49 protein-coding genes are annotated in these 53,807 nt (G+C 46.0%); 12 read left to right on the top strand and 37 right to left on the bottom strand.

Going from position 1 to position 53,807, the window contains the following annotated elements; genetic code table 11:
* Positions 1 to 539: 539 nt before the first annotated feature.
* The 7 genes from KIO97_RS01675 to dusA form a co-directional block, all read right to left on the bottom strand.
* Positions 540 to 1,319, bottom strand: a complete 780-nt coding sequence (locus tag KIO97_RS01675) for a phosphoadenylyl-sulfate reductase (RefSeq protein WP_212581823.1) — start codon at positions 1,317 to 1,319, stop codon at positions 540 to 542.
* Positions 1,312 to 3,048, bottom strand: a complete 1,737-nt coding sequence (gene cysI, locus KIO97_RS01670) for an assimilatory sulfite reductase (NADPH) hemoprotein subunit (RefSeq protein ID WP_285380649.1) — start codon at positions 3,046 to 3,048, stop codon at positions 1,312 to 1,314. The genes KIO97_RS01675 and cysI overlap by 8 nt, the downstream gene beginning before the upstream one ends.
* Positions 3,048 to 4,922 carry an assimilatory sulfite reductase (NADPH) flavoprotein subunit gene (locus KIO97_RS01665; RefSeq protein WP_285380647.1) on the bottom strand — a complete coding sequence of 625 codons (1,875 nt, stop codon included), beginning with the start codon at positions 4,920 to 4,922 and terminating at the stop codon, positions 3,048 to 3,050. The genes cysI and KIO97_RS01665 overlap by 1 nt, the downstream gene beginning before the upstream one ends.
* Before the next feature lie 117 nt (positions 4,923 to 5,039).
* Positions 5,040 to 5,270 carry a hypothetical protein gene (locus tag KIO97_RS01660; protein ID WP_005451530.1) on the bottom strand — a complete coding sequence of 77 codons (231 nt, stop codon included), beginning with the start codon at positions 5,268 to 5,270 and terminating at the stop codon, positions 5,040 to 5,042.
* 149 nt (positions 5,271 to 5,419) lie between these two features.
* A complete protein-coding gene (locus tag KIO97_RS01655) occupies positions 5,420 to 6,085 on the bottom strand; it encodes a TIGR04219 family outer membrane beta-barrel protein (protein ID WP_005536440.1) in 666 nt (221 codons plus the stop codon).
* Positions 6,086 to 6,185: 100 nt separating this feature from the next.
* A complete protein-coding gene (gene pspG / locus KIO97_RS01650; protein ID WP_005451528.1) occupies positions 6,186 to 6,401 on the bottom strand; it encodes an envelope stress response protein PspG in 216 nt (71 codons plus the stop codon).
* A gap of 163 nt (positions 6,402 to 6,564) precedes the next feature.
* Positions 6,565 to 7,545 (bottom strand): tRNA dihydrouridine(20/20a) synthase DusA, encoded by a 981-nt coding sequence (gene dusA, locus KIO97_RS01645; protein WP_285380643.1) that lies wholly within the window; start codon positions 7,543 to 7,545, stop codon positions 6,565 to 6,567.
* 285 nt (positions 7,546 to 7,830) lie between these two features.
* Between dusA and zur the strand changes: the two genes are divergently transcribed.
* Positions 7,831 to 8,286 carry a zinc uptake transcriptional repressor Zur gene (gene zur, locus KIO97_RS01640; RefSeq protein ID WP_005536446.1) on the top strand — a complete coding sequence of 152 codons (456 nt, stop codon included), beginning with the start codon at positions 7,831 to 7,833 and terminating at the stop codon, positions 8,284 to 8,286.
* Positions 8,287 to 8,304: 18 nt separating this feature from the next.
* Positions 8,305 to 8,766, top strand: a complete 462-nt coding sequence (locus KIO97_RS01635; protein ID WP_005381269.1) for a chemotaxis protein CheX — start codon at positions 8,305 to 8,307, stop codon at positions 8,764 to 8,766.
* A 101-nt stretch (positions 8,767 to 8,867) separates the two neighbouring features.
* On the opposite strand, the gene pgi is transcribed toward KIO97_RS01635, so the two are convergent.
* Positions 8,868 to 10,520, bottom strand: a complete 1,653-nt coding sequence (gene pgi / locus KIO97_RS01630) for a glucose-6-phosphate isomerase (protein WP_045401507.1) — start codon at positions 10,518 to 10,520, stop codon at positions 8,868 to 8,870.
* A 306-nt stretch (positions 10,521 to 10,826) separates the two neighbouring features.
* Between pgi and KIO97_RS01625 the strand changes: the two genes are divergently transcribed.
* Positions 10,827 to 11,246: a secondary thiamine-phosphate synthase enzyme YjbQ gene (locus KIO97_RS01625; RefSeq protein ID WP_021017969.1), complete on the top strand. Its 420-nt coding sequence runs from the start codon at positions 10,827 to 10,829 to the stop codon at positions 11,244 to 11,246.
* A gap of 53 nt (positions 11,247 to 11,299) precedes the next feature.
* On the opposite strand, the gene KIO97_RS01620 is transcribed toward KIO97_RS01625, so the two are convergent.
* From KIO97_RS01620 to KIO97_RS01610, 3 genes are read right to left on the bottom strand one after another with little or no spacing between them, the layout of a single operon-like run.
* Positions 11,300 to 12,496 carry a BamA/TamA family outer membrane protein gene (locus KIO97_RS01620; RefSeq protein ID WP_285380640.1) on the bottom strand — a complete coding sequence of 399 codons (1,197 nt, stop codon included), beginning with the start codon at positions 12,494 to 12,496 and terminating at the stop codon, positions 11,300 to 11,302.
* Between the two features lie 3 nt (positions 12,497 to 12,499).
* The gene (alr, locus tag KIO97_RS01615; protein WP_122020217.1) at positions 12,500 to 13,576 is read right to left on the bottom strand and encodes an alanine racemase; all 1,077 of its coding nucleotides are present in this window, start codon (positions 13,574 to 13,576) and stop codon (positions 12,500 to 12,502) included.
* A gap of 13 nt (positions 13,577 to 13,589) precedes the next feature.
* Positions 13,590 to 14,990 carry a replicative DNA helicase gene (locus tag KIO97_RS01610; protein ID WP_005532691.1) on the bottom strand — a complete coding sequence of 467 codons (1,401 nt, stop codon included), beginning with the start codon at positions 14,988 to 14,990 and terminating at the stop codon, positions 13,590 to 13,592.
* Between the two features lie 320 nt (positions 14,991 to 15,310).
* Here KIO97_RS01610 and KIO97_RS01605 point away from each other — a divergent pair, with 320 nt between their 5' ends.
* On the top strand, positions 15,311 to 16,075 hold the full coding sequence (locus KIO97_RS01605) for a DUF481 domain-containing protein (RefSeq protein WP_005427267.1): 765 nt from the start codon (positions 15,311 to 15,313) through the stop codon (positions 16,073 to 16,075).
* Between the two features lie 78 nt (positions 16,076 to 16,153).
* Here the strand turns inward: KIO97_RS01605 and rplI are convergent, their stop codons facing one another.
* The 14 genes from rplI to pilM all read right to left on the bottom strand — a co-directional run bounded on the left by rplI (position 16,154) and on the right by pilM (position 27,358).
* Positions 16,154 to 16,606 (bottom strand): 50S ribosomal protein L9, encoded by a 453-nt coding sequence (rplI, locus tag KIO97_RS01600; RefSeq protein WP_005451518.1) that lies wholly within the window; start codon positions 16,604 to 16,606, stop codon positions 16,154 to 16,156.
* A 32-nt stretch (positions 16,607 to 16,638) separates the two neighbouring features.
* Entirely contained in the window at positions 16,639 to 16,866 is a 228-nt protein-coding gene (rpsR, locus tag KIO97_RS01595; RefSeq protein WP_000090472.1) for a 30S ribosomal protein S18, read from the bottom strand.
* Between the two features lie 16 nt (positions 16,867 to 16,882).
* A complete protein-coding gene (gene priB, locus KIO97_RS01590) occupies positions 16,883 to 17,185 on the bottom strand; it encodes a primosomal replication protein N (protein ID WP_038889577.1) in 303 nt (100 codons plus the stop codon).
* Positions 17,186 to 17,193: 8 nt separating this feature from the next.
* Positions 17,194 to 17,583 (bottom strand): 30S ribosomal protein S6, encoded by a 390-nt coding sequence (gene rpsF / locus KIO97_RS01585; RefSeq protein ID WP_005438446.1) that lies wholly within the window; start codon positions 17,581 to 17,583, stop codon positions 17,194 to 17,196.
* 256 nt (positions 17,584 to 17,839) lie between these two features.
* Positions 17,840 to 18,511: a ribulose-phosphate 3-epimerase gene (rpe, locus tag KIO97_RS01580; protein ID WP_005532698.1), complete on the bottom strand. Its 672-nt coding sequence runs from the start codon at positions 18,509 to 18,511 to the stop codon at positions 17,840 to 17,842.
* A gap of 102 nt (positions 18,512 to 18,613) precedes the next feature.
* Positions 18,614 to 19,453 carry a Dam family site-specific DNA-(adenine-N6)-methyltransferase gene (locus KIO97_RS01575; RefSeq protein ID WP_038889578.1) on the bottom strand — a complete coding sequence of 280 codons (840 nt, stop codon included), beginning with the start codon at positions 19,451 to 19,453 and terminating at the stop codon, positions 18,614 to 18,616.
* A gap of 69 nt (positions 19,454 to 19,522) precedes the next feature.
* Complete coding sequence (locus tag KIO97_RS01570; RefSeq protein ID WP_285380637.1) at positions 19,523 to 21,016, bottom strand: SPOR domain-containing protein; 1,494 nt, start codon at positions 21,014 to 21,016, stop codon at positions 19,523 to 19,525.
* Between the two features lie 53 nt (positions 21,017 to 21,069).
* A complete protein-coding gene (gene aroB, locus KIO97_RS01565) occupies positions 21,070 to 22,170 on the bottom strand; it encodes a 3-dehydroquinate synthase (protein ID WP_045369312.1) in 1,101 nt (366 codons plus the stop codon).
* A gap of 31 nt (positions 22,171 to 22,201) precedes the next feature.
* Positions 22,202 to 22,720 (bottom strand): shikimate kinase AroK, encoded by a 519-nt coding sequence (gene aroK / locus KIO97_RS01560; RefSeq protein WP_010443904.1) that lies wholly within the window; start codon positions 22,718 to 22,720, stop codon positions 22,202 to 22,204.
* 188 nt (positions 22,721 to 22,908) lie between these two features.
* On the bottom strand, positions 22,909 to 24,657 hold the full coding sequence (locus tag KIO97_RS01555; protein WP_045369316.1) for a type IV pilus secretin PilQ: 1,749 nt from the start codon (positions 24,655 to 24,657) through the stop codon (positions 22,909 to 22,911).
* A 34-nt stretch (positions 24,658 to 24,691) separates the two neighbouring features.
* Positions 24,692 to 25,207, bottom strand: a complete 516-nt coding sequence (locus KIO97_RS01550) for a pilus assembly protein PilP (RefSeq protein ID WP_005432702.1) — start codon at positions 25,205 to 25,207, stop codon at positions 24,692 to 24,694.
* Positions 25,197 to 25,790, bottom strand: a complete 594-nt coding sequence (locus KIO97_RS01545) for a type 4a pilus biogenesis protein PilO (protein ID WP_005432718.1) — start codon at positions 25,788 to 25,790, stop codon at positions 25,197 to 25,199. The genes KIO97_RS01550 and KIO97_RS01545 overlap by 11 nt, the downstream gene beginning before the upstream one ends.
* The gene (locus tag KIO97_RS01540) at positions 25,783 to 26,358 is read right to left on the bottom strand and encodes a PilN domain-containing protein (protein ID WP_285380633.1); all 576 of its coding nucleotides are present in this window, start codon (positions 26,356 to 26,358) and stop codon (positions 25,783 to 25,785) included. The genes KIO97_RS01545 and KIO97_RS01540 overlap by 8 nt, the downstream gene beginning before the upstream one ends.
* Positions 26,342 to 27,358, bottom strand: coding sequence for a type IV pilus biogenesis protein PilM (gene pilM, locus KIO97_RS01535; protein ID WP_005432712.1), 1,017 nt, complete (start codon positions 27,356 to 27,358; stop codon positions 26,342 to 26,344). Before pilM ends, KIO97_RS01540 begins: the two co-directional genes overlap by 17 nt.
* A gap of 178 nt (positions 27,359 to 27,536) precedes the next feature.
* Between pilM and KIO97_RS01530 the strand changes: the two genes are divergently transcribed.
* Positions 27,537 to 30,104 carry a PBP1A family penicillin-binding protein gene (locus KIO97_RS01530; RefSeq protein ID WP_162093614.1) on the top strand — a complete coding sequence of 856 codons (2,568 nt, stop codon included), beginning with the start codon at positions 27,537 to 27,539 and terminating at the stop codon, positions 30,102 to 30,104.
* 78 nt (positions 30,105 to 30,182) lie between these two features.
* On the opposite strand, the gene oxyR is transcribed toward KIO97_RS01530, so the two are convergent.
* Positions 30,183 to 31,091 (bottom strand): DNA-binding transcriptional regulator OxyR, encoded by a 909-nt coding sequence (oxyR, locus tag KIO97_RS01525; RefSeq protein ID WP_005432705.1) that lies wholly within the window; start codon positions 31,089 to 31,091, stop codon positions 30,183 to 30,185.
* Positions 31,092 to 31,265: 174 nt separating this feature from the next.
* On the opposite strand from oxyR, the gene KIO97_RS01520 reads away from it, so the two are divergent.
* From KIO97_RS01520 to KIO97_RS01510, 3 genes are all read left to right on the top strand, one after another.
* On the top strand, positions 31,266 to 31,994 hold the full coding sequence (locus KIO97_RS01520; protein ID WP_005432732.1) for a redoxin family protein: 729 nt from the start codon (positions 31,266 to 31,268) through the stop codon (positions 31,992 to 31,994).
* Between the two features lie 227 nt (positions 31,995 to 32,221).
* Entirely contained in the window at positions 32,222 to 33,694 is a 1,473-nt protein-coding gene (locus KIO97_RS01515; RefSeq protein WP_285380631.1) for a dihydrolipoyl dehydrogenase, read from the top strand.
* Positions 33,695 to 34,074: 380 nt separating this feature from the next.
* On the top strand, positions 34,075 to 34,356 hold the full coding sequence (locus KIO97_RS01510; RefSeq protein ID WP_038889599.1) for a DUF3624 domain-containing protein: 282 nt from the start codon (positions 34,075 to 34,077) through the stop codon (positions 34,354 to 34,356).
* A gap of 153 nt (positions 34,357 to 34,509) precedes the next feature.
* On the opposite strand, the gene argH is transcribed toward KIO97_RS01510, so the two are convergent.
* From argH to argC, 4 genes are all read right to left on the bottom strand, one after another.
* Positions 34,510 to 36,384 carry an argininosuccinate lyase gene (gene argH / locus KIO97_RS01505; protein ID WP_285380629.1) on the bottom strand — a complete coding sequence of 625 codons (1,875 nt, stop codon included), beginning with the start codon at positions 36,382 to 36,384 and terminating at the stop codon, positions 34,510 to 34,512.
* Positions 36,385 to 36,633: 249 nt separating this feature from the next.
* A complete protein-coding gene (locus tag KIO97_RS01500) occupies positions 36,634 to 37,848 on the bottom strand; it encodes an argininosuccinate synthase (protein ID WP_005432709.1) in 1,215 nt (404 codons plus the stop codon).
* 90 nt (positions 37,849 to 37,938) lie between these two features.
* Positions 37,939 to 38,730, bottom strand: a complete 792-nt coding sequence (gene argB / locus KIO97_RS01495) for an acetylglutamate kinase (protein WP_285380628.1) — start codon at positions 38,728 to 38,730, stop codon at positions 37,939 to 37,941.
* 21 nt (positions 38,731 to 38,751) lie between these two features.
* On the bottom strand, positions 38,752 to 39,756 hold the full coding sequence (argC, locus tag KIO97_RS01490; RefSeq protein WP_285380627.1) for an N-acetyl-gamma-glutamyl-phosphate reductase: 1,005 nt from the start codon (positions 39,754 to 39,756) through the stop codon (positions 38,752 to 38,754).
* A 144-nt stretch (positions 39,757 to 39,900) separates the two neighbouring features.
* Here argC and argE point away from each other — a divergent pair, with 144 nt between their 5' ends.
* From argE to KIO97_RS01475, 3 genes are all read left to right on the top strand, one after another.
* The gene (argE, locus tag KIO97_RS01485; RefSeq protein ID WP_045453524.1) at positions 39,901 to 41,037 is read left to right on the top strand and encodes an acetylornithine deacetylase; all 1,137 of its coding nucleotides are present in this window, start codon (positions 39,901 to 39,903) and stop codon (positions 41,035 to 41,037) included.
* A gap of 278 nt (positions 41,038 to 41,315) precedes the next feature.
* Positions 41,316 to 43,949: a phosphoenolpyruvate carboxylase gene (ppc, locus tag KIO97_RS01480; protein WP_285380625.1), complete on the top strand. Its 2,634-nt coding sequence runs from the start codon at positions 41,316 to 41,318 to the stop codon at positions 43,947 to 43,949.
* 441 nt (positions 43,950 to 44,390) lie between these two features.
* Positions 44,391 to 44,930, top strand: a complete 540-nt coding sequence (locus KIO97_RS01475; RefSeq protein ID WP_005532739.1) for a PadR family transcriptional regulator — start codon at positions 44,391 to 44,393, stop codon at positions 44,928 to 44,930.
* Positions 44,931 to 44,999: 69 nt separating this feature from the next.
* On the opposite strand, the gene metF is transcribed toward KIO97_RS01475, so the two are convergent.
* From metF to KIO97_RS01460, 3 genes are all read right to left on the bottom strand, one after another.
* Positions 45,000 to 45,902, bottom strand: a complete 903-nt coding sequence (gene metF, locus KIO97_RS01470; RefSeq protein ID WP_005432740.1) for a methylenetetrahydrofolate reductase — start codon at positions 45,900 to 45,902, stop codon at positions 45,000 to 45,002.
* Between the two features lie 271 nt (positions 45,903 to 46,173).
* Complete coding sequence (locus tag KIO97_RS01465; RefSeq protein WP_285380624.1) at positions 46,174 to 48,582, bottom strand: bifunctional aspartate kinase/homoserine dehydrogenase II; 2,409 nt, start codon at positions 48,580 to 48,582, stop codon at positions 46,174 to 46,176.
* 16 nt (positions 48,583 to 48,598) lie between these two features.
* Positions 48,599 to 49,759, bottom strand: a complete 1,161-nt coding sequence (locus tag KIO97_RS01460) for an O-succinylhomoserine (thiol)-lyase (RefSeq protein WP_005432739.1) — start codon at positions 49,757 to 49,759, stop codon at positions 48,599 to 48,601.
* 229 nt (positions 49,760 to 49,988) lie between these two features.
* On the opposite strand from KIO97_RS01460, the gene metJ reads away from it, so the two are divergent.
* Entirely contained in the window at positions 49,989 to 50,309 is a 321-nt protein-coding gene (metJ, locus tag KIO97_RS01455) for a met regulon transcriptional regulator MetJ (RefSeq protein WP_005432736.1), read from the top strand.
* A gap of 110 nt (positions 50,310 to 50,419) precedes the next feature.
* Here the strand turns inward: metJ and KIO97_RS01450 are convergent, their stop codons facing one another.
* The 4 genes from KIO97_RS01450 to KIO97_RS01435 all read right to left on the bottom strand — a co-directional run.
* Positions 50,420 to 51,697: a malic enzyme-like NAD(P)-binding protein gene (locus KIO97_RS01450; RefSeq protein ID WP_005451474.1), complete on the bottom strand. Its 1,278-nt coding sequence runs from the start codon at positions 51,695 to 51,697 to the stop codon at positions 50,420 to 50,422.
* A gap of 209 nt (positions 51,698 to 51,906) precedes the next feature.
* A complete protein-coding gene (gene bfr, locus KIO97_RS01445; protein ID WP_005432738.1) occupies positions 51,907 to 52,383 on the bottom strand; it encodes a bacterioferritin in 477 nt (158 codons plus the stop codon).
* Between the two features lie 74 nt (positions 52,384 to 52,457).
* Positions 52,458 to 52,646, bottom strand: a complete 189-nt coding sequence (locus KIO97_RS01440) for a (2Fe-2S)-binding protein (protein WP_005432737.1) — start codon at positions 52,644 to 52,646, stop codon at positions 52,458 to 52,460.
* Positions 52,647 to 52,982: 336 nt separating this feature from the next.
* On the bottom strand, positions 52,983 to 53,807 hold an 825-nt coding region (locus tag KIO97_RS01435; protein WP_285380622.1), incomplete at its 5' end, for an elongation factor Tu.

The following is a 53,807-nucleotide window of genomic DNA, read 5'->3' as shown; positions in this document are numbered from 1 at the left end:
CGACTCAATGGTCACTTCGTTTCATTGAAACCTAATTTGAAGCCGAAGCTTCTAATTGGATTATCATCAACGAGTGCCCACACAGATTGATAGGTTCTTATTTTTAAAGAGCTACTCTTCTTTGTGATTCACATCACTTCGGAAGAGGCGGCCATTCTAGCGAGATAATTTTCTGTGTCAAACACTTTTTGCTATTTATTTTATTTTTTAAAGTAAAAGCAATTAACTATTTCGTTTTTCTTTCTGACCTTGTCGACTTTGCTTTGAAGCCTTGTGAGCTCTGCCCTGTCGACAAGGAGGCATTATAGAGATCGCGCTCACATTGGCAAGCGTTATTTTGCAAAAATTGCAAAAATAATGGTTAAACGATGAGTTTTCGATCAAACCTTTATTTATCCAACTTTACCCCAAGAAAGCAAACAACTTATCCACAGAGTTATCCTTTTCCACCCTCTTTTTCTTCCTCTATAAATAAGGAAAGCTGCTTTACAGCAGCTTTCTTTATTTACCCTGAACACGACTTTCGCCAGAGCTAGCATCTAAATGCCTGAGCCATCCTGCTCACTACCGTCGTCTTCATGTAATCCACACTCACGCTTTAAGCCAAAGAAACGGGTTTCTTCTTCTGACATACCCGGCTCCCACTTTCTACTGGTATGAGTATCTCCTACTGATAAGTAGCCTTGCTCCCAAAGAGGGTGATAACTCAAACCATGCTCTTCTAGGTAGTAGTGCACATCCTTATTAGTCCAGTCGATCACTGGTAAGAATTTAAATACGCCATTTTGAATCGACAAGATTGGTAGACCTGCACGAGATTGACTTTGCTCTCGACGCAAACCTGAAAACCAAGTACCGACGTTTTGCTCACGTAGAGCTCGTCGCATTGGCTCGACTTTGTTTATCTTGTTGTACTTTTCAATTCCCTCTATACCTTGTTCCCAAAGTTTTCCATAACGTGCTTCTTGCCAATTGGCACTTTCTTTTGCTCGGTACACTTTAAGGTTGAGGCTCAGTTGCGCTTTCAGCTGGTCGATAAATTGATAAGTCTCTGCAAATAGATAACCGGTGTCCGTTAGGATGATTGGAATGTCCGGCTTTTGTTGTGTCACGAGATGGAGCATCACTGCGGCTTGGATACCGAAACTGGAAGAGACTGCGAACTCCCCTTCCAAGTTCTCCAATGCCCACTTTACTCTCTCTTGTGCCGAAAGCTGTTCGAGCTCGACATTGATTTGAGCAAGACGGAGGATTTGCTCCGTCTTAGTTAATGTCAGTAACTCTGTTAGCTCCGGTTTGGACGCTACAGAATCAAGCATGGAAGTCCCTCTTTGATACGAACACTTCTTGGATAATGCCAGCTCGAATTGTGAAGTCACCAAATGCTTCGCCTTCTTCACGTTCAGCAGCCCAACGAGCCACCAGCTGATCAATCTCTTCTAAGATTTGCTTATCCGTAATGTTCTCTTTATACATCTTCGGTACTCGAGTACCACCGCGGTTACCACCTAGGTGTAAGTTGTATCGACCTGGTGCTTTACCAACTAAGCCGATTTCTGCCAGCATTGCTCGACCACAACCATTTGGACACCCTGTTACTCGCAGAATGATATTGTCTTCTTCAGGGATACCATGCTTTTCTAGAATACCTTCTACATCGGTTACGAACTGAGGAAGGAAGCGTTCTGCTTCTGCCATTGCTAATGGACATGTTGGGAACGCCACACACGCCATCGAGTTCTTACGTTGTTCACTTACGCCGTCATCCATTAAGCCATGTTCACGAGCAATCTTTTCGATCTTCGCTTTTTGGCTTTTTGGTACACCAGCAACAATCAGGTTTTGGTTTGCTGTCATACGGAAATCGCCTTTGTGGATTTTGGCAATTTCAGCAACGCCTGTCTTAAGTGGTTTACCCGGGAAATCTAATAGACGGCCGTTTTCGATGAAGAGTGCTAGGTGGTGCTTACCATCTATCCCTTCAACCCAACCGATACGGTCACCACGTTCTGTGAATTCGTAAGGACGGCTTTGTTCAAACTTAACACCGGCACGTTTTTCTACTTCCGCTTTAAACACATCACTACCAACACGATCTAATGTGTATTTGGTTTTTGCATTCTTACGATTAGAACGGTTACCCCAATCACGTTGAGTTGTTACTACAGCAGCAGCAACATCAAGTGTTTTCTCCAATGGAATAAAACCAAAGTCATCCGCTCTACGTGGATACGTTGACGTATCACCATGCGTCATCGCTAGACCACCACCAACAAGCACGTTAAAACCAACCAGCTGTCCGTTATCTGCAATCGCTACGAAGTTAAGATCGTTAGCGTGTACGTCTACGTCATTTTGCGGTGGGATAACCACTGTGGTTTTAAACTTACGTGGTAAGTAGTTCTTACCTAGAATCGGTTCGTCTTCTTCCGTGCTTTCTACTTTTTCACCGTCTAACCAAATCTCGGCATAAGCGCGTGTCTTCGGTAGTAGATGCTCACTGATCTTCTTCGCCCATTCGTAAGCTTCTTGGTGTAGCTCCGACTCCACTGGGTTAGTGGTGCACAACACGTTACGGTTAACATCACCCGCAGTTGCAATCGAGTCAATACCAATGCTGTTTAACGTTTGGTGCATCAACTTGATATTTGGTTTTAGCACGCCATGGAACTGGAACGTTTGACGAGTAGTAAGACGAATACTTCCATATAAAGAATGCTCGGTTGCAAACTTGTCGATCGCTAGCCATTGCTTTGGTGTAATGATGCCACCCGGCATACGCGCACGAAGCATGACGTTATGTAGCGGCTCCAACTTTTGTTTAGCACGCTCGTTACGGATATCGCGGTCATCTTGCTGGTACATTCCGTGAAAACGAATCAATTGGAAGTTGTCTGCAGTAAAGCCACCAGTAATGCGGTCTTGCAGATCTTTTTCAATCGTTCCACGCAGTAAATTACTTTCTCTTTTTAGGCGCTCGTTATCCGAGAGTGGACCAAGCACCTCACCTAATACTTCTTGGCTGTTTGATTGTTGATTCGCGCTCATTAGTACACATCCCTTTGGTAACGTTTCGCTTTACGTAGATCGTTGATAAATGCTTCGGCTTCTTCACGAGATAGCTTGCCTTGTTGCTCGGCTACAAATACCAGCGCATCGTGAACATCTTTTGCCATACGAGTGGCATCACCACATACATAGATGTAGGCACCATCTTGAATCCATTGCCACACTTGTTCAGCGTTTTCTAGGATGCGATGTTGAACGTAAACCTTCTCTGCTTGGTCACGGCTAAACGCAACATCAAGGCGAGTCAGCAAACCTGACTTGAGATACTTCTGCCATTCCACTTGGTAAAGGAAATCTTGAGTAAAGGTACGGTCACCAAAGAACAACCAGTTCTTGCCTTCCGCGTCACGGTTATCACGCTCTTGAATAAAGCTACGGAAAGGCGCAATACCGGTACCAGGACCAACCATGATGATTGGAGTGTTGTCATCTTGTGGCAGTTTGAAGTTATTGTTGTGCTCAACAAACACTTTCACTTCACCACCTTCTTCTAGACGTTGAGCGAGGAAACTCGATGCTCCGCCATAGCGCTTTTCATCACCTTTGTCGTATTCAACCAAGCCTACGGTTAGATGAACTTCTTCATCGACTTCCGTTTGACTCGAAGCGATAGAATATAGACGAGGTGTCAATCGACGAAGCAAACCAACCAATTCTTCTGCACTTAGCTTGGTCTTCTTCTCTGCAAGTACATCTACAACTTGAGTATTTGCAGCGTACTCACGAAGCTTGTCTTTATCTTCCACTAGCTTTTGTAGTTTCTTGCTACCAGATAGCTCTGCGAATTTAGTGATAAGTTGAGGGTTTGATGCGGTGATTTCGTACTTGCTAACCAATGCACTATGAATAGAAAGGCTTTCGCCATCCACTTCAACACTTTCTACACCGGATAGACCAGCCTTAGCTAAGATCGCGTTGGCTAATTCTGAACTATTGTCGAACCAAACACCTAGCGCATCACCTGGCTGATAGGTCAAACCCGACTCTTCAAGATCAATCTCTACATGGCGAACGTCTTTACCTGAATCACGGCCCGTGATTTTCTGGCTAGTCAGTAATGTTGCGGTATATGGGTTTTGCTTGTTATAAGCAGAATGTCCTGGAGCGGCTTGACCAACAGGTAGTTGAACGACTTCTGCTTCATTACCTGAAGAAAGGGCTTCTTTTACTTGTTCAAGCGCTTGCTTACGCCATTCAGCAGCCGGCGCTTCATAATCCACATCACAATCAATGCGATCGATGAAGGCTGTTGCGCCTAACTTAGACAAGTAACTATCAAAGTCTTTGCCAGTTTGGCAGAAGAACTCATAACTAGAATCGCCCAGTGCAATCACGGCGTATTGCAGGTTTGGTAACTTGGGTGCTTTTTTAGATTGAAGGAACTCATGCAGTTCAATGGCATTATCTGGTGCTTCGCCTTCACCATTGGTCGACGCCACGATAATCACGTGAGTCTCTTTTGCTAAGTTCTTGCCTTTGTAATCGCTGGCATCAAACAGCTCTACAGCAATGCCTTCAGCTTTAGCTTCTTGCTCTAGTGCTTCAGCAACGCCTTTCGCGTTACCGGTTTGAGAAGCAAAAATGATGCTTAGCTTGCCTGCTGGTTTCGCAGCAACAGAAGCAGCCGCCTGTGCGATTGGCGTTGTAGCCGCTGCACTTGGTTGGTTTTGAGCGAGTCCCCAGAAGTAACCGCTGACCCATGCAAGTTGCTGTGAAGACAACTCTGAGACAGTTTGTTGGAGTGAGTTAAATTGCTGGTCATTAAGCGGGCTTGCGATTGGTGGATTACCACCTTGCCCATTATTATCTTCCGACACTTTCTTGTGAGAATATTCATTCTGTTGAAAAGACATTGTCACGACATCCCTATTCATTGCGTGACGATAGATTAACCACTCTCTCTAATAACAAGAAAGAATAGAAGAGAATGTTTTATAACTTTTTGGAAGTAAGAACGCTGGACCTAGTGCTCAGCGATCCTCAATACGAACTTGTTGAAAGCCAACCGCCAACGCCGATTTTGATGCCGTATCGAGGTCATCATATAGGCACTCTTCCCCATGACTGTCTGTGAGACAAACAAACCCTCCACGGGCATGGCGAAACTCAACAACCCATCCTCCCTCTTGAATTGAAGGCTCGATGATGGCTTCTACTAGCTGGTTGTCACGAAATAGATGTCGTAATTCATTTATTGTCATCGCAATCCCTGCTCCAACTTTTCTACATTGCTCTCAATAAGCATGGTCGAAGACTGAAACTTGGGCGAGAAATTCGATTTAATATAATGAAGTGATATAAAAAAACGCCGCTTATAAAGCGACGTTTTAAAGGAATGAATGCAGCGTACTTAGAAAGAAAACTGAGCACCAACAAAGAAGCCGTCTGCAAAAATGAACTCTTTACCTAGGTTCGACAAGAATTCTTCAGACTCTAAATCAATCACACGGTAGCCACCACGGAATGTTAACTCAGACTCTTGGAAAGGAATGCGGTACTGAACACCAGCCATTAGGTCGGTGCTCTTAATGCCTTTGTTATCGCCGAAGTTCATTTCACCAATCACATCAAAGTTTGTGTTTGGCACTGTGATTTCTGCATAGCCGTACCAAGCCCAAATCAGTTCATCAAAGTCTTCAGTGCGAGCATTAGTGCCTGCGTCTACGTATTTTGTATCGCTCAAATTACTAAAGGTCAGACCCGCATCAAAATGCATCAGGTCGTGTTCAAGAATTTGGTAGTAAAGAGTGAGGTCGAGTTTGTCGAAACCCATGTAATCCGCATCAACACTTGAGTAACGAAGGCGCGCATTGGGAACGTACTTTACGTCATGCTCTATCGCAGCATAATAAGAACCCGTTGTGTCGCTATCTCTTCTTACTTCATTCACTTTGGTATCCGCTACCCAAACTTCCGCACCAACCTTGGTAGTGAAAGAAGACTCTTGCTCTGCAAAACAAGGGTTAGACGCTGCCAACGATAGTGTCGCTAAAGCGATGGTCGCTTTATATGTCATGTAATTTTTACTCCGAGATAGCTGATTTCAACATTAAGGGGCATGTGAGAAATACTAACATACTCTCACAGCCCGCCATCAACTAAATCTCTACAATCCGTTACTTATAACGAGGCTGAGCGACAAAGTTTTTAAAAAACCATATGCCTAATGCAATGACTATCAACCAAGGCAATAGTTTTAATACTGCGCCCACCATACCCAACAAGAACATCACAACCAATGCGATACCTGTCGCGGCAAATACGGTCACCATGGTAATACCGGTTACCAACAGGGTTGCTGTGAAAACTAAAATAAAGATCAGCTCCAACATAATCACTTCTCCTTTGTTTTAGTTTTACTAGAGCAGGTTCCATACCAACTTATCAAAAATAGCATAAATCCATGATATTTAGACAAAAATAAAGCCAGAGGCATTTCCACACTCTGGCTTTATCATTTGTCAGTTGGCCATTTTCACCAACCACTGGTGAAATTTACACATTCAATTCTTTTGGGATCTTCGCTAGTGCGTCTTGCAGCACTTCTAGGCCAGAACCCGGTTTGTGCGCGTTTTCACTGATGTGACGACGCCATTGACGAGCACCCGGCATGCTTTGGAAGAGACCCAGCATGTGGCGTGTGATGTGACCTAGGTAAGCCCCTTTTGCCAATTGCGCTTCAATGTACGGGTACATCTCTTCAACAATTTCGCTGCGCTTTTTCACTGGCGTGTTTGAACCAAATAGTTCTTGGTCAACAGATGCCAACAAATAAGGGCTTTGGTACGCTTCTCGACCGATCATCACACCATCTAGGTATTGTAGATGCTCTTTCGCTTCTTCTAATGATTTCACACCACCGTTAAGCGCAATCGTTAAGTGTGAGAAATCTTTCTTCAGTTGGTAAGCACGTGGGTAATCCAATGGTGGGATCTCACGGTTTTCTTTCGGACTTAGACCACTTAACCATGCTTTACGCGCGTGGATAGTGAACTGCTCACAGCCACCCTTCTCAGAAACAATAGATACGAAATCGGTTAGGAACTCATAAGAATCTTGGTCATCGATGCCGATACGTGTTTTCACAGTAACAGGCACGTCTACCACGTCTTTCATCGCCGCTACGCAGTCTGCGACCAATTGAGGCTCTGCCATTAAACATGCACCGAAGCGACCATTTTGAACACGATCCGACGGACAACCCACGTTTAGGTTAATCTCATCGTAGCCGCGCTCCTGTGCTAGCTTGGCACACGTTGCCAAATCTGCTGGGTTAGAACCACCAAGCTGAAGGGCTAACGGATGCTCTTCTTCGTTATAAGCCAGGAAACCCCCTTTTCCATGAATGATCGCGCCTGTAGTCACCATTTCGGTGTACAACAGGGTTTCTTTGGTCATTAAGCGATGGAAGTAGCGACAATGACGATCCGTCCAATCCAACATTGGTGCTACAGAGAGCCTGCAAGAATGAGTCATGATATAAACACCCGTTTTTACGTTGCCAAGATAGAGCGCGACGGTGCGCTCAAAAAATGAAGTCGGGTATTGTATACCCACTGTGCAGTGGATGCGAGTGTTGTGAGCTTACTTCCCAACTGGTGTATTTCGGCATTGGGATCTCGTTCTGTGATATCGGTTACTCTCTCTGATATACACCTGCTTGCTTTAATTCATGATTTTCGGTCTGATAGTGGGTAAAATGAAGTCTTTCTAAACGAAGTTCGTATAGAAATGGTTTATCATAAAGCACGTCCGATAGTTATGGTGAAAGATTTGGACCCAACAATCCTTGAACAAATTGAACATATCTGCGCAGAGCGCGGAGTAAGATTGACGCCGCAACGCCGACGCGTTTTTGAGCTCATTTGTTCTAATCGCCGCGCCTCTAGTGCGTATGAGCTATTGGAGCAACTGAAAGAGAGTGAGCCACAGGCTAAACCACCGACGGTATACCGAGCATTAGATTTTCTTCTAGAACAAGGCTTTATTCATCGAGTGGAATCAAACAACAGCTTTATCACTTGCTGTTCGTTCAACACTCAACAGCACTTTTTCCAACTGCTAATTTGCGATAAATGTGGCGATGTCGTTGAACTTGAAGACGAGACGCTGATATCCTTGTTAGCCAATAACGCCGAGAAACATGGATTCAAACTGACGAATCACGTTATCGAAACCCATGGCGAGTGCCAGGCATGTTCCTCGGAGACGAAATAAGAAAGATAGAAGAACGTTATGCGCGCTGAATTTGTAAACCCGTTTTTGGCTTCTTTAATGAATGTGCTAAAAACCATGGCTTCACTTGAATTGAAGCCACAAAAACCGCGAATCAAGAAAGATGAGATCGCACGAGGTGACGTTTCTGGCCTTATTGGCATGGTTGGCCCGCAAACTCGTGGCTCTATGTCGATTACCTTTGACGAAGCGTTAGCACTTGAAATCATGCAGAACATGCTTGGTGAACGTCCAAATGGACTGAACGAAGAAGTGACTGATATGGTGGGCGAAATCACGAATATGGTGACAGGCGGAGCGAAGCGCATTCTAGCGGAAAGTGGGTTTGATTTTGATATGGCAACACCGGTTGTGGTATCAGGTCGAGGTCATACCATTCGCCACAAGTGTGAAGGCTCAATCATCATCATGCCTTTCTCTTCACAGTGGGGAAATGCCTTCATCGAGATTTGCTTCGAATAATCGAGAAGAAATAGGTTGGTCAGTGCCAACCTATTTTTGTTTCTGCCTCAGGCAATAAAAAAGGTCAGCGTTTGCTGACCTTTTCTTTTTCTATTCAAACATTAAGCTTTGAACGCTTTAAATGCATTGATTAGACCATTTGTCGAGCTGTCATGTGAGTTGATTTCTGACTCATCCGCTAGCTCAGGTAGGATTTGGTTTGCTAGCTGTTTACCTAGCTCAACGCCCCATTGGTCAAAGCTGAAGATGTTCCAGATAACGCCTTGAACGAAGATTTTGTGCTCGTACATTGCGATCAGGTTACCTAGTGTGCGAGGTGTGATTTGCTTAACTAGGATCGAGTTCGTTGGGCGATTACCTTCAAATACTTTGAATGGTACTAGAGACGCCATTTCTTCTTCGCTCTTACCTGCTTTCGCAAATTCTGCTTTCACAGTTTCTGCAGACTTACCAAATGCCAGTGCTTCTGTTTGTGCAAAGAAGTTAGACATCAGTTTTTGGTGGTGGTCGCTTGCTGGGTTGTGACTGATTGCTGGTGCAATGAAGTCACATGGGATCAGCTTAGTGCCTTGGTGAATCAGCTGGTAAAACGCGTGCTGACCGTTAGTACCTGGCTCACCCCAGATGATAGGACCCGTTTGGTAAGTCACTGCGTTGCCTTCACGGTCTACGTACTTACCGTTAGATTCCATGTTACCTTGCTGGAAGTATGCCGCGAAACGGTGCATGTACTGGTCGTAAGGTAGGATTGCTTCAGACTCAGCGCCGTGGAAGTTGTTGTACCAAATACCGATCAGAGCAAGAATCACTGGGATGTTGCTTTCTAGATCTGTCGACACGAAGTGGTTATCCATCTCGTGAGCACCGTCTAGAAGCTCAATGAAGTTGTCGTAACCTACAGCCAGTGCAATAGAAAGACCGATTGCAGACCATAGTGAGTAACGACCACCAACCCAGTCCCAGAATTCAAACATGTTGTCTGTGTCGATACCAAACTCAGATACCGCAGGAGCGTTAGTAGAAAGCGCTGCGAAGTGCTTAGCAACATGTGCTTGATCGCCAGCAGTTGCTAGGAACCAATCACGTGCAGAGTGCGCGTTTGTCATAGTTTCTTGAGTCGTGAACGTCTTAGACGCGATCAAGAATAGCGTTGTCTCTGGGTCTACTTTCTTCAAAGTTTCAACGATGTGAGTACCATCAACGTTAGAAACGAAGTGTAGGTTTAGGTGGTTTTTGTATGGTGCTAGTGCTTCAGTCACCATGTAAGGACCAAGGTCAGAACCGCCGATACCGATGTTTACGATGTCTGTGATTGCTTTACCTGTGTAACCTTTCCACTCACCGCCGATTACGCGCTCAGTGAATGATTTGATTTTCTCAAGAACCGCGTTTACCGCAGGCATTACGTCTTCGCCGCCAACCATTACAGGCTTGTTCGAACGGTTACGTAGTGCAGTGTGAAGAACAGCGCGATCTTCTGTTTTGTTGATCGCTTCACCACTGAACATCGCTTCAATAGCTGACTTAAGCTCAGTCTCGTTCGCAAGAGCGAAAAGGTGCTTCAGAGTTTCCTCGTTGATTAGGTTCTTTGAGTAATCAACTAGGATGTCTGAGCCGAAGCGCGCAGAGTATTTGTCAAAACGCGCTGCGTCTTGAGCAAATAGCTCTTTCAGATCCATATCTTGTGCAGATTCGAAATGCGCAGTTAGCGCTTTCCAAGCTTGTGTTTGCGTTGGATTGATATTTTTCAACATGGTCTTTATCCCGATGTTACAGTAGGTTCCATTCCTGACAGTCTAGCGAAAACTGCGGAATCCCCGATTAAGCAAATAGAATATAAATGAGATGTTTGGGCAAATTGCCACAAAACAAGTCTTTGTAATTTTTTTTCAGTCGCCAATTATGACTGAGTGCCCTTTCACTCGCATTGAGTTAGGTCACGTTCCCTGTTTCGAATTTAAACAATTCATTTATGATGCTGGGAATCATATCATTTCGTAATGACAGGCTCTAATTGGATTAGGATAGACGCCAAACCAAATTTTTCCAAAGGAACGCATATGTGGGCACAAAAAACTCTGCAATTAAAAGCGCGTAGCCGAGGCTTTCATCTAATCACTGATGAAATTGAACAACAATTACCGCAAATCCAATCGCTTTCAGTAGGTTTGTTACATTTATTCATTCAGCACACCTCTGCCAGTTTGACCTTGAATGAAAACGCGGACCCAACGGTGCGAATGGATATGGAAGCCCACTTCAATAAGTTCGTGCCTGAGCGTGCACCATATTACCAACACACTTATGAAGGCGATGATGATATGCCCGCACATATTAAAGCCTCTCTACTTGGCAGCAGTGTGACAATTCCTATCCAAAACGGTCAGTTAGCTTTAGGAACATGGCAGGGTATTTACTTAGGTGAACACCGAGATTACGGTGGCAGTCGTCGTATTATTGCCACCATCAACGGTGAATAGTTCAGATAAAACAAAGGCTAACTCACTAAGTTAGCCTTTGTTTTTATATCGATTTAGAACGGTTGGTTGATCATGACTCGGAAAGTGCCTTCATCTGCACCTTTGGCCATTTCAGCACGAACCACAATCCCTTCGACTTGGAAGCGCACCGCACCGCCGACGTTCCACTTCATGTCTTCATGCAGTGTTTTTAAATCATAATCATCCGCGACTCGCCCCACTTCAGCAAACGCGACCCATTGCCACCAAGGCAGATCGTAGTAGTTGATGAGAGGGATATCATCGAGCGGCTGCCAGTCTGGTAATACGCGGTACTCCGCAGAGTAGTGAATCGCGCTGCGTCCATGATAACGACCCGCCGTGTAACCACGCAGACGATACAAGCCACCCAAGCGAGCTTGCTCTTGCTCTGGTGGACGAGCACATACTGCACCATCGCATTTATTCCACGTTGGCGTATCTGCAGTATAGAAGTCAAACGCCAGCACTTGCTGATCGAACCAATCACCGAGTGGACCTAACGAGTAGTACTGACTGTTTTGGAATTCCCACTTCAGCCATAAGTCTTCCGACTGTAGGCTCTCTGCACCCGTGGTTAAATCAAACGACGTATGAGAGCCTCGTGTCGTGTTACGCACACTGTCGCGGTTGTCCCAGTCAAATGTCAGGCTGAACCCTGTCGCTTCTTCTTTCTTATCATTGTAGATATCTAACTCACGAGAAGAATAAAACGGCGTGAAGATAATTGAGCTCACACCAGAATCGACCGGAGAAGCAAAGCTCACATCTCTCACTGGTTGGAATGCACCAAGCAGTCCGTGTTCACGAACATTACCCCAAGGAAGCAGGTACTTGAACTCCAGTTTGTAGTTCTCTTCGTCGCCATTGGTTACCGTTTTATCTTCCGTTAAAGAGCTATTCGAGCCTTGATCACCTAAGTAATAAGGGTTGTCGTTAAAGCGCGCTTGATACATCTGCGTGCTAAACAAAAGGTTTGAAGACAAAGCGTAGTTGAAGGCCGAAAGAAAACCGACGTAGCTGTCCTTCTCTGAATACAGGCCCATACCAAACAAGGCAGCTTGCGGTTGCCCTACTCCTTTTGCAACGCCAGCAAGGCCTACTGTACTTCCAAGCGTTTCAGTACTGAAATAGAACGGAACAAATGCTGAGTCTTTCTCTTTCGCGACTATCTGTGGAGATAAAAAAAGGCTGGCAGAAAATGCCAGCACTGAGAATAATCTTTTCTTCATGGGTTACTTCGAATATTCCATTTCGACACGAGAAGTCAGTTTAGTCACCAACTCATAAGCAATGGTGCCTATGTGGCTTGCTACCTCTTCTACCGGTAAGTCCTTGCCCCATAGAATCGCTTCATCGCTTACTTTATCAGTCGCATCTGGCCCTAAATCGACCGTCAGCATATCCATAGAAACACGGCCTGCAATTGGTACTTTGCGTCCATTAACCAGAACAGGCGTACCATTTGGCGCTGTACGTGGGTAGCCATCACCGTAACCCACCGCAATCACGCCGACTTTGGTATCACGTTCGCTGGTCCACATGCCGCCGTAACCGACACTTTCGCCTTTTTTCACTTCACGTACTGCGATCAAGTGCGACTTCAGTGTCATAACAGGTTTGTAACCCATATCTTGCGCGGTTTTATCGTTGAATGGAGACACGCCGTACATAATGATACCCGGACGAACCCAATCTAGCTGACTTTGTGGCCAAGCAAGCAAGCCTGCTGACGCAGCCAAAGAACGCTCGCCCTGACAGCCAGCGGTAAGCGACATAAACAAGTCGATTTGCTCTGTCGTGATGCTGTTATCCAGTTCATCAGCACAACCAAAGTGGCTCATGTAACGCAGCGGTTTCGCTACATTTGGACACTCTTTCAGGCGTGTGATGAATTCATTGTATTGCTCTGGACGTACACCAAGACGATGCATACCACTGTCGATTTTGAGCCAAACCACAACGGGCGTTTCGAGCTCAGCTTGCTCTAATGCCGCCAACTGCTCTTCACAATGGACAACCGTTTGAATGTTATTAGTCACCAACACGGGTAAGTCGCCAGGTGAGTAAAAGCCTTCTAGTAATAGAATCGGCTTCACCACACCACACGCGCGTAGCTGAAGCGCTTCTTCAATGCGAGCAACGCCAAAGGCATCCGCATGCGTAGCGTGTTTAGCTACATGACGAAGACCATGACCGTAGCCATTTGCCTTCACCACCGCCATCACTTTGCTGTCTGGTGCTTGTTGTTTTACTCGTTGTAAGTTGTGCTGCAGTGCTGACAAATCAATGCATGCCATCGCGGCTTTCATGTAGCTCATTGCATTACTCATCATCGATATCAAATGCAGGGCCCGCGTAGTTATCGAAACGCGAGTGTTGACCTTGGAAGGTTAAGCGAACCGAACCGATAGGGCCGTTACGTTGCTTACCAAGAATAATTTCTGCCGTGCCTTTGTATGGGCTATCTGGGTTGTAAACCTCGTCACGGTAAATAAACATGATCAAGTCGGCATCCTGCTCGATAGAGCCCGATTCACGCAAGTCTGAGTTAACTGGGCGTTTATCGGCACGTTGCTCTAGGGAACGGTTTAGCTGCGACAGTGCTACCACAGGAACGTTCAACTCTTTCGCCAACGCTTTAAGTGAGCGCGAGATTTCCGCGATTTCCAAGGTACGGTTATCCGAAAGAGCAGGCACACGCATTAGCTGAAGGTAGTCGACCATGATCATCGAAAGACCACCGTGTTCACGCGCCACACGACGAGCACGGGAACGTACTTCTGTTGGTGTCAGGCCAGAGCTGTCATCGATGTACATGTTTTTCTTCTGCATTAGGATACCCATGGTAGAAGAAATACGTGCCCAATCTTCATCATCAAGCTGACCTGTACGGATCTTGGTTTGGTCAACGCGAGATAGGGACGCAAGCATACGCATCATCAACTGCTCGGCAGGCATCTCTAGCGAGAAGATAAGTACCGGCTTGTCTTGGTCCATCGCCGCGTTTTCACACAAGTTCATCGCAAAAGTGGTTTTACCCATCGATGGACGTGCCGCAACGATAACCAAATCAGAACCTTGTAGACCCGCCGTTTTTTTGTTGAGGTCGTTGAAGCCAGTGTTTACACCCGTCACACCATCTTGAGGTGTTTTGTATAGCATCTCGATACGCTCTAGCGTTTTTTCGAGAATGTTATCGACGTTTTGTGGGCCTTCGTTTTCGCTAGTACGAGATTCTGCAATGGCGAAAACTTTACTCTCCGCCATATCAATTAAGTCTTCTGAGCTTCGACCTTGTGGATCATAACCAGCATCCGCAATTTCATTTGCTACACCGATCAGGCCGCGCACAATTGCACGCTCCGCTACGATGTCCGCGTAAGCGTTGATGTTCGCTGCACTTGGTGTGTTTTTCGCAAGATCCGCAAGGTACGCAAAGCCACCCACGTCTTCCAATTGTTCATGACGCTCTAGGTGCTCCGACAGGGTAATCAAGTCGAGAGGCTTACCATCTTCAAGAATGGTTTTTACGCCTTCGAAGATTAGACGGTGAGGACGGCTATAGAAATCACTGCTCACAACACGCTCGGCGACCGTGTCCCAACGTTCATTGTCCAGTAAGAGACCACCAATTACTGATTGCTCGGCTTCTAGCGAGTGAGGTGGCACTTTGATTGCGTCGACCTGACTGTCTGAAGGTTTGCGATTTCTGTTTTCCGCCATGACTTTGCTCGATAACTACTAATGACCCAAGATTATAACCTTAAACCTAGCCAATATGCTTCCCTGAAGCGACAATTACTTGTTAAGAATTCAACAAGTGAATGACTGTGAAAGCGCTTTTTATGATGCGAAATTACGCAATTGCGGTAGAATCTCTCCCAATCACGCTGAAACAGACAGTGAGAAAAGTTCAATGCGCAAAGCGGGCCTGATGATAAGGTTCTTCAGCTTAGGTCTAATAAAAATTAACCTATCATTGACCGAATAAAACATCTGTATCAGTATCATGCCCCTCCTTTTTTATTACGTTCGAGGTATTTGTGTCCCGATACTGGTTACTTGGCTTTAGCTTACTTTGCACGGGAGCATCGTACGCTGAAGAATCAGTACAGCCAGAGCAAGAAATTGAAGTGCCCGATCCTCTACAAACTGAGGTCGAGTTCGGCTATCAAGCTCACACAGGTAACACGGACTCTCGTTCCCTGAATGCTCGTCTGAGTGCTGAATACACTTCTGGTCGCCACCGTTCTAGCGGCGAATGGAAGTACTACAACCTTTATAAAGATGGGGAGGAAGACAAGCGCTCTTCCACCTACAGCGCGCAAAGCGACTATAAGTTAGGCCCAAAAACCTACTTGTACGGCAGCTTTAAAGGGGTTGATTCACGCTACAGTGCTTACTTTAAAGATTACACCCTTTCTGGCGGCCTGGGTTACCAGTTCGCGTATACAGAAAAGTTTATTTTGGAAGCGGAGATCGGCCCTGGTTTTCGTTACCAGGAACCAAACTTAGATGAAATAGATGACGATGACATCATCTTTCCAGACATCGTTCAGGAAGGGATCGTACGTGGTAATATCAACACCACATGGCAAGCTTTAGATAACTTAAGTCTCTCTGCCGATATCACTTTGGTAGCTGGTAAAAGCAACACTCGTGTTGATAGTGATCTGAGTGTTACCAACAACATTACCGAAGACATTGCTCTTAAATTAGCGCACTCTCGCCAATATCACGATAAAGTGCCAGAGGGCTTGAGCAAGGCGGATAGTGTGTTTTCCGTCAACCTTTTGTTTGCCTTCTAACTCCCGCTTTTCATAATATTCAGACATAAAAAAAGCACCTCCGAGGAGGTGCTTTTTACTATTTCGCTTGGTACTGAATTACTCAGCAGCAACAACTTGTAGGTTGATTGTAGCGAAAACTTCAGAGTGAAGTTGAACGCTGATCTCGAACTCACCAGTGTTACGTAGAGCACCTTCAGGAAGGCGAACTTCGCTCTTAGCAACTTCAACGCCTGCAGCTGTGATAGCTTCAGCGATGTCACGAGTACCGATAGAACCGAATAGTTTGCCTTCGTCACCAGCTTTAGAAGCAAGAACAACTGCTTCTAGAGCGTTAACTTTCTCAGCACGTGCTTCAGCAGCAGCTAGTTGCTCAGCAACTTTAGCTTCTAGTTCAGCGCGACGAGCTTCGAACATTTCAACGTTGCCTTTAGTCGCCATAACTGCTTTACCTTGAGGGATAAGGAAGTTACGAGCGTAGCCAGATTTAACGTTTACTGTGTCGCCAAGACCACCTAGGTTACCGATTTTATCAAGTAGAATAACTTGCATTGCTTAATCCTCTTTCTTAATAAAACGACCGATTACTGATGCTTATCAGTGTACGGTAGTAGAGCTAGGTAGCGTGAACGCTTGATAGCGCGAGCTAGTTGACGTTGGTATTTAGCGCTTGTACCAGTGATACGGCTAGGAACGATTTTACCAGCTTCAGTGATGTAGTTTTTAAGAGTTGCTACGTCTTTGTAATCAATCTCTTGTACGCCTTCTGCAGTGAAACGGCAGAATTTACGACGACGGAAGAAACGAGCCATGGGCTATCTCCTGATCTTAAATTTGAGTAATGTTGTCGGCATGTAACACTAATTTCCCAACGCCATTTCGGCCGGTCTGATAGGCGACAAATCCACCTACCTTAATGTTACTGCCTTGTACTAAATTCTGAGTTAATGCTTGTGACCCAAGCCCACTGACGACTACCGGCATTCGACAATAAACTTGTCGAGGTAGGTCAGCTTCGATAACAGTAGAGCGATGCTCCAACCAAAACCGACAGTGTTCAATGCCACCAGGGCTTTTACTACGAATGGGCGGCTTGGCAATGGTGCCACTCAGCTCCATTCGATTGGTCATAAGAAATATTACTCAGCAGCTGCTTCTGGCTTAGCTTCAGCACGCTCTTCGCGACGAGGAGCACGCTCTGCACGCTCTTCTTTCTGCTTAAGCATGATAGATTGCTCAGTGATAGCCGCTTTAGTACGCATGATCATGTTACGTAGAACTGCATCGTTGAAACGGAAAGCAGTTTCTAGTTCGTCGATCACTTCTTGACCAGCTTCAACGTTCATTAGAACGTAGTGAGCTTTGTGAAGCTTGTTGATTGGGTAAGCCAGTTGACGACGGCCCCAGTCTTCTAGACGGTGGATTTTACCGCCAGCTTCAGTGATTGAACCAGTGTAACGCTCGATCATGCCAGCAACTTGCTCGCTTTGATCTGGGTGCACCATGAATACGATTTCGTAATGACGCATTGGTTGCTCCTTACGGATTATTCAGCTTCCACAAATGGCTCAGTCGTCCAGAGGAAGCAAGGAACTAAAGAAAATTGACTGAGTTTTAAGGAGCACGAATAGTACAGAAAGGACGCAAAATAGGCAAGTGATTATTTGCACACCACGATGGATATTTTTTCTAGCCTCGCGCCAGAAACAACAAAGGCTGCCAGCAAAGTGGCAGCCTTTTAAATCATAGCGTTATCGCGCTGGTTTCAGGGCGTGTTTGTCGCGCTTATTTTACTTCTGCAAGTTCAGCACGCATTTTGTCGATCACTTGCTTGTAATCTGGTTCACTGAAAATCGCAGAGCCCGCTACAAACATATCTGCACCCGCTTCGGCGATTTCACGGATGTTATCTACCTTCACGCCACCATCGATTTCTAGACGGATATCGCGACCAGACTCGTCGATCATCTTACGCACTGCACGTAGCTTATCTAACGTGTGAGGAATGAATGATTGACCACCGAAACCAGGGTTTACAGACATCAGTAGAATCAAGTCAACTTTGTCCATGATGAATTCAAGGTGTGCAAGTGGTGTTGCTGGGTTAAGAACCACACCCGCTTTACAGCCGTGCTCTTTGATCAGTTGAAGAGTACGGTCAACGTGCTCAGATGCTTCAATGTGGAAAGTAATCATCGATGCGCCAGCTTTGGCGAAATCAGGGATGATGCGATCAACAGGCTTCACCATCAGGTGAACATCGATTGGCGCTGTGATGCCGTAATCACGTAGCGCTTTACACACAGGCGCACCAAAAGTCAGGTTTGGTACATAGTGGTTGTCCATAACGTCGAAGTGCACCACATCCGCACCCGCTGCGAGTACTTTTTCTACGTCTTCACCGAGACGAGCAAAATCAGCTGATAAAATGGATGGAGCAATTAGAAAATCTTTCATACCTGACCTCAGTAGTGGCGAGCAAACAGCAAACAATTTGTTGCGCGCAATTCTACCGAAGCCAGTGGGGAGATCCACTATTTAGATACAATAGTGTGAGAGCTAGGAGTCAGATTTGTCCGTATCGGGTGCACGGAACAGAGCAAGAAGTTCATCAACTTTATTACGACCACTGCCATTGCGGCTGATGGTTCGCTTCACTTTCACCACATTCAGTTCAGCGCCATGATAAAGGCGACGCGTTAGTGTGGTGTCGTGGTTTGAAATCAGAACAGGAATGCCACGTTCAGTTGCAGCTCTCTCTGCGATATCAGCCAATGCCGCTTGATCATCAAGCGTGAAACCGTTACCAGCATAAGACGTAAAGTTCGCCGTATTTGACAACGGTGCGTAAGGTGGATCGCAGTAAACCACGCTGCCTTTGCGTGCTCGGCTGAACGTCTCTGGGTAACCTTCACAGACAAATGTTGCCTTCTTCGCTTTTTCAGCAAAGAATTCTAGCTCAGCTTCAGGGAAGTAAGGCTTTTTGTACGAACCAAAAGGAACGTTAAAACCGCCCTTTTTGTTGTAACGACACAAGCCGTTAAAGCCAAAACGGTTCATGTACAAGAACGCTAAAGAGCGATACATCACGTCATCAGTTTTATTAAACTCGGCGCGAATATCTAGGTAAGCTTCTTTGCGATTGTTCTCAGCAACAAACCAACGTTTTGCTTCAGAGATATACTCCTCAGGACGCTCTTTAAGTAGGTTGTAGAGATTGATCAGGTCGGGGTTGATGTCCGCCAGCAGATAGTGGTCGTAGTCGGTATTAAGAAAAACCGAGCCAGCACCAACAAAAGGTTCAACTAGCTTTCGAGCCGGTGGCAAATGACGTTGGATATCTTCAACCAGACCGTATTTTCCTCCTGCCCACTTAAGAAAGGCTCGTTGCTTTTTCATCTACTGCTCTATCTATCGACCAAAAATTAAGGCTGCGGAATGTAACATATTTTTCAACGAAGCTCAGGATTATTTCACGCGATCAATTTCACGATGCACCTGACCTAACGATTTTGCCCAAGGACTCAGCGATTTAAGCGCATCTGGTAAGCTTTCGACTGCGTCACGAGCCAATTGAATGGTTGGGTAATCTTGGTAAGTGATGATGTACCATTCCGTTCCGCTGCGCACCGTTGGGTAAATTCTTACCTTACCGTTTAAGTCGTATTTATCGAGAAACGCTTGCACATCTTCCATTGCAGTCATCGCACCGAGCTGTAGCGTATAGCCGCGTGGCGATAAGGCCTTAAGCTCTTCACGAGCAAAAGAGAACTTCACCACTGGTTTAGTTGGCATAGCTTGAGCTTCAGCAGGCTGTTCACCTGTCTGAACAACATTGATGAGCGAAGAACTCGAGCTGCTTTGCGCTTGAGGAACCGATTCTTCAACCACTTGTTTGATTTCATCGGTATTGGCTTCTTCAGGTTTGCCCTCAAGTAAGGCATCCACCACATCCGACTCAATCACGACACGCTGCTGTTTATCTTCAGTACCAACACTTGCGACTTCCTCGGTCACTGCCGGCGGTAATGAATCTGAATCGTCCGTTGCACCAGCAAGCTCCGTCGTATCTGACGCGTCACTGATTGCAGAATCCGCACCGCTGGTTTGAACTTCGGGCTCGGTTAGGGTTGGGATGGCAGTTTGCTCAATCGTACCTGTAATTTGCTGCGCTTTATCGTCTGGGCTTGGCTGATTGTACATCCACCAATAACCACCAGCGGCCAACAATAACAGTACCAATACAACCAATGCGATGTTAAGGGGTGAGCCTACAATTGAGCGGATAATGATCCTTTTTTCCACTTTCATCTCTCCTAACGCCATGATGTCCCCCGGAACCGGGTCGACTTTCTTAAATGCATCTCGAACGCGCTTTTCTGATTCATCGTCGACATATCGAATCACCAAAGATTCAAAAAAACGACGCGCTTCAACTTCTGACAACATCTCAATATCGAGTTCAACTGGCTTAAGTTCTTGCCCGTAGCTGATACGCGACAATACCGATTCCAAACGCCCACTTTGAGTAAACAGTAAGATGTTGATTTTCCATTTTGGATTCGCTTGTGCTGCTAGCACCAGCATCCATAATTCTGAGACCAGTGTTTCACTCAACAAGTGCGCATCATCAACCACAATCGCGATATCACACGCTTCATTACCTAAGATACGATCCAAACTATCAAGCAACGTATCTTGCTGATTGAACAGTGCATCAGAAACAATCTGGCTCAAAATGAGCATACGACGCTGCACATCATCTTGATTTGAATGACAAAGTAACAAACATTGGTTTTTGTTACTTGCACCGAGTTCAAGATATCGCTGTGCCAACCAGGACTTTCCGTACCCAGTTTGGCCATTTACTGCGATCAAGTTAGAACCAAAATTGGTTAACAAGCTTAATCTGTCTAAAAGCTCGGTTTGCGAATCCAATTCAAGAACGTGAGCGAAACTCATCTAAATAACCTTAATAAACTACAAGAATGACGCCGATAGGCGCCATTACAAGGTTAAATGTCACGACCGAAGTCGATAGCTTGTTTGATGATATCTTGCGGTGTGTCTGCAATGACTTCGGCACTGCCGATGCCCGTTGGCAGAACTAAACGCAGCTGACCGGATAAGACTTTCTTATCACGCATCATGTGCGTCATGAAATCATCAAAGCTCATTGTATCTGGCGTATGCACAGGCAGTTTAGCGCGGCGCATAATATTGATGATGCGATCCAGTTGCTCTTGCGAAATCAATCCACGTAAGTGAGAGGTTTTCGCCGCCATCACTGTACCGGAAGATACCGCTTCACCGTGTAGCCAGTTGCCATAACCAAGTTCAGCTTCAATCGCATGACCAAAGGTATGGCCCAAGTTCAGCAGTGCTCGAATGCCTGACTCTTTCTCATCTTGTGCCACAACTTCCGCTTTGATTTCACAACAACGTGCAATCGCGTAAGTCAGTGCCTCTTCATCCAATGCGTATAGACGATCAAGATTCTCTTCTAACCAATCGAAGAAAGCACTATCGTAAATAATGCCGTACTTGATCACCTCAGCAATACCCGCTGCAAACTCACGCTCTGGGAGCGTCGATAGACAGTTGGTATCGATGATAACCGCTTTAGGTTGGTAGAAAGCACCAATCATGTTTTTGCCCAGCGGGTGGTTTACTGCCGTCTTGCCGCCAACAGATGAATCCACTTGAGACAACAATGTGGTTGGAATCTGGATGAAATCCACACCACGTTGGTAACATGCAGACGCGAACCCAACGAGATCACCAATCACACCACCACCCAATGCAATAATCACTACATCGCGTGCGTAGCTTCCCTCTAGCAGGAAGTTCATGACTTGATTAAACGTGTCTAGGCTTTTGTATTGCTCACCATCAGGCAATTCAAGTAATGAGGCATCACAACCGAGTTGTTCAAGCTGGCTAAGAATTTTTTCCGCGTACAGAGGAGCAACCGTGACATTGCTGATCACGACGACTTTCTGATTGGCATTTTTGTTTGAAAGAATTTGAGAAAGGTACGCCGGGTCTTCAAATAACCCGGCGCCAATTGAGATTGGGTAGCTACGCTCTGCTAGATTGACCGTAATCCGTTCCATCGGTGTGCTCCAATTTGAAAAAGATAAATGCTTATCTCTCTTCTAGCATTTTTACGATCTGGTTGGCTACCACTTTTGCACTCTGATCGTCAGTACGAACTGTGTAATCCGCTACTTCTTCGTATAGAGGGTTACGTTCGCCTGCCAAACTTTCCAATACTTCACGAGGGTTGTCAGTTTGAAGTAGAGGACGCTTCTTGTCGCGGTTTGTGCGAGCAAGTTGCTTTTCAATAGTTGTTTCTAGGTAAACAACAACACCACGTGCTGAAAGACGGTTGCGGTTTTCTTTGCTCTTAACAGAGCCACCGCCCGTTGCTAGCACGATGCCTTGCTCTTGAGTTAGGTCTTCAAGTACAGCTTCTTCGCGTTTGCGGAAGCCTTCTTCACCTTCAACATCAAAAACCCAAGCGATATCTGCACCAGTGCGTTCTTCGATCACTGTATCAGAGTCCACGAACTCCATATGCAGTTGCTGTGCTAGGTGTCTACCAATTGTACTTTTGCCGGCGCCCATTGGGCCAACAAGGAAAATATTACGTTTCTCAGCCATATTTAGCGGTAATTTACAACGTTAATTCAATAAGATCGCCACAAGAAAACACAGCCAAACTGCTGTTTCACAAGGCTTGTGGCACCAATTCCTCACAGATAATTCGTGATAAGACCCGAAATTATCCAAGCATGGTGCCACTAATGCAACTTTATTTTTGATCTAATCGTTTTTTTGCCTACCGATTCTTACTGAATCACAACTTTAGGTGTAACAAAAATCAGTAGTTCACTTTTACCGACATTTTCGTAACTTCGACGGAAAAGCGCACCTAACAGCGGCAAATCACCTAATAAAGGCACCTTATCGACGGAGTTTGTAATGCTGTGTTGAAAAATACCGCCCAACACGACTGTCTCGCCATTATTAACTAAAACTTGTGTACCAATACGTTGCGTATCGATCGCCACCGCCTCACCAGTGCCTGTTTTTACCACTTGGCCCGGTCTGTCTTGCGTAACGCTCAAATCCAACACCAAACGGTTGTCAGGCGTAATCTGTGGCGTCACTTTCAAGCTCAATACCGCTTTTTTGAACGTCACAGAAGTCGCACCACTGGAAGAAGATTCAAGGTAAGGGATCTCGGTACCCTGCTCAATATAAGCTGGCTTCTTATTCGTGGTGATCAAACGTGGACTGGAAATAATTTCTGCTTTCGATTCTTGTTGCAGCGCCGAAAGTTCCAAATCTAGTAAGGTATCCGAACCTAACTTCGCAACTTGGAAGGCAATACTGGTCGCATTTGGACTGGTCGCAGCAAGGTTAACGTTGAGAAAGTCGTCAATACCCACACTGCTGCCACCGTCATCACCTTCACCATCACCGCCGCCATCGTACAGGCCGATTGTCGCAAGGTTATTCTCAATTGAACCACCCACAGTATGACTGCCATTAATGGAAGTGAAGCCCCAACGAACGCCAAGTTCGTCCATGTTACCTTCATTAATAGTCACAATACGTGCTTCAATCTGAACCTGTTTTACAGGAATATCCAATGATTCTATGATCTCGCGAATCACTTCAATATTCTCAGGTAACTCACGAATCAATAACGAGTTTGTTCGCTCATCAATGGTCATGCTGCCTCGATCAGAAAGCATACTGATGTTGCCCTCCCCATTGATCATCTCAGCAATGTCTGACGCTTTAGCGAAGTTCACCTTGATGATCTCTGATGAAAGCTCACCGATCTCTTTCTCTAGCTTTTGCTTTTCGAGTTGCTGCTTCTCGCGCAGATCCAATTCATCTTTTGGTGCAACGAGAATGACATTGCCATCAACACGCTTATCTAACCCTTTCACTTGCAAGATAATGTCGAGTACTTGCTGCCAAGGCACACCATCCAAACGCAAGGTCAAGTTACCCTCAACCGAGTCAGAGACGACCAAGTTAAATTGGTTATAGTCGGCGATAAGTTGCAACACGTTTCGCACAGGAATGTCTTGGAAGTTAATCGAAATTAGCTTGCCTTCTTTTTCCAAAATGCTTTTATCCGGCGCTTTTTCGTTGGCTTTAAGCTTGCCAACCTTTACCTCTAAATAACGACCAGTAAGACGGTAGTCGTGAGAATAGTCCTCATCTATATAAGCCACCAGACGTGTTGTAGAAGTATCGCGGAATACCTCAACGCTCTCGACAACTGTCGAGAAATCTTTCACATCAAGTAGGTAAAGCTGGTCATCTTTAACGGAGGTGTTGAGTAAGTCGATACTCAAGCCTTCTTGTACGCGTTTAATATCAACAATCGCAGCGGGTGATGCGAGCTCAACCACAATCACGGCGTCTTTGTCTTTGTTCGTACGGAAGTCGATGCTCTTAAGCGAGTTAGACTGTACTTCTTCTGCTGCAACGAAAGGGGCTAAAAGTAGAAAGAACCATAAAGAGAAGAGCCCTGTTAGCTTCCTTGGTGTCAGTGTTAATCCGTGTCTCATTTTCATCATTACTCAATATCAAAAATAAATGCCGCTATGCCTATCTCAACGCCAACTTCACTTTGCGCTTTTGCCAACAACCTAAACCGTCTGGCAAGGTTTCATTAATCAATAAATAGCTGTGGGATACGTGGGTTACCTTGCCATTGTTACGTCCGAGGTATTGACCTGGCTTCACTTTGTAAACTGTGCCATTCGGTGCTTGAACCAAACCCGAGACGCTGCTGCCCATTCCCATCACACCCTTAAGGCGAAGTTGGTTGAGTGGGAAACGTTCCAGTTTGCCTGTGCGCTTTCTTGACGGCGGTTGCCAACAGTCTTGCCTCGCAACAGGTTGAGTTGCGATGGTGGCCTCTTTTGGCAGTTCAAAAGGGGCACGCAAAATTTCAGGCTCGTAACTCACCACTACATATTCTTCAGTCGGCTGGAGTTTGGCGACATCACGGCGTGCTTGGTTTTCTACACCGCGAATAAAGTCGGTTAGTGATTCATCATTGGCTTGGCAACCACTCAGCAGACTCACCATACACACCATCAGCAAAGATTTATTTCGCATCTTTTTTTTCCTCTGGTTTGAATTGGTAAGTGTTTGCTCTTACACGGAAGTGCAAGGTTTCACTCTCTTGACTGACTCGCTGCCAAGTTACATCTTGAAATGTGATGATGCGTGGTAAGGTGGCGATGGCCTGTGAAAAGCGACCGATGTCATGGAAGTCACCCGTTAGCTCAATATTGAGCGGCAAACGGTAAAGGAAGTGCTCTGACTCTTTATCTCCCCAATCAATACGCGTAAATGTCAGCTTGTTATCGATGCCGAGTTCATTAACCGACGCTAGCATGGTCGCCAATTCTTTCTGTGCAGGCAGTTGTTGCAAAAGCAGTTCATAGCGGGTGGTCAGTTCATCAAGTTGTGACTGAAGCTGCGGCAGTGCAGCGACTTTATTGGCTTTGATCCTCAGCGCGACTTTTAAAGTCTGCTCTTCTTGGATCAAGGTATTAAGGCGAGCTTCCTCTGGCTTCAAATAAAACCAGTAACCAAAACCTTGAATCAACACTACCATAAGAAGAATCGCTACCAACTGAGGCACCAGCGGCCATTCAGCGATTTCATCCATTTCTAGGTCTTGCCAATTAACCATGCTGCTTACCTCCTTTTATAGAGGCATCTTTAAACATAAAGGAGACTTTGAATGTCTGGAACTCTTTACCAAAGCGCGCTTTACCATGGACAATGGAGTGCATATCAACATCCAGAAGCTTGGCAGAACGCTCCATATTATCGAGCATGGTGGCAAGACGAGAGGTACTATCAGAAATACCCGAGATCTCAATCTCGTAGTCGTTCATTTTGATCTTATCGACATAGACGCCTTCAGGGATCACTGAGGGCATCATGTTCATAAACTCAGTGGTTTTATTGCGCCCATTTTGCAACCCCTCAACGGTCTTTAAGCGCTCTAGAATTTTGCTGTGCTCTTGCTCTGCTATCTTCATGGCTTCAATACGTTTATCGAGTTGAGAGATATAGTGAGCGAGATAATCCAAGCGCTGTTGCTGCTGATCTTGTTGGTATTGGTAGTACTTACCGATCCCCCATTGCACGCCCAGAGCAGCGATCGCCCCGAGTAAAATCAAGCCAATAAAACGACGACGATGCTCTTCACGTTGGTTTTCACGCCAGGCAAGAAGGTTAATGTGATACAGCATTGTCACCTCCTAGCCACTGAATACCACGTACAGCCAGTCCGGCTGCAGCAGTGAAGTGTTGCCAATCCGCGGCACGACGTTTGCGTTTAGACACCTTCATTTCAAACAAACCAAGTGGATTAAGCAGTTCACACTCTAGTGCCAACTGGCTAGACAGCTCCTCGGCCAACATAGGTGTTGCAGCGCCCTCTCCCGAAAGCCAAACGCCTTTGATATCTTGGCTTCCATTAATTGAGGTATAGAGCTGCATCTGACGTTTAACACGCTCAACGATTTGTCGATTAAATTGCTCCGTTGCCACTTGTGCATCGTCTGCTAATGGATCTTGTTGAAACAAACTGCCCGTAGTGCGAGTACCGCAGGGAAATTCTTTATGAAACAATTCACCTTGTTCGGTGAACATAGTGAAAGAACTGTTCAAAGAACCAATGTCCAGTAAACAATACTTGTTCTTTTCAGGAAAACGTTCCGCAACCAATTTCCACATATGACCAAGACTTTGTGAGTGCACGTCCACCAGTACTGGTTTCAAGCCTGATTTCTGCAATGCCTCAACTCGGGTTTCTACCACGTCTTTACGAGTCGCGAAGACCTGATAACTGTCAGTGCCTCGCATCTGCTCATCCGTATCAACCTTGATGAAGTCAAGACTCAGCTCTTCCACAGGGAATGGAGATTGATGTGAGAAGGCTTGCACAACAGCAAACTCCTTTTCACTCTCTTCTAAGTTCTGCTCTATCTGCAGCTTTTTACTGATCACAGCATTATCTGGAACTGAAATTGCGACCTTTCGAGCCCGAAAAGGTAGCTCTTTTTTCATCTCTTTAAGGGTCTTTACAATTTCTTGATGATTTATGGTGTTATTTTCAGCGACAATACCTTCCTTAAGTATTATTTCTTTGTAACCCAGTAGTGCGTAACTGTTGCCATTGGGTTTAAGTACCACGGCTTTGAGGCTGTTATGGCCAATATCTATGCCCGTAACTAATAGCTTATCCATCTCTACTCTCGCTCCGAAATTCTTGCGTGCCGATGTTGTTAGCACCCAGAGAATTTTCTTCGTGCAAAGGTTGTTATTAGCATCCAAATAAGAGTTAATATCTCTTATGTGCTAAATTTTTGACCTAAGAGTACAAGGGTTTGCCGTTACACAGCCTCAACCAATCAGGGATTCTCCGGTGAAGTTCATAAAGCGTTTATTATTTTTAACATTGATTTGCATAATTCTTGGAGTCACCACAATTTTTGGCTTCTATCAATACGTGAAGCCTGAATTGCCAGATGTTGCAACCTTAAAAGATGTTGAATTACAAACACCTATGCAGGTTTTTAGTCAAGACGGGAAACTGATCGCACAGTTTGGTGAGAAACGCCGAATTCCTGTTACTTACGACGAAATTCCGCAAGATTTAATTCATGCGCTGATCGCGACCGAAGATAGCCGATTTTACGAGCACCCAGGTATCGACCCAATCGGTATTACACGTGCGGCAGTCGTCGTTGCATTATCTGGTTCTGCAAAGCAAGGTGCGAGTACCATTACTCAGCAGCTAGCGCGTAACTTCTTCCTATCCAACGAGAAGAAGATCATGCGTAAAGTGAAAGAGATCTTCATTGCGATTCACATTGAGCAGCTTTTGACGAAGCAAGAGATCATGGAACTGTACGTTAACAAGATCTTCCTTGGTTACCGCTCATACGGTTTCGGTGCCGCAGCTCAGGTTTATTTTGGTAAGAGCCTAAATGAACTCACGCTAAGTGAAATCGCAACGCTTGCTGGTATGCCAAAAGCGCCATCGACAATGAACCCAATTTACTCCCTAGAGCGCGCGACAAACCGTCGTAATGTCGTTCTGATGCGTATGTTGGATGAGAAATACATCACTCAAGAGCAATACGATGAAGCACGTGCTGAGCCAATTGTTGCTCGCTACCACAGTGCTGAGATTGAGCTTTCTGCCCCATACGTTGCAGAGCTTGCACGCTCATGGGCAGTGAAAGAGTACGGTGCAGAAAAAGCCTATACCTCTGGTTTAAACATCTACATGACAGTAGATTCAAAACTGCAAGACGCAGCAAACAAAGCGGCGATCAATAACATCCTTGCTTACGACGAGCGTCATGGCTACCGCGGTGCTGAGAAAGTATTGTGGAAACAAGGTGAAACCGCTTGGGATACAGAGCAGATTGAAAAACATCTGAAGAAGCAACCAACTTACGGACAACTTTACCCAGCGGTCGTGACGAAAGTCGATGACAAAACAGCGCAAGTTTGGGTCAAGAACAACGATGAACAAACAATCGCATGGACTGGCATGAACTGGGCTCGTAAGTACCTGACGGATGAACGCCAAGGCGCCGTACCAAAGTCAGCTAAACAGATTTTGGAATCAGGCCAACAAATTTGGGTTCGTGAAATCAGCACAACCGACAAAGACGGCAACACCATCAACAGCTGGAAGCTAAGCCAAGTACCAAGTGCAAACACTGCATTTGTGGCAATGAATCCGGAAAACGGTGCTGTGCTTTCTCTGGTTGGTGGCTTTAACTTTGTTCACAGCAAGTTTAACCGTGCGACTATGTCAGTGCGCCAAGTAGGTTCAAGTATCAAACCTTTCATCTACTCAGCGGCAATAAACAAAGGTCTCACTCTTGCTTCTCTAGTGAACGATGCGCCAATCAACAAATGGGATGCAGGTTCTGGTTCTGCATGGCGTCCAAAGAACTCACCACCAACATACGTGGGCCCTACTCGTCTGCGTATCGGTCTAGCACAGTCTAAAAACGTAATGGCAGTGCGTACTCTTCGTGAAGTTGGTTTGGACGAGACTCGTGAATATCTAACGCGTTTTGGCTTTGATATTGACGAAGTGCCACGTTCAGAGACCATCGCGCTTGGTGCAGGTAGCTTAACGCCAATGAAAGTGGCACAGGGTTACTCTGTATTTGCCAACGGCGGTTACTATGTAGAACCGTTCTATATTGACCATGTAGAAGACTCATTCGGTGAAGTGCTGTTTAAAGCAAACCCGAAAGTGATCTGTCAGCACGATTGCCCTCAAATGGAACAGCACGTTCCAGCTGAAGATAAGTTTGCTGCAGAATTTGGTGAACAAGACGTAACGCCGGAAAACATCGCTCCAGACAACGCGCTAGAAAACGATACTCCGCAATACGCGAAACAAGTTATCTCAGCGCAAAACGCGTTTCTGATGCGTGAAATGATGTACAGCAACATCTGGGGTGGCGGTAGCTGGCGTGATGGCACAGGTTGGAACGGTACTGGCTGGCGTGCACAGAAACTTGAACGTCGCGATATCGGCGGTAAAACCGGTACAACCAACGACTCAAAAGATACTTGGTACAACGGTTACGGCCCTGGCATCGTGGCTATCGCATGGGTTGGTTTCGATGACCACTCTCGTACGCTTGGCCGCACAACAGTGAACAGCAACCTTGGTAAAGGCCAGATCTCTGGTGCAGAATCAGGTGCTAAGACGGCTGAGCCAGCTTGGATTGACTTCATGCATGCTGCTTTAGAAGGTAAACCACAGCAGAGCAAGAACATTCCAGATGATATCGTTCGTGTACGTATCGACCGTGATAGCGGCCTATTGACGCACAAAGTCGATGGCTCATCAATGTTCGAATACTTCGAGAAAGGTACAGAGCCAACTGAGTACGTCGGTAACAGTCTAGAAGACAGTATCTACTCTGGTGGCGGTGGCTCAGAAGAGCTGTTCTAGTACCGAACTAACGATATGAAAAAGGGAGCCATTGAGCTCCCTTTTTGTTTATCTGGATTATCTGATTTAAGCAGAGACTTAAGCTGCAATAGAGTTTTGTTTCGCTTCCAGAATACTTTTAATTGTCGAAGCCAACGCTTCGAAGCGAGCACGCAGTGGTGAACCGGGACGGTAAACTAAAACAATACTGCGAGAAGGCGTAGGGTTCACAGCTGGAACGTAACATACGCCATCTTTTTTCTTCTCATGCGGCACAGATAACTCTGGCAGCAACGTAATACCAGCGCCAGCAGCTACCATGTTACGCAGCGTCTCTAGACTGGTCGCTTTGAAACGCTCGTCGTCTTTGGCTCCAGCAGCAAAGCAGAACCCCAGAGCTTGGTCACGCAAACAATGGCCATCACCTAACGCCAATACGGTTCGACCATTAAGATCCAGCATGTCGATATGATCCAATCCTGCCCATTCATGGTCACAAGGTACAGCAACACTCAACGGCTCATTGTAGACTTCAATCTCTTTGAAAGGCGCAGTCTCGTCAACAGAGGCTAATACTAGGCAATCTAGTTTGCCCTCTTCTAGCTGACGAACCAATTGGTGGGTTTGAGCCTCATGCAGAAACAGTTCCAATTCAGGAAACTCTTCTTTTAATCGAGGAACGATCTTAGGCAGCAAGTAAGGCCCAACGGTCGGGATAAAGCCAATATGCATTGGTCCCGTCATGGCACCACTTTGGCCACTCGCCATATCTTTGAAGGTTTTTACTTCACTTAAGATGCGTTTTGCTTGCTCTACCAACTGCAAACCAGAATCGGTAAACAGCACTCGACGGCTGCTTCTTTCTAGTAATGCCGTGCCCAGTTCATCTTCTAGTTTACGAATCTGGCCACTCAAAGTTGGTTGGCTAACAAAACAGGCTTCCGCTGCTTTTCGAAAATGCTTGTGCTCCGCAAGCGCCACCAAGTACTCAAAATCTCGGATATTCATACGTACGATTCGCTTCTTGTTTGGCGATAGAAATAATCTATCAAAACCATAGCATTAAACGATTAGAGCTATCAAAGTTTTTTTTCAATAATAAGCTCAACAAAACGAAACTGAGCGACAAATAACGCTAAGCTCGAAAACGAATTATTTCATAAATTTAAAAAGGAAATCATCATGTTTGCATCAAAAGAAGGTCAAGCTGTACCACAAGTTACTTTTCCGACTCGTAAAGGTGACGCATGGGTGAACGTAACCACGGATGAGCTGTTTAAAGACAGAACGGTTATCGTATTCAGCTTGCCAGGTGCGTTTACTCCGACGTGTTCGTCGAGCCACCTACCTCGTTACAACGAGTTGTTCTCAGTATTTAAAGAACACGGCGTGGATGAAATTCTATGTGTGTCAGTGAACGATACGTTTGTAATGAACGCATGGAAAGCTGACCAAGAAGCAGAAAACATCACCTTCATTCCAGATGGTAACGGTGAGTTCACAGACGGCATGGGTATGCTAGTGGACAAAAATGACATCGGCTTTGGTAAGCGTTCATGGCGTTACAGCATGCTAGTGAAAAACGGCGTGGTTGAGAAAATGTTTATCGAACCAAACGAGCCAGGCGACCCGTTCAAAGTTTCTGACGCAGACACGATGATGAACTACGTTGCTCCTGAGTACAAAACTCAAGAATCGATCACAGTGTTCACCAAACCAGGTTGTCCTTTCTGCATGAAGGCGAAACAAAACCTGATTGACCACGGTCTTCAATATGAAGAAGTGATTCTGGGTAAAGACGCAACAACAGTCAGCCTACGTGCAATCTCTGGTCGCACAACGGTTCCTCAAGTCTTCATCGGTGGTAAACACATCGGCGGTAGCGAAGAGCTAGAAGCGTACCTAGGTTAATAGTTTGCCTAATGGGCTTGGGTTGGCAATCTCGCTGTCCAGAACTCAGCCCTAGGTCTCCCGGAGCATCCCTCGCCCGGGAGACCATCCCTCTCAATCACTTCCTATGCTTAGTCTTGATAACTGGTTGTCTTCACCGTTCGACCAGTTATCAAGATTAATGAACTCAAATTCACTCACCCAAACTTAGTAACTTCAACTGCGTTTGGGAAAAACGAGAATCCATTATGAAACAGTTAAATGTCGACGTAGCAATTATTGGTGGTGGTACTGCAGGTCTTGGCGCCTACCGCGCAGCAAAAGCACACACAGACAGTGTTGTGATGATTGAAGGTGGTCCTTACGGCACAACATGTGCTCGTGTCGGATGCATGCCATCGAAGCTATTAATCGCCGCAGCAGAAAGCGCACACCAGATCGAGAAAGCACCGGGATTTGGTGTACACCCACAAGGCGAGATTTACATTAACGGTCGTGAAGTAATGGATCGAGTAAAGCGTGAACGTGACCGCTTTGTTGGCTTTGTGTTGGAAGGCGTCGATGAGATCCCTGCTGAAGATAAAGTGTCGGGTTATGCTAAGTTTGCCACCGACAACACGTTAATCGTTGATGACCACACTCAAATCACAGCTAAACGTATTGTGATCGCAACAGGCTCGCGTCCAGCACACCCTGCTGTATGGAATGAACTCGGCGACCGCTTAGTAATTAACGATGATGTATTCGATTGGGATGACTTGCCAGAATCTGTTGCCGTATTTGGCCCTGGTGTGATTGGCCTTGAATTGGGTCAAGCGCTGCATCGTTTAGGCGTGAATGTGAAGCTATTTGGTCTTGGTGGTCAAGTAGGACCATTGACCGATCCTGAAGTGATGGCCTACGCCGATAAAGCCTTCAAAGAAGAGTTTTACCTTGATGCCGATGTAAAAGTCGAAAGCATGAAACGCATTGCTTCATCAGACAACAGCGAAGAGGATAAAGTTGAAATCAAGTTCATCAACCACGATGGTGAACTAGAAACCTTTATTGTTGATTACGTATTGGCAGCAACTGGTCGTCGCCCGAATGTCGACAAGTTGTCGATTGAAAACACCAATGTGGCACTGGATGAGCGCGGCGTACCAACGGCGGATCATTACACGTTGCAAACCTCGGTAGAGAGCATCTTCATCGCAGGTGATGCAAGTAACCAAATTCCATTGCTACACGAAGCGGCAGACCAAGGTCGTATTGCCGGTGACAACGCAGGTCGTTTCCCTGATATTCGTGCAGGTCTACGTCGCTCATCGATCTCTGCCGTTTTCTCAGACCCACAGATTGCGATGGTAGGAGAGACCTTCAAGCAACTAGAGACGCGTTTAGGCACCTGTGGCTGCTTCGCAACGGGTGAAGTCTCATTTGAAAACCAAGGCCGCTCACGCGTGATGCTTCGTAACAAAGGCATGTTACATGTCTACGGAGAGCAAGGCACTGGCCGCTTCTTGGGAGCTGAAATGATGGGACCAAATGCCGAGCATTTAGCACACCTACTCGCTTGGGCACATCAGAATAAGATGACGGTTTCTGAGATGTTGGATATGCCGTTTTATCACCCAGTGATTGAAGAAGGCGTTCGTACCGCACTACGAGATTTGAATGTGAAGCTTCACTTAGGTCCAGAGATGATCAAACACTGTCTTGATTGTGGTCCTGGTTGCTAAGGCTCACGCTTTACCTCCCGCCAATAAACAAAAAGCCTCGTTTACACGAGGCTTTCTTATTCCAGCTTTATCAATTCAAGAATCAATAGAGTGGCGATTATGCAGTCATCATTGCGTAACGGCTAACAAGCACAATAGCGGTAAAGCCAATTGTGAAGAAACCACCAGCAAGGCCTAGTGCTACTTTAAGTTCTGTCGACATTATTCTTTTCCTATTGTCTGGCTGACAGCGCACCATACACCAATAACGTGCTACACATTTTTTACCAAGCTAACTTTCCATTTTTGGTGAGATGTACTCGCTCGGAGAGAGGAGCAAAAGCACTCTCGAACTTGAGTTAAGGTTATAATCAGAACAAATAGATAGTATGGATAAAGCGATGGCTTGCCGTAGCTGTAAAGAACATTGGTTTTGGAAAAAAATTGGGCGTTGCCAACGATGCATGGATCAACTGACGGTACTTTCCGTCTTATGTTGGATCGTGTGGTGGTTTGCGTTTAAAGATGATCCGCAAAGCATAGAGTCGATCGCGCTGATCTTTGCCGGATTTGCATTTAATGGTTTGCTGTTTTTACACCTTTGGATGCGCTTCGTGATTTTGCCGTGGCAGCGTCGTCGCAACAAACAAAGTAAGAATGATCATCGCTCAAACGACAGATAGAAAAAAGCCCCAAGACCAATACCGGTCTTGGGGCTCTCTTAGATTCTTCTAAGAAAAAGCAGTGGTACTTTAATAGACCGGGCTTCCTCTCAAAGGTTCCAAATTTTTTCTGATTTTTTGAGTATTTTCTTAAATACTAATAGAATCATCAACCTAGGCTACGTTACTTTTCTTGATCAATTGTTCGAACAAGTTGATCTCCAGTGCAACTTCATCACATGCATGTTGACGCGGACACTGATCGCAATCTTTCAGTACTTTCTCAGGCAACAATGACTTCGACGTTGGCAAGAAGCTCTGCTTCATAAAGAATTCTGGCGTACGTGTCAGCACAAAGACTTTCTTGATGGCCATTTGGCGCGCTTTCTCGACCAGATAGTTCACTATCGCACTGCCCTGCCCTTGGCCTTGCCAGCCAGCTTCAATGCCTAGAGAGCGAATCTCTGCTAGCCCTGAGTCATAAACATACAAAGATGCACAGCCTGTTACCTCTCCGTGATGCTCGGCAACCGCAAAGGAGCCAATATCACGTACCAACTCATTACGTGAGCGTGGTAAGTTCTCGCCCATATTTGCCCAGTACGCCACCATGCCTTCCAATGTCTCGATATCCGTCAAACGAGCAGGACGTACTTTGACTGCTGAAGTATCGCGTTGAGACAGACGTTTATCTGCTTGGTCGACAGCGTAAGCCACTTGTTGCGGCGACACACCACCAAGCGCACAACGTTTCTCAAGGCATGAATCGATGGTCAAGATGTCATACACATCCGCCTCAATCACTTCCGAGAAGGATTTCAATTCTTCAATCGACAACTCTTCTAACGCACAGCCTTTGGCAATTGCACCAACCACGGCAACGCCGACGATATGGTGCGCTTCACGGAATGGGATGCCTTTCGCCACTAGGTAATCCGCCAGCTCAGTTGAGTTTGCGTAACCTTGCTTCGCCGCTTCTAACGTACGCTCGCCATTAACCTTAATGCCATCGAAACACAATGCTGCCATTTCCATACAGTCGTTCCATGTGTCAAGCGCATCGAACAGACCTTCTTTGTCTTCCTGCATGTCTTTGTTGTAAGCCAGTGGCAAAGCTTTCACTGTCATCATCATGCCAGCAAGCGCGCCATATACACGACCTGTCTTACCACGAATGAGCTCGAGTGCATCTGGGTTTTTCTTTTGTGGCATCAGAGAAGAGCCGGAAGTCACCGTATCAGCCAACTCAATAAAGTTAGACTCACCTGAGTTGTAGAAGATCATGTCTTCTGCCAAACGAGATAGGTGTAACATCGAGATAGACGCCACGGACATCAGCTCCATCACATGGTCTCGGTCAGAAACAGAGTCTAGTGAGTTACGTGTCGCACGATGGAAACCAAGGTTGTGAGCCAGCTCTTCACGGTCGATTGGGTAAGCGGTACCAGCAAGTGCACCCGAACCGAGAGGACACGTATCCAAACGCTTTAGCGCATCGTTCAGACGTGAGTAATCACGCTCAAACATTTCAACATAAGCCAAACACCAGTGCGCAAACGTCACAGGCTGAGCACGTTGTAAATGCGTATAACCAGGAAGAACAGTACCTTGATGCTGCTTAGCAACGCCAACCATTTGAGTTTGTAGGCGATCAAGTGCAATTAACAGCTGCTGGCCTTGCTGACGACACCAAAGCTTGAGATCGGTTGCCACTTGGTCGTTACGAGAACGTCCCGTGTGTAGCTTTTTACCTAGGTCGCCGACCTTGTTGATCAGTTGCTGCTCGACCCAAGAGTGGATATCTTCAGCGTCTGAGCGCAAGATTTGATGTGGGTCTTCCATCACTTCAAGCTTGAGTTCATTCAGTGCCAACTCAAGCTTTTGTTGTTCATCTGCAGATAACACGTCAACAGACAGCAATGCTTTAGACCACGCAATTGAGCCTACGATATCTTGCTCAGCCAATCGGTAATCGAAACGCAATGAATCGTTGAAGTCTTTAAATCTGGTATCTGCCGCTTGGGTAAATCTTCCGCCCCATAATGCCATTGCGTCTCTCCTGATGACTATTGCTTACGCTAACGTGTTATTCATTAAGTGTTGACCAAACCGGTGGTCATTTACTCACTTTTTCTTATGCCTCAACGTTACGATAATCGCAGACAAAAATAAAGTATAAATTCAATATTTTTACATATTTATTCATGGTTATTTTATCTTTATGCCAATGAGGTCAGCAAAAAACAAAAAGACCTGCCAACAGTGGCAGGTCTCTTACTTATAAAGCGTTAAATTGGCTTATTTTTTCTGGCTGTTCAACGCACGAATACGGCTTGATAGCGAGTAAAGACGGATAAAGCCTTCAGCATGGCTTTGGTCATAAACTTCATCTTCACCAAAAGTAGCGAACTCTTCAGAGTACAAACTGTTATCCGAACGTTTTTGCGTCACTGTTGCTTGGCCTTTGTAAAGCTTCACTACCACTTCGCCATTCACGTCTTGCGCAAGCTCTTCAGAAGCCGCAAGAATAGACTTACATAGAGGGGTGAACCAACGACCATCATAAACAAGGTGCGATGCTTTCAAGCCAAGCTCTTCACGGAATTCAAATGATGCTTTGTCCAACACAAGTTGCTCTACCGCACGCAGCGCTTCCATCATGATGGTGCCACCCGGAGTTTCATAGCAACCACGAGACTTCATACCCACCAGACGGTTTTCTACGATATCAATACGACCAACACCGTGCTTCGCACCTTTCTCGTTTAGATATACCAACGCGTTGTATGGTGTCATCGCTTCACCGTCCACCTCAACAATTTCACCTTTCGCTACTTTCAACGTCACGGTTTCAGCTTCATTCGGTGCTTGCTCAGGGTCTACCGTCCAAGCCCAGCAATCTTCATTTGGCGCATTCCATGTATCTTCTAGAACGCCACCTTCAGTAGAAATGTGCCATGCGTTTGCATCACGTGAGTAAATCTTAGTAAGAGATGCTGAACAAGGGATATTACGCTCTGCTAGGTAATCCAGACACTCTTCACGGCTCACTAGATCCCACTCACGCCAAGGCGCAATAACATGCAGATCTGGTGCTAGTGCTGCAAATGCACCTTCAAAACGTACTTGGTCGTTACCCTTACCTGTACAGCCATGACACAGCGCGTCTGCGCCCACTTTACGTGCGACTTCAACCTGCGCTTTAGCAATAATTGGACGCGCCATTGATGTACCTAGTAGGTATTTACCTTCATAGTAAGCACCGGTTTTTAGTGTCGGGAAAATGTAGTCCGCGACCATTTCTTCTTTCAGGTCTGCGATGTAACACTCAGAAGCACCAGAAGCTTTTGCTTTTGCTTCAATGCCTTCTAGCTCTTCTGCACCCTGACCAACATCGGCAACGAAAGCCACCACTTCACAGTCGTAGTTCTCTTTTAGCCACGGGATGATTACTGAAGTATCTAGACCGCCTGAGTATGCGACTACCACTTTATTTACGTTCACTTTGCTCATGTTTTTTCTCCAAACTTAACTGGCGCTGCTCTCGGCGGTCAGTGCCAACCACTTCCTAATGTTGAATTCTTTAACTGTTTTGCTTCTGCTTTATTGCGGCAGAAACTGCGTTCCAATACTTTCACCCGCGAATAGCTGGGGCAGTTTCTCTGGGTAACGCCATGTCGCGACTTCGATAGGACGACCAAGATCATTGGCGGCTTCCAAAGCAGCTTTAACTTTGACGATCATGCCGTCGGTGATCACTTGCCCTTGGATCAATGCATCGGCTTCTTGCTCAGATAGCGTTTTGATCAAATGCCCTTTGCCATCGAGTACACCGCTCACATCAGACAGAAGCACTAGCTCCGCATCTAACGCACCGGCCACGGCAACCGCAGCTTGGTCAGCGTTCACATTCATCATCTGACCTTTTTCAGTCAGACCAATTGAGCTGATGATCGGCAGTGCACCTGCGTTTAGCACCGCTTGTAATAAGGTCGAATCACCTGGTGATGCTTTGCCTACTGCTCCTAGCTCTGGGTCAAGTTCTTCAACATGACATAACCCACCATCAGCGAGGCTAAGACCCACCGCATTCAGACCATCTGCAATCGCTTGACCTTGAAGCAACTTGTTTGCGGTACCTGCAAGCGCGCCTGCAATCACAGGAATTTGCTCATAAGGCGTCACACGAAGACCGTTTTTCTTTACGGTTTCAAGCTGAAGCTTTGCCATCAACTCATCAACTAGGTAGCCACCGCCATGAACGATGGCGATTTGTCGCTGTGCCGACTTTTGGTAAGCCGCAATGGCACCAAACAGTTGGCTTAAGGTTTGAGTGCAAGATAGAGCTGCACCACCGAGCTTAATGACTAAAGGAGCTTGATTGGTTTGCGTCATCGCATTTCCCTCTTTCAACGACTACAGCAACGCTGTCAGTTCTGGGTAACCGTAATGAATATTGAGACATTGCATCGCTTGACTCGATGCACCTTTGAGTAGGTTGTCGATTGCCGAAATCACAATGATGTGTTCGCCTTGTACCTTCCAGCCGATATCACAGAAAGGGGTATTTTCGACATCCTGAATACGTGGAATACCGTCACCTTTAAGGCGAACCGCAGGCTTGCCTTGATAAGCTTGTTCAAACGCTTGTGCCACTTGTGCTTCCGTCACGCCTTGCGCCAACTTCATCGTGATCGTGGCAAGAATGCCGCGCTTAAAGTTGCCTAGGTGTGGAGTAAAAATCACATCGCAACCCAAGTGCTGAGCAATCTCTGGTTGGTGACGATGGTTAAACACACCGTAAGGTTGCAAGCTCACTTCGCAGAAGCTGTTAACCATGGAGGCTTTACGCCCTGCGCCAGATACACCACTGGTTGCATTAATCACAGGCCATTGGTTGGTATCCAGTAATGCGTGTTCTAATAAAGGTTTGATTGCAAGCTGTGAAGCGGTTGGGTAGCAACCTGCTACTGCAATCAAAGGAGTGGTTTTTATTAATTCTTGGTTCCACTCTGCTAAGCCGTATGCTGCTTTATCTAACCAGTTGTTATATTGATGTTCGAAGCCATAAAAGGTGTTGTAGAAGCCTTCGCTTTTCACACGGAATGCACCCGATAAATCGAATACCTGACATCCCGCCTCTAAAAAGATAGGAGCCAAGTCGTGGCTTACTTCATGTGCTGTGGCCAGAAAGACCACATCAGACACTTGAGCGACTTGCTCAGGGTCAGTCAGCGGCGAAACTGGCATATCAATCACACCTGCTAACTTGCCGTGCAATTGAGCAATATTCTTTCCTGCATCTACGCTATTGGCGGAAACGTATAAACCTGATAGCGTGAGTTCAGGGTGTTTGTTGACCATTAAAGCCAACTCTGCGCCGGTGTAGCCGCTGGCTCCGATAATCGTAGTTTTTAGCATTACATGACATCCATATACTTAAGGCTCAAAATGACTATTCATATTTAATTTTTGCTTTATTTTGATTTTTTATTCATTAAATATGATTTAATATGTGTTTTACATTTTTGTGCTCTGTCTGTCAATAGGAGAATTGAAGAATCCATGCAATTACCAAGTTTTCTAGAGGTCTATGAAGGACTGATCAGTACCTCTTCGATCAGCTCAACCGATCCAAGCTGGGATCAAGGCAATGCCAAAGTGATCGAGAAGCTAGCTTCTTGGTTTAAAGATCTTGGCTTCAGCGTTGAAGTGATCGAAGTGGAACCAGGCAAACACAATATGATCGCACGTATGGGCGAAGGTGAAGGCGGTCTACTTCTAGCTGGTCACAGCGATACCGTGCCATTTGATGAAGGACGCTGGAGTTTTGATCCACATAAACTAACCGAGAAAGACAACCGCTTTTATGGTCTGGGTACGGCCGATATGAAAGGCTTCTTTGCCTTCATTTATGAAGCGGTAAAGAAAGTCGATTGGAGTAAGCAGAACAAGCCACTTTATGTATTAGCGACCTGTGATGAAGAAACCACCATGCTGGGTGCGCGTCATTTTACTGAGAATGCGCCTTTTAAACCGGACTACTGCATCATTGGTGAGCCCACCAGCCTAGTGCCCATTCGTGGTCATAAAGGGCACGTAGCAAATGCCATTCGCGTAACCGGCAAATCCGGTCACTCATCCGATCCTGCACTCGGCGTCAATGCCATTGAAATCATGCATGAAGTCATGTTTGCCATGATGCAACTGCGCGACAAATTGGTTAAAGAGTATCACCATCCGGGTTTTGCCATTCCAAGCCCAACCCTAAACCTTGGTCATATCCATGGCGGTGACAGCGCAAACCGGATTTGCGGTTGCTGTGAACTGCATTATGACGTGCGTCCTCTTCCTGGTATCAGCCTAGATGGTTTAGAGAACATGTTGCGTGGCGCATTAAAAGAAGTCGAAGCGAAATGGCCAGGGCGATTAGAGATTATTCCCCTGCACGAGCCAATTCCGGGTTACGAATGCCAACATGACCACCCATTTATTGGTGGTGTTGAAGAGATCTGCCAAACCAGTTCGGAGACCGTTAACTACTGTACTGAAGCACCATTCCTACAGCAGTTGTGCCCAACCTTAGTTCTCGGCCCTGGTTCTATTGACCAAGCCCACCAGCCAGATGAATTCCTCTCTTTCGACTTTATTGACCCAACCATCGATGTGCTGTCACGTGCGATGGTGAAATATTGTTGTTAGTCGCATTCTGTACTTTCCTGACAATGCAGCTCAATTGAGCTGCATTTTGTTATCTTCGATTCTCTTCTTCTAGCACGCTATATCCTTCTTTAAGCGGCTATTTTGTAATTAATTTTCACTTCTACCGAGAGAAGCAGGCCTAATTTTGCTCTAAATCAGGTCAGCAGCGGAATAATTGCAAACTTACTCTGCTTTATTTGACTAGAACTGGTTATTTTCGCTAGATTGGAGTCTTAACAAGGACAATGGATGTAGTTTTTTTACGAGGCAGGATGACAATGAACGAGAAATACGCCGCACTCAAAAGTAATGTGCGCATGTTGGGCCACCTTCTGGGCAACACGATTCGTGATGCTCATGGCGAAGAAATCTTCGAGAAAGTGGAAACCATTCGTAAATTATCCAAATCGGCTCAAGCTGGAAATAGCGCTGACAGAGAAAGCTTAATAGAAGAAATTAAAAGCCTGCCAGATGAGCAATTGACGCCCGTTACTCGCGCGTTCAACCAATTTCTAAACCTGACCAATATTGCTGAGCAATACCACACCATTTCACGCCACTGTGAAGAGCATATCTGCGAACCTGACGCAATTAACTCGCTGTTCTCAAAGCTGGTGCAAAATGATGTAAGCAAGCTAGACACGGCACAAGCGGTTCGTGACCTGAACATTGAATTAGTTCTCACTGCGCACCCGACCGAAATCACTCGTCGCACCATGATCAACAAACTGGTGAAGATCAACGAGTGCCTATCTAAGCTAGAACTGAGCGATCTCTCTTTCAAAGAGCGTAAAAAAACTGAACGTCGCCTTGAGCAGCTGATCGTTCAAAGCTGGCACTCTGATGTTATTCGTCAGCAGCGACCTACACCGCTTGATGAAGCCAAGTGGGGCTTTGCAGTAGTCGAAAACTCACTATGGGAAGCCGTACCTGACTTCTTACGTGAAATGAACGACCGCCTGAAATCTTACCTTGGTGAGGGTCTACCAATTGATGCTCGCCCTGTGCACTTCTCATCTTGGATGGGCGGTGACCGCGACGGTAACCCATTTGTGACCCACAGTGTGACTCGTGAAGTACTGCTTCTGTCTCGTTGGAAAGCGGCAGACCTGTACCTTAACGACATCAACGAGCTGATCAGCGAACTGTCTATGACAGTGTGCAACGACAAAGTTCGTGAGCTTGCAGGTGAAGATCAACACGAACCATACCGTGCGATCCTAAAACAGCTACGTTCACTACTGAACGAAACCAAAGATATTCTCGACGCGAAAGTTCACGGCCAGAAGCTGGCAGTCAAAGCACCTCTGCAAAAAGTAGAGCAACTTTGGGAACCACTTTACGCGTGTTACCAGTCGCTAAACGAATGTGGCATGGGCGTGATTGCCAACGGCTCACTGCTGGATACGCTGCGCCGCGTTAAAGCCTTCGGTATCCACCTAGTTCGCCTCGATATTCGTCAAGAAAGTACTCGTCATGCTGACGTGCTTTCTGAATTGACTCGTTACCTAGGCATTGGTGACTATGAGCAGTGGAGCGAGCAAGACAAGATCGCTTTCCTAACCAACGAACTTGCGTCTAAGCGCCCTCTTCTACCTCGTGACTGGGAGCCATCAGAACCCGTTAAAGAGGTGTTGGATACCTGTAAGATTGTTGCCGCACAACCTCGTGAAGCGTTTGGTGCTTACGTTATCTCAATGGCACGTACCGCTTCTGACGTACTTGCCGTGCACCTACTGCTGCAAGAAGCAGGTTGCCCTTACCGCATGGACGTATGTCCACTGTTCGAAACGCTAGACGACTTGAACAACGCGGAAGCGGTTATCAAACAGCTGATGGACATCGACCTATACCGTGGCTTTATCCAGAACCACCAAATGGTCATGATCGGCTACTCTGACTCAGCAAAAGATGCAGGTGTAATGTCAGCAGGTTGGGCGCAATACCACGCGATGGACTCACTGGTTAAGGTTGCAGAAGAAGAAGGCGTTGAACTCACACTGTTCCACGGGCGTGGTGGTACGATTGGTCGTGGTGGTGCGCCAGCACACGCTGCACTACTGTCTCAACCACCTAAGAGTCTGAAAGGCGGTCTGCGCGTAACAGAACAAGGTGAGATGATCCGCTTTAAGCTGGGTCTACCTGATGTTGCCGTTAACAGCTTCAACCTGTACGCAAGTGCAATCCTTGAAGCAAACCTACTGCCACCACCAGAGCCTAAGCAAGAGTGGCGTGATCTAATGGACGTGCTGTCAGAAGTGAGCTGTGAATCTTATCGCAGTGTCGTTCGTGGCGAACCAGACTTCGTGCCTTACTTCCGCCAAGCAACACCGGAGCTTGAGCTAGGTAAACTGCCTCTAGGTTCACGCCCAGCGAAACGTAACCCGAATGGTGGTGTAGAAAGTTTGCGTGCGATTCCATGGATCTTCTCTTGGAGCCAAAACCGTTTGGTTCTGCCAGCATGGTTAGGCGCAGGTGAGGCCATTCAGTACTCTGTAGACAAAGGTCATCAGGCGCTACTGGAAGAAATGTGTCGTGAATGGCCATTCTTCTCAACTCGCCTAGGTATGCTTGAGATGGTGTACACCAAGTGCAACATGGATATCTCTCGTTACTATGATCAGCGCTTGGTTGATGAGTCGCTTCAGCCGCTGGGTGATCGTCTACGTGAGCAACTTCAGCGTGATATTAAGTCAGTACTGAATGTAGAGAACAACGAGAACCTGATGCAAAGCGATCCTTGGGGCCTAGAATCCATTCGCCTACGTAACATCTACGTTGAGCCATTGAACATGCTTCAAGCGGAATTGCTGTACCGTACTCGTCAAACAGAAGAAGCTTCTGCAAACTTAGAAGAAGCATTGATGGTGACGATTGCTGGTATCGCAGCAGGTATGCGTAACACAGGCTAACTGAGCTACGTAGAAAGAACCAAAAGGCTGAGCAAAAGCTCAGCCTTTATTATTATCCGCCAACCACTTCTACTATTTGAACAATACGCAACCAGCTTATTAATCCACACAGAAAACAAAAAGTCCCCATCAAACAAAATAATTCACTACACAAAAACACTATTGAGTATTTTATTAGTTTTTTTGGGTAATTTTGTCCTACTATTCCACTTCATGCTTATTATTTATATACTACTTCCCTGCTGGAAGCTCACAAATCCAATCAAATAAGCTCCAGCTCGATGGAAACATCCATCAACTCTAGGTGATAAACGGCTTTAAGGTGACAGGACCAACATTGTTGGTGCTATCTACACATTAAAAAACTTAAGCGTCATGAAGAACGCAAATGAAAGTGTAGATAGCTTGTTTACAAGTTTATTGACCATTTGGATTGAAGACATGTCATTACCACACGTAATTCTAACTGTACTTAGCACTCGCGACGCTACCGGTTACGACATCACTAAAGAATTCTCAGCTAGCATCGGTTACTTCTGGAAAGCAAGCCACCAACAAGTTTATCGTGAACTTAATAAAATGGCTGAGAAAGAGCTGGTTACTTGCGTATTAGAACCTCAAGAAGGCAAGCCAGACCGTAAGGTTTACTCAATCACTGACGCAGGCCGTAGCGCATTGGGCGAGTGGTTTGATCAGCCAACTGCACACCCAACTGTACGTGACGAATTCTCAGCGAAGCTTATGGCTTGTGCCGTGCAACCTGCAGCGCCGTTCCGTGACCAGCTGTCTGAGCTTGTAGAAGAGTCTCGTAAACTGGTTGCTCACTACAAAGAAATCGAAGCAGCGTACTACGCAACGCCATCAACACTAGACAAACAAGCGCGTCTTGAGCGTCTAACACTTCGTCGCAACTTAATGCTACGTGAAGCTTGGATTAACTGGGCAGAAGAAGTGCTAACAGAACTTGAAGTGATCGGCTAATTCGTCACTTTAAATGAAACGAAAAAGGCTTGCCGATGGCAAGCCTTTTGTTTATTTGGGGAAAGCGTATTAAGCACCTACTGCAACTTGTGGACGAACACCTAGAGTGTGGCAAAGCGCATAGGTCATTTCCGCACGATTTAGGGTGTAAAAGTGGAAATCTTTCACACCTTCACGGCTTAGTACACGCACCATATCAATCGCTTGGCTTGCACCGACTAGCTGACGCGTAACTGGATCATCATCCAAGCCTTCAAACTGCTTGCTCATCCAACCTGGCACTTTTACATTGTTCTGTGCCGCAAAGCGAGAAGCTTGTTTGAAGTTCGAAACAGGTAAGATACCCGGAACGATTTCTACGTCGATTCCAGCAGCAACACAGCGGTCACGGAAACGCAGGTAAGACTCCACATCAAAGAAGAACTGAGTAATCGCGCGGTTTGCACCTGCGTCGACTTTACGCTTTAGATTCAGTAGATCCGATTGCGCACTTTTCGCCTCTGGGTGTACTTCTGGAAATGCCGCTACAGAGATATCGAAATCATGGCGTGCTTTAAGCAGCTCAACCAAGTCCGACGCATACATATCTGGCGCGCCGCCACCCGGTGGAATATCACCACGTAGAGCAACGATGTTCTTGATACCGTTATTCCAGTAATCATCTGCAATGTCGATCAGCTCATCGCGAGTTGCATCAATACAGGTTAGGTGAGGCGCAGCCACAAGACCCGTCGCCGCTTTGATTTCTTTAATGATCGAGTGGGTTCTATCACGCTCGCCTGAGTTTGCGCCGTACGTAACAGAAACGAATTTTGGTTGAAGAGTTTTAAGACGATGCACTGAGTTCCACAGTGTTTCTTCCATCTTCTCACTGCTCGGCGGAAAAAACTCGAATGAGACGTTGATATTGTCTGATAGTTCAGCGATATTCTGGTTTAAGGCATCGATGTGCCCTGCATGCGTGTATCCCATCTTACTCTCCCTGTGGCAACTCCACCACGAAATCAAAATTCCTCAAATCGACGTTTAGACGTCTATATGTCTACAGAATGTATTGAATACGATTTAATGTCAACCTTGTGATTATGAATTTTTCTCAAGTTCATAATGAGGATAGTTCAAGTTGCTTGGCGGCTTATCCTTAGCCTCGCTTTCCGATTCAGTATGGCATTATCCAAATAATAAAAAACCCCGGAAACGCTCCGAGGTTTTGTTGTCGTTCGCAAAAATGGGTTTGGTCAGATCAGAACAAACCAGCCAAGCGATTCAGGTCTGATTGAATGGCCCCTGCGGTTACTTCACGTCCTGCACCTGGCCCACGAATCACTAGTGGATTGTCTTTGTACCATTTACTCTCAATGGCGAAGATATTGTCACATGGCAGCAAATTCGCTAGAGCATGTTCACGTGATAACGCTTCAACGCCTACTGTTGCTTTGCCATTACGCTCTAGACGAGCCACATAACGCAGCACTTGGTCGTTTCTCTGCGCCTTGGTCAAACGTTCTTGAAGAATCTCGCTGAGAATATCTCCTTGGTCGAAGAACGCGTCTAGGCTCAAGTCTCGCAATTCTGCTGGCACCAGCGACTCTACTTTCACGTTCTCTGGTTCAATATCCAAACCAGATTCTCGAGCTAAGATGACCAGCTTACGCATCACATCAGAACCATCAAGGTCAGAACGAGGGTCAGGCTCAGTCAAGCCTTGTTGCCATGCTAAATCAACAAGCTCAGCAAAAGGTACCGAACCATCAAACTGTTGGAATAACCACGATAACGTACCGGAGAAGATGCCTGATAGTGCGACGATATCATCACCACTTTCACGCAAATCTCGAACGGTATGGTTGATTGGTAGCCCTGCACCAACGGTCGCATTGTACAACCAATGGCGGCCAATTTTAGCAAACGCGTCTTGTACTTGATGGTAGTACTGACTGTCCGCCGAACCTGCTACTTTGTTCGCCGAAATTAGGTGAATGCCTTGCTGTGCGATTTCCACATAACGTGTCGCCAGCTCTTTACTTGCCGTAACATCCAGTACCACGGCTTCATCAAAGTTTTGTATCGCACCAAGCTTCGTCAGCCAGTTGCCATCATTCTCTGTGCTTTCATCATCAAAACGCTGAGCAACCGTCGCTGCATCAATACCGTTTTCATCAAACCAGTACGTTTGGCTGTCGACAACCGCTACCAAGTCAAAGCTCATACCGTGACGTTTTTCGAGCTCTTCTTTTTGCTCTGCGAACAGTGATAACCAACTTGACCCAATGTTGCCTTTACCACACAACGCCACCGCTACGCGCTTTTGTGCCTGGAACAATTGGCTATGAATACTTTGTACTAGCTCTTCGACTTCAGCACGACGCAACACGGCGACCAAACTCAAGCCAGATTCCGTCTCTGAAATAAACTCCACCGGAGCGTGTTTCAATTGCTGGTAAAATCCAAAGCAGTGATTCGCATTTTTCGTCACGCCGGCACCGACTGCAGCCAGTAATGAATAGCCCTCTTTCAGTTTGATTTCCGCTTCAACGGCCAACTCTTGCAGATAGGTTAATGCGCCGCCAGCAATCTCTGCGGTGTAGGCTAAACGTAAGGTCTGCTGATCTTCTTGTGCTTCGAATGCTAAAGGCTCCAATTGAGCACGTTTTAGCGCCTGCAGAACTTCTTTCTGCGCTCGCTCAAAATCGTGACCATGGATAAAAGACAGCTGCACTAATAGCACTTCATCAAGAGAGGTAATGATTTTTGCACCGCGGCCGGATGCCAATACACGTTCGATTCGTGTTGAGCCAGACTCTGGCTGGTAGCTGCATTTTAGGTTCAAATCCATCGCGCTTTGAGCCACAGGCTGAAGTGTACGACTGTGTAACACCGGCGCAGCAAGACGAGCCAGCTCACTCGCTTCATCCAAGCGCAATAGAGGGAGCAGGCAAGCATCCGATACCAAACGAGGATCTGCGCTGTAAACGCCAGCCACGTCACTCCAGATGGTCACGGAATTAACTTCAGCTAAAGCACCAATCACGGTTGCTGAGTAGTCTGAACCATTGCGTCCAAGCAATACTGTCTCACCCGCTTCGTTTTGCGCCATAAAGCCAGTAATGATGACGCGTTTATGGCTGTGTTGAGCCAACGCTTCTTTAATCAATACATATGAACGAGCACGATCAACCTCTGGCTGTGTGCCAGCTTCCGCACGCAGAAACACACGTGAATCTTGCGCTACCGCTGGCAGATCCTGCTGTGATAACAGCGCAGCCAGTAAGCGTGCAGACCATACTTCGCCATGACCTAAAACCGCCGCTTTTTGTGTTTCGGTTAGGGGTGCTGTTAACTCTGCCAAGGTACTGAATTCATCTTGAAGAGAAGCAAGCAGTTGCGCTTGTACTTCACCTTCTAGTAAAGCTTCTACCAATTCAGTTTGGAACTGTCGCAAGCTCTGCAAGGCTTCATGGGCAATGCGGCCATCCTTATCTAAGCCTTCTAAAAACTCGATCAAGCGGTTGGTGGTTTTCCCTGCCGCAGAGACCACCACCAAGTCATTTTCTGCCGAATACTCTTTAAGAATAGTTACCACGCGCTGGTAGCACTCGGGGTTCGCTAAGCTGCTGCCGCCAAATTTATGCAGCTGACGTTGTACACTCATGACCTTCCTCTCCCAATTACTGTGCTGCTTTCGCGAATGCTTGCTCAAGATCGGCAATCAGATCTTGCGCATCTTCTAAGCCAACAGATAAACGCAGTAACTGTTGAGAGACACCTGCTTCAGCCAGTGCTTCTTCACCCATCGCACGATGCGTCATTGAAGCTGGGTGGCAAATCAAGCTTTCTACGCCACCTAGCGATTCTGCAAGAGAAAAGAGTTCAAGTTCTTTAACAAACACTTTTAGCTGATCAAATGAGCCGGCAAACTCAAAGCTCAGCATAGAACCAAAGCCCGACTGTTGCTTCTTCGCGATGTCATGACCTGGATGCTCTGGCAAACTTGGATGATAAATCTTCGCCACCAAAGATTGCGTTTGCAAATACGCTAACACTTGCTGAGAGCTTTCTTCGTGAACTCGCATTCGTGCACCCAACGTACGAATTCCTCGAAGTGTCATGTAGCTGTCGAATGGCGTACCCGTTGCACCAATGCAGTTACCCCACCATGCCAGTTCTTCAGCATGCTCTTCAGTCTTGGTGATCACCACGCCACCAATTACATCTGAGTGACCATTGATGTATTTCGTCGTTGAGTGGATAACAAAATCCGCGCCTAGCTCCAAAGGCTTTTGGTACACAGGTGTCAAAAAGGTATTGTCCACGGCAACCAGTGCGCCGACTTGTTTTGCCTTTTCACACACAGCGGCAATATCGACCACGCGCACAAGCGGGTTTGACGGTGTTTCTAGCAAGATAAGCTTTGGCTTTTTCGCAATCGCCGCATCAAGAGCTTGCTGATCCGACTGATCGACAAACTGCACTTTAAAATCACCCTTGTTCGCACGAGTATTGAAAAGACGATAAGTACCGCCGTAACAATCGTGTGGCGCAACAATTAAGTCATCAGGACCAAGAAACGCCGATACCCAAAGGTTTAGCGCTGATGTACCGCAGTTAGTGACAACCGCACCTTTGCCTGATTCAAGCTCATACAACGCTTGCTCGAGCAAACCTCGGTTAGGGTTACCAGAACGGGTGTAATCATATTGTGGGACTTCACCAAACGCTGGGAAGCCATAGTTAGTCGAAAGGTAGATTGGTGGTACAACAGCGTGGTATTGACTGTCTGACTCGATACCAGTGCGTACAGCAATGGTTGCAGGCTTACGGGTGCTCATGAGTGTATCCTTTCACGGGTGGTGACATCTAAATGGGAATGCGCTATATCTAGCTTGTATTGTTCAATTGATTAATATGCTTCCCTAACTATTAACCTCACTTTACTTGTCTAAAAATAAGACGTCAACACTTCTAGACGTCTATATGTCTTTGCTTATGGCGGTAAATGCAGCTAAAATCAGCACCTATATTTATTTTTCTAACTTATTACATTAATGAAGGTGCGCAATGGCTGACTGGAATGGCGAATACATTAGCCCGTATGCTGAGCACGGTAAAAAAAGCGAACAAGTAAAAAAGATTACCGTCTCTATCCCGCTAAAAGTTTTAAAAGTGCTGACTGATGAGCGAACTCGCCGCCAGATCAACAACTTACGCCATGCGACTAACAGTGAACTACTATGTGAAGCGTTCCTACACGCTTACACGGGTCAACCACTGCCAACTGACGAAGACCTTCGTAAAGACCGTCCAGATGATATTCCTACAGAAGCAAAAGCGCTGATGACGGCAATGGGCATCGAATTCGAAGCGTTTGACGAAGAATAATTGCTTACAAATTCGTCAACATTGTGAAGCTGCACCGGGGGTAGCTTCGACCAAACTAAAAAGGGACGCCATCGCGTCCCTTTTTCTTTGTCGTCAGAAAAGACTCTGGCTTACTCAGCCATGTAGTTTTCTGGCATTTCAATACGTGCCACACCTGAATCAACAGCAGCTTGAGCAACCGCTTTTGCGACACGTGGTAGTAGACGTGGGTCCATTGGTTTTGGAATGATGTAGTCAGAGCCAAACTCTAGCTTATCTACGCCAGCTGCTTTCAATACCGCTTCTGGTACTGGCTCTTTCGCTAGTTCACGAATCGCATCAACTGCCGCAAGCTTCATCTCATCGTTGATTTCACTTGCACGAACATCCAATGCACCACGGAAGATGAATGGGAAACACAATACGTTGTTTACTTGGTTCGGGTAATCACTACGACCTGTACCCATGATCAAGTCATCACGCACTTCATGAGCCAGTTCCGGTTTGATTTCTGGATCTGGGTTTGAACATGCGAACACAACTGGCTTGTCTGCCATTAGCTTCAATGCTTCTGCAGGTAGTAGGTTTGGACCCGATACGCCCAAGAACAGATCCGCACCTTCAATTACATCTTCTAGCGTACGCTTATCTGTGTTGTTTGCGAATAGTTGTTTGTATTCGTTTAGGTCGTCACGACGTGTATGGATCACCCCTTTACGATCCAGCATGTAGATCTTCTCGCGCATTGCGCCACATTTGATCAACAGCTCCATACATGCCACGGCCGCAGCTCCAGCACCAAGACAAACGATGGTTGATTCTTCTAACTTCTTACCTTGCAGCTCGATTGCGTTCAACATACCCGCAGCGGTTACGATTGCAGTACCGTGTTGGTCATCGTGGAATACAGGTACGTCACAACGTTCGATAAGACGCTTTTCAATCTCAAAACAATCTGGTGCCTTGATATCTTCTAGGTTAATACCACCGAAAGTGTCAGCAATGTTAGCTACTGTGTCGACAAATTCGTCGATCGTGCGGTGTTTTACTTCGATATCAATTGAATCTAGACCAGCAAAGCGTTTGAACAACAGCGCTTTACCTTCCATTACTGGTTTAGATGCTAGTGGCCCAAGGTTACCAAGACCAAGAATCGCCGTGCCGTTAGAAATAACCGCAACCATGTTGCCTTTCGCCGTGTACTTGTACACGTTATCAGCGTTCTGCGCGATTTCACGTACAGGCTCTGCAACACCAGGGCTGTATGCCAATGCAAGATCATTTGCTGTCTCTGCTGGCTTAGTCAGTTCTACTGCAATTTTTCCTGGGGTTGGGTACGCATGGTAGTCCAATGCTTGTTGGCGGCGTTCTTCTTCTGGGGTGACTTCTTGGCGATTGTCTTCAGACATGGATCGTTTCTCTTTTGTTATTTTTTCGGTAAGGGGGAATAAATTCTAAAGGATAGAAGTCAATCTTCATAGGTAAGATTGCGAGCGATATCCTTAAAAAAGGTAATAATGTAAGAGATAAGACCAGATATCTGCGATTAGCACCTGATAGACAGATCAGGTGCACTTTTAATCACTTTCTTTCGACGAGAAAACAGCGAAATATAATCCTACTCTTCGTCGACGTACTGCGCTTGTAAGTAATTTTCGATACCAGACATTTCGATCAAGCCCAATTGCGTCTCAAGCCAATCAACATGTTCTTCTTCGTCCTCAAGAATATCTTGAAAAAGGTCACGAGAAACATAATCACGAATATCTTCCGCATAAGCGATGGCATCTTTTAGATCTGGGATAGCTGCCATTTCGAGCTTCAAATCACATTCGATCATTTCTTTGGTATCTTCCCCAATCATCAACTTACCAAGATCTTGTAAGTTAGGCAGCCCCTCCAAAAACAAGATACGTTCGATCAGGTGGTCAGCGTGCTTCATTTCATCGATCGACTCGTGGTACTCCTTGTCAGCGAGGTGCTTTAAACCCCAGTCTTTGTACATACGAGCGTGCAGGAAATATTGATTGATAGCGACGAGCTCGTTGCCGAGCACTTTATTGAGATGTTGGATTATGATTGGATCGCCTTTCATGACAAAGCCCTCCTCTTTGGCTTCATTTAAATGTAGAAGCAAATGAGAAGGTGTCAAAAAGGCTTAGCGAATAATTAGCTAGCTTGTTTCAGTGTTAGGTATTCTGTTTCCGCTAAAATTTCTTTAGCTTGCTTGATGCACTTACCGCACTGACTGCCTAACGCTGTGCATCGTTTGATCCCTTTGATGTCTGATACGCCTTCATCTATCGCCAACTTCCTAATTTTCTTGTCAGAGACACCATGGCAAAGACAAACGTACATACTCACAACCTTTAAATTTCACTTTGGGAATAAATATAAACAAGAATCGTTCTTGTTACCAGTTGTATTAAAGGGAGTGACAGAACGTTTTGTTATAACGATTTCAGCCGTTTTAGAGGCTTTCAATGACTTAGCAGACAGCTAGAAACTAGGAGAAAATTGAGTAGAGCTAAAGTTATGTTTTTCAATAACAAAAAATATGACAAAGAAGGGTTGGCTTATAACCATATTGGAGGGAGGAATTGCAGATATAAAAAAGGGAAGCCTTAGCTTCCCTTTTTCTAGCGCTTTCTTCAAAAGAAGAAGAGTGCAAGATTACGATTAATTCAGTAAGAATTAGTCGAAGATCTTAGCAACAACACCAGCACCTACAGTACGGCCACCTTCACGGATAGCGAAACGTAGACCTTCGTCCATAGCGATTGGAGCGATTAGCTCAACTTGCATTTGGATGTTGTCGCCTGGCATTACCATTTCTACGCCTTCTGGTAGAGAGATGTCACCAGTTACGTCAGTTGTACGGAAGTAGAACTGTGGACGGTAGCCTTTGAAGAATGGAGTGTGACGACCACCTTCATCTTTAGAAAGTACGTATACTTCTGACTCGAACTTAGTGTGTGGAGTGATTGAACCAGGCTTAGCTAGTACTTGACCACGTTCAACTTCATCACGCTTAGTACCACGTAGAAGTGCACCAACGTTCTCACCAGCGCGACCTTCGTCAAGAAGCTTACGGAACATTTCAACACCAGTACATGTAGTAGTAGTAGTGTCTTTGATACCAACGATAGCAACTTCGTCACCTACGTTTAGGATACCACGTTCGATACGGCCAGTTACTACTGTACCACGACCTTGGATTGAGAATACGTCTTCGATAGGCATTAGGAATGGCATATCTACTGCACGCTCTGGCTCAGGAATGTATGAATCTAGCGCTTCTGCTAGTTCAACAATCTTAGCTTCCCACTGCTCTTCGCCGTTTAGTGCGCCTAGTGCAGAACCTTGGATAACTGGTAGGTCATCACCTGGGAAGTCGTACTCAGATAGAAGTTCACGAACTTCCATTTCTACTAGTTCTAGTAGCTCTTCATCATCAACCATGTCACATTTGTTCATGAATACGATGATGTATGGGATACCAACCTGACGGCCTAGTAG

Origin of the sequence: Vibrio sp. B181a (assembly GCF_030248375.1) — a bacterium.
Taxonomy (GTDB): Bacteria; Pseudomonadota; Gammaproteobacteria; order Enterobacterales; family Vibrionaceae; genus Vibrio; species Vibrio campbellii.
The sequence above is the reverse complement of the archived record's forward strand: the minus strand, read 5'-3'. Positions and strand labels throughout refer to the sequence as shown.

Bases quoted from the DNA above. Each gene is read 5' to 3' on its own strand.
- KIO97_RS01675 (WP_212581823.1), bottom strand. From the start codon at position 1,319: ATGCTTGATTCTGTAGCGTCCAAACCGGAGCTAACAGAGTTACTGACA.
- cysI (WP_285380649.1), bottom strand. From the start codon at position 3,048: ATGAGCGCGAATCAACAATCAAACAGCCAAGAAGTATTAGGTGAGGTG.
- KIO97_RS01665 (WP_285380647.1), bottom strand. From the start codon at position 4,922: ATGTCTTTTCAACAGAATGAATATTCTCACAAGAAAGTGTCGGAAGAT.
- KIO97_RS01660 (WP_005451530.1), bottom strand. From the start codon at position 5,270: ATGACAATAAATGAATTACGACATCTATTTCGTGACAACCAGCTAGTA.
- KIO97_RS01655 (WP_005536440.1), bottom strand. From the start codon at position 6,085: ATGACATATAAAGCGACCATCGCTTTAGCGACACTATCGTTGGCAGCG.
- pspG (WP_005451528.1), bottom strand. From the start codon at position 6,401: ATGTTGGAGCTGATCTTTATTTTAGTTTTCACAGCAACCCTGTTGGTA.
- dusA (WP_285380643.1), bottom strand. From the start codon at position 7,545: ATGACTCATTCTTGCAGGCTCTCTGTAGCACCAATGTTGGATTGGACG.
- zur (WP_005536446.1), top strand. From the start codon at position 7,831: ATGGTGAAAGATTTGGACCCAACAATCCTTGAACAAATTGAACATATC.
- KIO97_RS01635 (WP_005381269.1), top strand. From the start codon at position 8,305: ATGCGCGCTGAATTTGTAAACCCGTTTTTGGCTTCTTTAATGAATGTG.
- pgi (WP_045401507.1), bottom strand. From the start codon at position 10,520: ATGTTGAAAAATATCAATCCAACGCAAACACAAGCTTGGAAAGCGCTA.
- KIO97_RS01625 (WP_021017969.1), top strand. From the start codon at position 10,827: ATGTGGGCACAAAAAACTCTGCAATTAAAAGCGCGTAGCCGAGGCTTT.
- KIO97_RS01620 (WP_285380640.1), bottom strand. From the start codon at position 12,496: ATGAAGAAAAGATTATTCTCAGTGCTGGCATTTTCTGCCAGCCTTTTT.
- alr (WP_122020217.1), bottom strand. From the start codon at position 13,576: ATGAAAGCCGCGATGGCATGCATTGATTTGTCAGCACTGCAGCACAAC.
- KIO97_RS01610 (WP_005532691.1), bottom strand. From the start codon at position 14,990: ATGGCGGAAAACAGAAATCGCAAACCTTCAGACAGTCAGGTCGACGCA.
- rplI (WP_005451518.1), bottom strand. From the start codon at position 16,606: ATGCAAGTTATTCTACTTGATAAAATCGGTAACCTAGGTGGTCTTGGC.
- rpsR (WP_000090472.1), bottom strand. From the start codon at position 16,866: ATGGCTCGTTTCTTCCGTCGTCGTAAATTCTGCCGTTTCACTGCAGAA.
- priB (WP_038889577.1), bottom strand. From the start codon at position 17,185: ATGACCAATCGAATGGAGCTGAGTGGCACCATTGCCAAGCCGCCCATT.
- rpsF (WP_005438446.1), bottom strand. From the start codon at position 17,583: ATGCGTCATTACGAAATCGTATTCATGGTGCACCCAGATCAAAGCGAG.
- rpe (WP_005532698.1), bottom strand. From the start codon at position 18,511: ATGAAAGATTTTCTAATTGCTCCATCCATTTTATCAGCTGATTTTGCT.
- KIO97_RS01575 (WP_038889578.1), bottom strand. From the start codon at position 19,453: ATGAAAAAGCAACGAGCCTTTCTTAAGTGGGCAGGAGGAAAATACGGT.
- KIO97_RS01570 (WP_285380637.1), bottom strand. From the start codon at position 21,016: ATGAGTTTCGCTCACGTTCTTGAATTGGATTCGCAAACCGAGCTTTTA.
- aroB (WP_045369312.1), bottom strand. From the start codon at position 22,170: ATGGAACGGATTACGGTCAATCTAGCAGAGCGTAGCTACCCAATCTCA.
- aroK (WP_010443904.1), bottom strand. From the start codon at position 22,720: ATGGCTGAGAAACGTAATATTTTCCTTGTTGGCCCAATGGGCGCCGGC.
- KIO97_RS01555 (WP_045369316.1), bottom strand. From the start codon at position 24,657: ATGAAAATGAGACACGGATTAACACTGACACCAAGGAAGCTAACAGGG.
- KIO97_RS01550 (WP_005432702.1), bottom strand. From the start codon at position 25,207: ATGCGAAATAAATCTTTGCTGATGGTGTGTATGGTGAGTCTGCTGAGT.
- KIO97_RS01545 (WP_005432718.1), bottom strand. From the start codon at position 25,790: ATGGTTAATTGGCAAGACCTAGAAATGGATGAAATCGCTGAATGGCCG.
- KIO97_RS01540 (WP_285380633.1), bottom strand. From the start codon at position 26,358: ATGCTGTATCACATTAACCTTCTTGCCTGGCGTGAAAACCAACGTGAA.
- pilM (WP_005432712.1), bottom strand. From the start codon at position 27,358: ATGGATAAGCTATTAGTTACGGGCATAGATATTGGCCATAACAGCCTC.
- oxyR (WP_005432705.1), bottom strand. From the start codon at position 31,091: ATGAATATCCGAGATTTTGAGTACTTGGTGGCGCTTGCGGAGCACAAG.
- KIO97_RS01520 (WP_005432732.1), top strand. From the start codon at position 31,266: ATGTTTGCATCAAAAGAAGGTCAAGCTGTACCACAAGTTACTTTTCCG.
- KIO97_RS01515 (WP_285380631.1), top strand. From the start codon at position 32,222: ATGAAACAGTTAAATGTCGACGTAGCAATTATTGGTGGTGGTACTGCA.
- KIO97_RS01510 (WP_038889599.1), top strand. From the start codon at position 34,075: ATGGCTTGCCGTAGCTGTAAAGAACATTGGTTTTGGAAAAAAATTGGG.
- argH (WP_285380629.1), bottom strand. From the start codon at position 36,384: ATGGCATTATGGGGCGGAAGATTTACCCAAGCGGCAGATACCAGATTT.
- KIO97_RS01500 (WP_005432709.1), bottom strand. From the start codon at position 37,848: ATGAGCAAAGTGAACGTAAATAAAGTGGTAGTCGCATACTCAGGCGGT.
- argB (WP_285380628.1), bottom strand. From the start codon at position 38,730: ATGACGCAAACCAATCAAGCTCCTTTAGTCATTAAGCTCGGTGGTGCA.
- argC (WP_285380627.1), bottom strand. From the start codon at position 39,756: ATGCTAAAAACTACGATTATCGGAGCCAGCGGCTACACCGGCGCAGAG.
- argE (WP_045453524.1), top strand. From the start codon at position 39,901: ATGCAATTACCAAGTTTTCTAGAGGTCTATGAAGGACTGATCAGTACC.
- ppc (WP_285380625.1), top strand. From the start codon at position 41,316: ATGAACGAGAAATACGCCGCACTCAAAAGTAATGTGCGCATGTTGGGC.
- KIO97_RS01475 (WP_005532739.1), top strand. From the start codon at position 44,391: ATGTCATTACCACACGTAATTCTAACTGTACTTAGCACTCGCGACGCT.
- metF (WP_005432740.1), bottom strand. From the start codon at position 45,902: ATGGGATACACGCATGCAGGGCACATCGATGCCTTAAACCAGAATATC.
- KIO97_RS01465 (WP_285380624.1), bottom strand. From the start codon at position 48,582: ATGAGTGTACAACGTCAGCTGCATAAATTTGGCGGCAGCAGCTTAGCG.
- KIO97_RS01460 (WP_005432739.1), bottom strand. From the start codon at position 49,759: ATGAGCACCCGTAAGCCTGCAACCATTGCTGTACGCACTGGTATCGAG.
- metJ (WP_005432736.1), top strand. From the start codon at position 49,989: ATGGCTGACTGGAATGGCGAATACATTAGCCCGTATGCTGAGCACGGT.
- KIO97_RS01450 (WP_005451474.1), bottom strand. From the start codon at position 51,697: ATGTCTGAAGACAATCGCCAAGAAGTCACCCCAGAAGAAGAACGCCGC.
- bfr (WP_005432738.1), bottom strand. From the start codon at position 52,383: ATGAAAGGCGATCCAATCATAATCCAACATCTCAATAAAGTGCTCGGC.
- KIO97_RS01440 (WP_005432737.1), bottom strand. From the start codon at position 52,646: ATGTACGTTTGTCTTTGCCATGGTGTCTCTGACAAGAAAATTAGGAAG.